The organism is Vibrio sp. 2134-1 (assembly GCF_033339495.1).
Genome location: NZ_JAWOUS010000011.1, coordinates 115344 through 165063, shown reverse-complemented (window position 1 = coordinate 165063; position 49720 = coordinate 115344). Strand labels below are relative to the sequence as shown.

Sequence of the window (49720 nt, the reverse complement as noted above, 5' to 3'; positions counted from 1 at the left end):
AGTAGTTTTACAGGCAAAGCCGAAACGGATGATAACCACCTACTGAAGTAGGTGGTTTAGGGCTGAAAACAAAAAACGCCACCGAACTCGGTGGCGTTTTTTAGTCCTATATTTTTCCTGTCGATGCCTGTGGCAATAATCGCTTTTTCATTTTGCTAAATGGTTGAACCTTGTCATACAACCAGTTAAAACCAGTGGCATAAAATAGGAAGAAAACGAGGAAGCCGGCTTCCAGCATTAGAGCTTGAAGAAGCGTAATTTCTAAGAACCAGGCAATCACAGGTAGAGAGATAAAGATTAATCCTCCCTCGAAACCAATAGTGTGTCCAAGCCGCATCGCTAAACTTCGCTCAGCTCGATTGTCACCAAACCACTTATCAAAGTACAAGTTGTAGATGTAGTTCCATATCACGGTATACATGCTCAACCCGACCCCAACCAACGCAAGATCACTAGAGCCCTTTCCAGTGATCAATGAAGCCGCTGGTACAATAATCGCGAGTGCGATTAACTCAAAAAGTACTGCATGAAAAATTCGTTCGTTACGAGTCATATTTCTCTATCCAAATAGTTCTACTCAATGCTTAGAATTTTATCTATTATTTAGATAACCAAAAGTTAGATACCATCGGTTTAAGCGATATGTTTACCATCGAACAACTGCAAGCTTTTATTGCTACATCAGAAGCAGGATCATTTTCAGGAGCAGCTAGAAAACTGGGGCGAGCTCAATCTGTAGTGAGCCAGCACATCATGAATATGGAGATCGACTGTGGCGTTGAGCTTTTTGATCGATCAGGCAGGTACCCTAAATTAACTGAGAATGGCCTCGCGCTCGTACCTTATGCACAAGCAACAATCAGCCAACTCGACCGCCTAAACAATAGGGCATCACAGCTCTTTTCCACGCCAACGAACAAATTAGTCTTAGCTATTGATGAAGGGATTCCTCTGACTCGCTTGCCGGATGTGCTAAAGAAGTTAGAGCAACGCTTTCCACACTTACAAGTTGAATGCTTAACGGCATCAAGCCCTGATATCATTGAATTGGTTAAGTCGGAACGCGCCACGACTGGGATTATTTTGAGTGATTTACAAATGCCAAGACACATCGATTTCACCAATCTTGGCAATATTGCATTTGATGTCTATGTCTCTTCAACACATCCTTTAGCAAAGCAGCAAATCACTCACATTGATCAACTAAAACAACATCGTCAATTGGTCATACGATCCAAAAGTGCAGAGCCATGTGGTCTCAATCAAGCATTTAGCCCAGATATCTGGTACGCTGATAACTACTATATTTTGTTGGAATTGGCGAATAAAGGGTTTGGTTGGTGCTTTCTACCACAGCATTTAGTCGCGTATTCACCTAATACATTAAAAAAGGTTGGGGATGATTTCACAAAACTGGCTTGGCAAGTCAATGTTGACCTTATTCAGCACCAGAAATGGCATTCAGATCCCCTCCATCAACAAGCCAAAGCAGAACTGCTCAACCTATTCGGGCAGACATAAGTAAGTAGGAAGACCCAAATGGCAAATACATTGATCGTAGGTGCAGGCTGGCTCGGAACTCCGCTAGCAGAAACATTGATGAAAGATGGACACTATGTTGTCGTCACTCGTCGTAGCCAAACTCGATTAAAAGAGTTACCCACCTCATTAACTCACTCCGCATTGTTCGATTTCAATCAATTGAACGCCACAGCACGGCTAGATGAGCTGCTCAAACAGCATCAAATTACGCACGTTATCGGTGCTTTTCCTCCAGGATTTCGTAAAGGACGCGGTCAAGAATATGCCCAGCAATGGCAAATACTTGCCAACGCAGCTAAGCAAAACAACGTTGAAAAACTTCTCATGATCAGCTCTACCACGGTTTACCCTAACCTTGCTTCCGATATGGAAGAAGCTGACGCGTCACTCTCTTTAGCAGCCAAAAGCCCTTATTTCTCTGACAATGCACGTATTATGCTTCAAGCAGAGCAGCATGTTATCGACTCGAATATTAACTTTGTTATTCTACGTTGTAGCGGATTAATCGGGCCAGATAGACACCCATCTCGCTTTGCAGCAAGGCTTCAACAAGTTAGTCGTAAAGCACCAGCTAATATGCTTCATCAAGATGATGCTGTCTCGGCTGCGAAATTTGCCTTAGGCAATTTAAGCAACCAAGTCATTAACGTTACGACACCTCATACTGTCAGCAAGGCTGAGTTCTATCAAGCTGCCATAAACAAAATCGGAAGTGAGATACCTCTTCCACCCGTCACAGAGCAAGCTGACAAGCGTATTCTTGCTGACAAACTACTCTCACTTGGTTATCGATTTCACTTCAATTCAACTTTGGATGCGCTATGAGGCTCTATAGACATATAGAAACGCTTTGGGATTACATGCAACTCAAACATGAACTGAAACCTGCGGACTGTTTGTTTGTGATGTGCAGTAATGATGTGCGTGTAGCGGAGCACGCTGCCAAGCTCTACCACCAAAAGTTGGCACCTTTGATTGTATTTTCAGGGGGTGAAGGTCGCTTCACAGATGGACTGTTTGAAAAAAGCGAGGCAGAAACCTTTGCCGAGATTGCAAAGTTGTCGGGCGTTCCAAGTGAAGCAATTTTGCTCGAGACTAAATCCACAAACAGTGGAGAAAACGTTCGCTTTACTGAGCAACGATTAAAAGAGGAAGGAAAACAGTGTTCCTCGTTTATTCTGGTACAAAAACCGTTTATGGAGCGTAGAGCAATCGCGACATTTGAAAAACAGTGGCAGTCACCCTACACTCAGCTCCAAGTAAGCTCTGCGGCTCTTCCATTTTTTGAGTACATTAATGAAGACATGCCATTAATGATGGTGCTAGAAGCACTAATGGAAGATTTCTCTCGCGTGAAAAGCTATCCAGAGAAAGGATTTCAAACCGAGCAGAACATCCCTCTGCAAGTCGAATCTTCTTACCAGGCTTTACTCGAGCGATTTGGTTTTGACTTAGTCTAGCTTTTTCTAACCGACAAACAAAAAGCCACCAAGTACGGTGGCTTTTCTATATCAATACGGCTTATTTACCGAGCGCTTCTTTGTAATGTTGGCGGCATACGGAGACATACTTATCGTTACCGCCGATCGCAACTTGATCGCCTTCTTTAATTGCCACGCCGTGTTCATCGGTACGAATAACCATATTCGCTTTGCGGCCGCAATGGCAGATTGTTTTGAGCTCAACCAGCTTGTCTGCCCAAGATAATAGATACTTACTGCCTTCAAAAAGTTCGCCTAGAAAATCGGTGCGAAGGCCGTAACACAATACTGGAATATGCAACTTATCAACGACTTCAGTAAGTTGATAAACTTGTTCTTTCGACAAGAACTGACACTCATCAACAAGAATACAGTGACGTTTTTCAACCTCATTCAGATCTGCGATCTCTTGATACAAATTGGTATCCTGACGAAATAAATGTGCGTCAGATTGAAGACCAATACGAGAGCTCACTTTACCGACACCAAAACGATCATCTAGCGCAGCCGTAAAAATAACTGGCGTCATGCCGCGTTCTTGATAGTTGAAAGAGGATTGAAGAAGCGTTGTTGATTTACCCGCATTCATTGCTGAGTAATAGAAATACATCTGAGCCACAGAGCATTACCTAAAGTTAAAGTTTTAATTTATGGAAATGGAAAATAAAAGGGCTGAATTATCAGCCCTTTAAAAATGAAAATTCAATTACTTACGACGCCACGTTGTGCCTTCTGGACCATCTTCCAGAACAATGCCCATTTCGGTCAGCTTGTCACGAGCCATATCTGCATTCGCCCAATCTTTCGCAGCGCGAGAGTCATTACGCAGCTTGATCAGAGCTTCAATTTCAGCCACTTCATCATCGTTACCCGCATCACCTTTTAGGAAGGCTTCAGGATCTTGGTGAAGAATACCGATCACGTCAGCTAGTTCACGCATTAGCGCACCGAGTTCGCTCGCTTTCTCTAGGTTTTCTGTCTTCAGACGGTTAACTTCTCGCGCCATGTCGAACAGTACTGAGTAAGCTTCTGGTGTGTTGAAGTCATCGTTCATCGCTGCAGTGAAGCGAGATACGTATTCTTCACCACCAGCAGGCGCAGCGTTTAGGTCTAAACCACGTAGAGATGTGTACAGGCGCTCAAGCGAAGCACGTGCTTGGTTTAGGTTATCTTCGCTGTAGTTTAACTGGCTACGGTAATGACCAGACATTAGGAAGTAACGCACTGTTTCAGCATCGTAGTGACCAAGAACGTCACGGATAGTAAAGAAGTTACCTAGAGATTTAGACATCTTCTCACGGTCTACCATTACCATGCCGCTGTGCATCCATGTGTTCACGTATTGTGTATCGTGTGCACAGCATGATTGTGCGATTTCATTTTCGTGGTGTGGGAACTGAAGGTCAGAACCGCCGCCGTGAATGTCGAAGTGGTTACCTAGGATTGAAGAGTTCATTGCTGAACACTCTATGTGCCAACCTGGACGACCTGGACCCCATGGTGACTCCCACGTTGGTTCACCCGGCTTAGACATCTTCCAAAGTACAAAGTCTAGAGGGCTGCGTTTTGCTGTTTCGATATCAACGCGCGCGCCAGCTTGAAGCTGATCAAGGTCTTGCTTAGAAAGCTTGCCGTATTCGTTGAACTTACCCACTTCAAACATTACGTCACCGTTATCTGCAACGTATGCAAAACCGCGCTCGATTAGCTTCTCAACCAATTCGATGATTTCAGCAATAAACTGTGTCGCACGAGGTTCAACGTCCGGACGTTTCATGTTCAGCGCATCAAAATCAGCGTGCATTTCACCAATCAAACGCTCAGTCAATGAATCGCAAGACTCACCATTTTCTGCGGCACGTTTGATGATCTTATCGTCGATATCTGTGATGTTACGTACAAACGTCAGATCATAGCCCAAGTAGCGAAGGTAACGTGATACAACGTCAAAAGAGACAAAAGTGCGACCGTGACCAATGTGACAGAGATCGTAGATGGTAACTCCACAGACATACATACCGACTTTGCCAGCTGTAATTGGTTTGAATTCCTCTTTCTGTCTTGTGAGTGTGTTATATATCTTTAACATGATCTCTATCTATGATTGTGAATGAATAAAAGAAGATGAGTATATCAACTCCAACCTAGTTAGGTAATAGCAATTAACCGATAAAACGATAATCGGCTAAACTTCAAGCACAAAACGAAGAATTTCCTCTTCCTGAGTTTTTAAAGCACTAGAACTTAGGCTAGAATCTCGGGCTCAACACAACACAGTAAAGGAAAGTAGCATGATCACCCTTCACACTAATTTTGGTGACATCAAGATTCAACTAAACGAAGAGAAAGCGCCAGAGACAAGCGCAAACTTCCTTCAGTACTGCCGCGACGGTTTCTACGACAACACGCTTTTCCACCGTGTTATTGACGGCTTCATGATCCAAGGTGGTGGTATGGAGTCTGGTCTACGTGAAAAAGCGACTCGTGCACCTATCAAGAACGAAGCAAACAACGGCCTTAGCAACAAAGTGGGTACACTTGCTATGGCACGTACTATGGAGCCGCATTCAGCAAGCTCTCAGTTCTTCATCAACGTAAACAACAACACGTTCCTAGACTTCCGTAGCGAAAGCCTAGACGGTTGGGGTTACTGTGTGTTCGGTGAAGTAATCGAAGGCATGGACATCGTAAATAAGATCAAAGGCGTTAGCACTGGTTCTTACGGCATGCACCAAGACGTACCTCTAGAAGACGTAGTAATCACTGGTACAACAATTGAAGAGTAATTCTTAGTAATTATTTTTAAAAGATAAGTTAATGGGGAGGCATAGCTTCCCCTTATTTCTATGACGACATTATTTATTTCCGATCTTCACCTTACCCCATCACGTCCTGATATCACGGAATGTTTTGTGACGTTCATGCGAACAGAAGCAACAAAAGCTGATGCACTTTATGTACTCGGCGATCTGTTTGAATTCTGGATTGGTGACGATGACAACACCCCTTTTGCAGACCAAATCCGTGCAGAATTTAAAGCACTGACGGATGCGGGTGTGCCAACTTTTTTCATCCAAGGCAATCGAGATTTTTTACTCGGCAAACGCTTTTGCAAAGAAACCGGTATGACATTACTCGACGATGTCTGCACGATTGATCTTTATGGTCAAAAAGCCGTAATCCTACATGGCGATACGCTCTGCATTGACGATGTGAAATACCAAGAGTTTAGAAAAACCGTTCACAAGCCATGGCTACAATGGTTGTTTAACCGTATTCCTTGGTTCATTAAGAAGAAAATTGTCTCAAAAGTTCAATCCGATATTCGTGATGATAAAATGAGCAAGTCATTAGATATCATGGACGTCAACCAAAATGAGGTCGAGAAAGTGATGTCTCAGAACTGCGTCAACTTAATGATTCATGGTCACACGCATCGCCCGAACACACATTTTTTTGACGTCGATGGCGTTAAAAAGACCCGAATTGTTTTAGGGGATTGGTATACGCAAGGCTCAGTTTTAAAAGTAAATTCTGATAGTTTTGACCTACAAACGAGACCGTTCATACAGAATTTGCGTTAAGCATGTAGAGCGTGTAGAAGATTCACGCTCAAGTCGTAGATATTTTGTAAAAAATCGCTATTATCATAATACTAAGTTAAACAGAACGAAGTACCTAATTGAAGTATTCTTACGTAGCTCGCCAACCGATTCTGGATAGAGAAAAACGAACCATAGGTTACGAACTCCTCTTTCGAGACGGCCCTAAAAATACCTTCCCTGAAGTAGAACCAGAGCTGGCTACTAGTCGACTGCTATCCGATCATTTTTTGTCGACGCATTACAACACATTAGGAAACAAACTTGGCTTTGTTAACTTTCCGCATCAAAGCTTGGTGAACTTGGTCCCAACTTTGTTCCCTAAAGAATCTCTCGTCATTGAAGTCCTTGAAGACTGCGAACCGACAGAAGAACTGTTAGAAGCCATCAAGCATCTTCATGAGTGCGGATACAAAATTGCTCTGGATGATTTTGTTCCGACGAAAGCTTGGAAGCGTTTTCTTCCATACGTTTCCATGATCAAGTTTGATATTAGACTTGTGCCGATTAAGAAAGCTGCCATTTTTATTCAGGCGTTGAGCCCATTTAAAATCGACTTTCTTGCGGAAAAGGTAGAGACCTATGAAGAGTTTGAGCAAGCTCTAGAAGCCGGTTTTAACTATTTTCAAGGGTATTTTTTTAGCAAACCTGAGATGATCCAGAAAAAACGGTTGAACCCCGCGTTTCTTACCGTCATCCAACTTTGTAAAGAGATTGCTGATAAGCCCATCGACTTCAATGAGGTTGAACGTCTGTTTTCGATTGATGTGACGCTGTCATACAAGCTGCTTACTTACGTTAATTCAGGCTATACATTAACGACCAAGATTAAGTCGTTCAGACAAGCGCTTATTTATCTGGGTGAAGAGCGACTACGACGCTTTATTTCCTTAGTTGCAATTGCGTCCGTTCAAGAAGATAAACCTGACTCTCTTTACTCTTTAGCGATTCAGCGTGCACGAATGTGTGAACTGCTACTTAGTCAAATGAACACTAGGTATGACCCTGGGCAGGCTTTTTTGACAGGCATGTTTTCTTTACTCGGATCTTTGCTCGATCAACCGCTCTCGGATGTCATTGAAGATATCCCCGTTGACGAAGATATAAAACTCGCATTAACCAGTCGAAAAGGCGTACTTGGTCACTTACTTTCGATGACGATCGCCTATGAACAAGCGGACTGGGAGTTAGCCGAGCGATATTGCACCGTTCTTAAATTAACCGAACCTCAATTAGCGGACGCTTTTAATCAATCGACGGAATGGGCTCAAGAACTGCTGTCTCAAACGCCCTAAATCGCTATAATGCCTCACCCCCAGCCTCGCAATTGTGAGGTTGTTTGTTTTTACCGCTTAATTAATCGAGATTTCATTTTATGGCTTCTTCTTGCCCTTGCGGATCTAACCGCACCTACCAACAGTGTTGTGAAATGGCCCACAACAACCATGCTGACGTCACCACTCCAGAGCAGTTAATGCGCTCTCGTTACAGTGCGCATGTGTTAGGTCTAGTCGATTACGTGGTGAACACGTACCACCCAAGCTGTAATGCAGAAGAGCAACGTGAAGGCATTGCCCAATCTATCGACAGCGATTGGTGCAAACTTGAAGTTGTAAAAACAGAAGCTGGCAGTAATGACAATGAAGGCTTTGTCGAATTTAGCGCTTATTTTGATGAAGACGGCAAGCGCTACTGTATGACAGAGCGTTCTCGCTTTGTAAAAGAAAATGGGCTTTGGTACTACATTGACGGCACATTTCCTGAAGAAGAGCCAGAACAAGATCCACGCTTAAACCAGCCAGTAAGTAGCCTAAAAGTAGGTCGTAACGACCCGTGTATCTGTGGAAGCGGTAAGAAATTTAAGAAGTGTTGTGGGTAAGATCATCCACTCCTAGCTTATTGAGCTCTCTTTAATGAAATTCCTGATCTCGCCTAGGCTCGTTGGAGTGACGTGAATATATGTACCTGTTTGAAGTAAATAACTCTACTGCAAGCACCATTAGAAAATATACCGTCATTCTGAACAGCGAGGAACGAGTGTGATTCAGAATCTAATCGCTACTAGCACTGTTGCCGGTTTTTACCCCGAATCAAGAACACTAAATTAAAAAAGCCCCTAGGCTCGAGAGCATAGGGGCTTTCACTTATCTATAGCAAGCTTACTTATGACGCTCTTTCAGTTTGTTCACTACGTCATTCATCGATAAGCCTTGGTCTTGAAGCAATACCAGCAAGTGGTAAACCAAGTCTGCTGATTCACACACTAGCTCCGCCTTATCACCCGACGTCGCCGCAAGCGCGACTTCAACGCCTTCTTCGCCCACTTTTTGCGAAATACGCTTGGTGCCACGGGCATAAAGACTGGCAGTATAAGAGGAATCTGGGTCGGCACTTTTGCGGGCAGCCAATAGCTGCTCAAGTTGATGAAGCCACACCATTTGTGACTCCTCTTGAGGGTCCACATCCCAGCAAGTTGTGTTACCCAGGTGACACGTAGGGCCAATGGGATTAACTTTCACCAGTAGCGTATCGTTGTCGCAATCGAGCTGCATGTTCACCAATTGCAATACGTTGCCAGAAGTCTCACCTTTCGTCCAAAGACGCTGCTTGGTACGAGAGAAAAACGTCACTTGACCAGTTTCGCCCGTTTTTGCCAACGCATCTTGGTTCATGTAACCCATCATCAGCACTTGGCTTGATTGGAAATCTTGTACGATGGCAGGTACCAGACCATCCACCTTTTCCCAGTTGATTCGCTCAGCTAGCGAACTTACTTCGGCGGCTTTCACACTCATAGTCGTACCTCAATGCCTTGTTGTTTCAAATACTGCTTTAGTTCACCAATATTGATGACTTGCTTGTGGAATACCGATGCGGCAAGCGCGCCATCCACATTTGCTTTTTGGTAGGCTTCTGCGAAGTGCTCCATGGCACCTGCACCACCCGATGCAATCAATGGCACGTTACACACTTCACGCACCATATTAAGTTGTTCAATATCGTAGCCGTTACGTACGCCGTCTTGGTTCATCATGTTCAGTACGATTTCACCAGCGCCGCGTTTTTGTACTTCTTGCACCCAATCACGCGTTTCCCATTGAGTTGCTTTGGTGCGTTCTTCATCGCCAGTAAACTGGTAAACCTGATACTTGCCGGTCTCTTTGTCGTAGTATGAATCGATACCAACGACGATACATTGCACACCAAACTTATCAGCAAGGTCAGTAATCAATTGCGGGTTCGCCAAGGCAGGTGAGTTGATAGACACTTTGTCTGCACCAAACTCAAGAATGCGCGCCGCGTCTTCCGCTGATTTAATACCACCAGCCACACAGAAAGGAATATCAATCACTTCAGCAACGCGAGCGACCCAACTTTTATCGACGACACGACCATCACTTGAAGCAGTAATATCGTAGAACACAAGCTCGTCTGCGCCCTCTTCCGCATAACGCTGTGCCAGAGGAACGATGTCGCCAATGATCTCGTGATTACGGAACTGAACGCCCTTTACCACTTGTCCATCACGGACATCAAGACATGGAATTATTCGCTTTGCCAGCATGCAAATGCCTCCTCTGCTGTGAACTTACCATCTAACAGCGCACGACCAACAATCACACCAGTCACACCACTGCCTTTTAGCGCTTCGATATCTGCTAATGAGCCAATGCCGCCTGAAGATTGAAACTGCACTTGTGGATACTGTTTACATAGGTCGACATAAAGCTCTACGTTTGAGCCCTCTAGCGTACCGTCACGAGAAATGTCCGTACAAAGCACATGCTGCAAACCTACCGTTAAATAATCGTTGATCAGAGCTTCGATGGTCACGCCTGAGTCTTCTTGCCAACCAGAAATCGCTACTTTACGTGTGCCGTCTTGATCGATGTTGATGTCTAGCGCGAGAACGATTTTCTCTGCACCGTATTTTTCCATCCAACCTTTCACAAGCTCTGGCTGTTTTACTGCTGTTGAGCCAACGACAACACGCTGAGCCCCCGCTTCTAGCAGATCAATCACGTCTTGCTCTGTGCGCACTCCGCCACCGATTTGGATGTTCGCTGGCGTGCTTGCTAGTAGCTTTGCAATTAAATCAAGTTGACGTGCTGTCGTGTCTTTCGCGCCAGTTAAATCCACCAAGTGCAGCCAGTTAGCACCAGCTTGGTGGTACAAGTTGAACTGCTCTGCTGGGTCGACTTTGTACTCAGTTACTTGGCCGTAATCACCTTGATAAAGGCGAACCACCTGTCCTTCAATTAAATCAAGAGCTGGAATAATCACACTAAATCCCTTTTATAATTCTAAGAAGTTTTGAATAAGCTTCGCGCCCGCTTTTGAAGAACGCTCAGGGTGGAATTGCACGCCGTAGTAGTTACCGCTTTGTACTGCTGCTGTGAACGGGTTGCCGTACTCGCATTGAGCAATCGTGTAATCCCCAACAGGCATTGCAAAGCTGTGCACGAAGTAGAAATGCTCACCTTCTTCAATATCTTTGAAAAGTGGATTACCTGCTTTTGCAGAGACCGTGTTCCACCCCATATGCGGCAACGGCAAATCGCCAGTTTGTAGTAGCTTCACTTCGCCATCACAAAGTCCAAGACACTCAACTAACTCGTCGGCTTTCTGGCCTTTCTCTTGAGACACTTTGCCCAACAGTTGCATGCCTAAACAGATACCTAACAGCGGCTTTTCTACCTGTTTTACCAAGCTGATCAGATCGCGCTCTTCTAGGTTCTTCATCGCTTCGCTGGCGGTTCCCACACCCGGTAGGAATAGCTTATCTGCGGATAATACGACTTGCGGATCTTTTGAAATCGTTACGTCATAGCCTAGGCGTTCAATGGCAAACTTCACCGAAGAAACGTTGGCACAGCCAGTATCGATAATGACAACTTTCTGTTCTGTCACTGTTTTTCTCCTTGCTAACGTTAGCCTTAAAGCACGCCTTTACTACTTGGTAGCTCAGTGCCTTCTACTTTGATTGCTTGGCGTAACGTACGACCAAACGCTTTAAATAGGCTTTCAATGATGTGGTGATCATTGTTGCCCGCAGAAGAAAGGTGCAACGTACATGCTAATGTGTCAGTCAGAGAGCGGAAGAAGTGAACTACCATCTCTGTTGAAAGATCACCCACTTGCTCACGGCTGAATTGCGCGTCGAACTTAAGATAAGGACGACCTGATAGGTCTAGTGCGCATTGCGCCAAACACTCATCCATTGGCAAACTAAAGCCAAAGCGACCAATACCACGCTTGTCACCCAGTGCTTCTTTCAACGCTTGACCCAACGCAAGAGCGGTATCTTCTACTGTGTGGTGATCATCAATGTGCAGGTCACCTTCCACTTTGCACACCATCTGGAACCCGCCGTGCGTCGCGATTTGATCCAGCATGTGGTCAAAAAAGCCAAGACCTGTGGAAATATCGTTACCGCCTTGCTCGTCAAGATTAACGAATACTTTGATGTCCGTTTCTTTTGTGGTGCGAACCACTTCAGCAACGCGTGCCTTCACCGTGAGATCTTTCAGGATCTGTTTCCAACCCATGGTTTCTGGGTTGTATTGAATGCCACGAATTGCCATGTTTTCTGCAAGTTGAAGATCAGTTTGACGATCGCCAATCACAACAGAATTTTGGAAATCCACTTTGCCACCTTGAAGGTACTCTTTTACCAAGCCCAATTTAGGCTTACGGCAAGAGCAGTTATCTTCATCAAAGTGAGGACAAATCAGCACATCATCAAACTTCACACCTTGAGATTCAAAGATCTCCATCATCATGTTGTGTGGTGCATCAAAATCTTCTTGTGGGTAGCTGTCGGTACCCAAACCATCTTGGTTCGTGACCATCACTAGACGGTATCCTGCATCCTGCAACGACAGCAGGCTTGGGATAACAAATGGTTCTAGTTTTAGCTTATCTAAACGGTCTACTTGAAAATCAATCGGCGGCTCAACAATTAAGGTGCCATCACGGTCGATAAAAAGGATTTTTTGTTGTTTGCTCACTCGAACTTCCTTATTGATATTCTTTTGGCGCTCCCGCTATTGAGCGAGAGCGATAAATTCTGTCTCTATTTATGCGTAGTAGTTTCTGATAAATCCAAGCGTTTTTTCGCACTCGTCACGGTTACCCACACTGATACGCACACAGTTTTCAATTGGCGAGTTACGCAAAATAATGCCCGTATCCCAAGCCGCTTTGAAAAGGTCATCGCCATCTGGGAATTTCACCAATAGGTAGTTCCCCCACCCTTCAAACACTTCCAAACCCGGAATCATTGAAAGGCCAACTTGCAAGTAAGCACGGTTTGCATTCAAATCGAGAACTTGAAACTTCGCTCGTGCTAAACCAGCTTCCGAAAGCGCCTGAGTCGCAATTTCTGCCACTGGAACTGGGACTGGGTAAGGTGCGATAACTTTAAGAAGTACATTAATAAGCTCTTCGTTCGCAAGCGTAAATCCACAACGCAGACCTGCAAGCGCAAAAGCTTTCGACAGAGTACGCAGAATCGCAAGATTCGGGTATTGCGCCAGTAGGTCTACCGTTGACGCTTCTGGACAAAAATCGATGTACGCTTCATCCATCACCACGATTGCACGGTCTTTTGTCATCTCAAGCAGAGACACAATGTCCTCACGCTTAACCAAGTTACCCGTTGGGTTGTTTGGCGAACATACAAAAACCAGTTTCACGTTATCCAGATTAGCTTCGATGCCTGCAAGGTCTAGTTGCCAATCTGACGTTAGCGGCACGGTTTTGCGCTCTACACCGATGGTTTCTGCACTGATGGCGTACATACCGTAAGTTGGTGGGCAGTAAAGAATCGCATCTTCACCCGGCTCACAGAATGCACGAATTAATAACTCAATACCTTCGTCTGCGCCGCGAGAAGTCAGTGTTTGTTCTGGTTTAACACCCGCATACGCTGCGTAAGCGGAAATCAGTTCTTTCGGTTGGCATTCGCTGTAACGATTAAGACGAGCAAAGTCTGTTTTGTATTCATTGTTAAATGGTGATTCGTTGGCATTTAGCCATACGTCACCCGTACCACCGATTCGGCGAGCCGACATATAAGGGGTAAGCTGTTGGACTTGCTTACGCGCTAGCTTTTCCATCTCATTACTCTCTTATTCTTTCTTACTTGCTAATTTTTCTACGCGGATAGTAACAGCACGTTTGTGAGCGTCCAGACCTTCTGCTTCAGCCATCGTGACTACCGTTGGTGCAAGGTTCTTTAAACCATCAGCAGAAAGCTCCTGAACCGTCATTCGTTTAGAGAAATCCGCCAAACCTAAGCTTGAATAAGTACGTGTGTAACCATAAGTAGGAAGGACGTGGTTAGTCCCCGATGCGTAATCTCCCGCAGATTCAGGCGACCAATCCCCAAGGAAGATAGAGCCTGCATTATCAAGTAGAGGTAGAAGCTCACGAGGGTTCTTAGTCTGAACAATCAAGTGCTCAGGACCGTAGTAATTGGAAATAGAAACTGACTGCGTCATCGACTCGGAAATAATGATCAAGCTTGATGCCAGAGCCTTTTCTGCGATGTCTGCACGAGATAGCTCCTTAAGCTGACGTTGAACCGCATCCGTCACTTGATCCGCAATCACAGGAGAAGGAGTCACCAATACCACTTGAGAATCAGGACCGTGTTCTGCTTGGCTCAAAAGATCCGCAGCGATAAAGTCTGCATCTGCGGTTTCATCTGCAATCACTAACACTTCTGATGGCCCTGCTGGCATATCAATCGCAGCACCGCGGAAATCATTGCTAACCTGTCGTTTTGCTTCGGTCACGTAAGCGTTGCCCGGACCAAAGATCTTATCTACTTTCGATACAGTCTCGGTGCCATAAGCCATTGCAGCAACTGCTTGGCCACCACCGACGTTGTACACTTCATCAATGCCACACAGTTTCGCGACATAAAGGATCTCATCTGCGATTGGCGGTGGAGAACAAAGAACGACTTTACGACAACCTGCAATTTTTGCAGGAACGCCGAGCATCAAAACAGTCGATGGCAAAGGCGCACTGCCACCAGGAATGTACAAACCCACTTTTTGAATTGGGCGTGTTACTTGTTCACAAAGGACACCTGGCTGCGTTTCCACCTTGATCGGTTGCGGCTTTTGCGCTTTGTGGAACTTAGAAATATTGGCGTAAGCTTGCTCTAGTGCGCTCTTCATTGACTCTGACAAACGCTCTGACGCTGCCTTAATTTCCTGAGAAGAAACACGAATGGATTCAGGCTTAACACGGTCAAACTTTTCGGTCAGCTCAATAAGAGCAGAGTCACCTTCTTCTCGAACTTTAGCAATAACTTCGGCCACAGCAGTGGTGATATTGGCACCTTCTGCAATAGCAGGGCGCTCCAAAATAGAGTCTTGCTGATTCTCACTTAATGATTGCCAAACGACTGTTCTCATGATGCTTACTCCATCATTTTTTCAATTGGTAGAACGAGAATTGAACTTGCGCCCAACTCTTTCAGCTGTTCCATTGTTTCCCAGAACAGGTTTTCAGAACTCACTAAGTGAACAGCCATTTTCTGCTTATCTGCAGAAAGAGGAAGAACAGTTGGGTCTTCAGCACCTGGCAGTAGTGCTTTAATTTGATCTAACTTCTCTGCTGGGGCGTGAAGCATAATGTACTTAGATTCTTTTGCTTGTTGTACGCCTTGCATGCGAGTTAACAGCTTTTCGATTAGCGCCACTTTGTCTGCGTCGAACTCACCTGTGCGTTGAATCAATGTCGCTTTTGATTTGAAGATAATTTCAGCTTCTTTAAGGCCGTTCGCTTCCAGTGTTGCACCTGTAGAAACCAAATCAGCGATAGCATCAGCGAGACCCGCGCGAGGCGCAACTTCTACAGAGCCTGTCAGCATACATGTAGAGAATGGAACGCCGGCTTCATCCATGTACGCTTTTAGAAGTTGAGGATACGTTGTAGCAATACGCTTGCCAGCTAAGTCTTGTGGACCGTTGTACTCTTCGTCCTTGTCGATTGCGATAGATAAACGACAGCCACCAAAATCAAGTCGACGAAGCTGAACAAACTCGCAGGGTTCACCTAATGCTTTGCGGTCAAGGCGAACTTCTTCTAGTTCATTTTCGCCAATAAAGCCAAGGTCAACCACGCCATCCATAATTAAACCTGGGATGTCGTCATCACGAACCAAGAGTAAATCAATTGGCATATTTTCAGAATGGACAACTAAACGCTCGCCCATTACGTTGAACTTTACGCCGCACTGTTTTAGTAGAGCTTGACTCTCTTTGCTAAGACGACCTTTTTTCTGAATTGCGATTCTTAAACGTTGTGTTTGCATTGCTTTGTCCCTATGCAAGATTTTGATATCTAAGTATTTTTCAAACTAATAAAACTAAAAAACCCTCGGGAGATTGAAGTCTCCCGAGGGTTTAAAATCTGCTTTTACTTTGATTTTACCTCCGGGAGTTTCCTGCCTCCCGGGTATGCGTACATCGCCCGAAAGACTAGATTGGGTGATGATGGTGATGAATGTTCATTACAAAATTACGCATACTTATTTAAGGCTCTTTTTGAGTTGCTTTGTTAGTAACCACACTAACTAAGGATTCTATATTTTTCAATACTCAATTGAATATTTTCTAAATATTTTTCACAAGACATTGATTTAAATGAAATTAAATTCTTTTCCATATTGAATACTCTGGTAGAAAGAGCACCTCCAATCAGCTCTACTCTGACGAAGAAAGCGAAGAATAGTATGAATATTCACCAAAACAACTATTTAGACCGTACCCAACCCATTAATTGACACTTTTCTCAATAAAGAGACAGCAACTCACGTTTGAGACAAGTCATTCAAAACTATTATTAGAGCGGGGCAAAAAATAGTGATTAACAATGAAACTGCGTAACGGTAGTAATAAACAAGCTGTAGATTTCGACGATACGGCACTATACCCGTTGATCGGCAATAGTGCCTGTATCCAAGAACTTCGTACTGCAATACAAAAGTACGCTCAATGTGATGCTGAAGTCCTCATTCAGGGTGAAACTGGTGTTGGGAAAGGTCTTTGCGCTCGCCTTATTCATCAATTGTCGAACAGACACTCAGCACCTTTTGTGGAAGTCAACTGTGGAGCCATTCCGAGTGGTCTTATTGCATCCGAGCTTTTCGGCCATGAAAAAGGAGCATTTACAGGCGCAATCTCAGAGCGTATAGGTTTTATTCAAAAGGCACATAAAGGCACCCTATTTCTTGATGAAATTGGTGACATGCCACCAGACCTACAAATCCACCTCCTTCACTTTTTGGAGAGTAAACAAATCCATAAAGTCGGAGCGGATAAATTCATTGACGTGGACTGTAGGGTCATTGCAGCAAGCCACGTGGATTTGAAAAATGAGGTCGTACAAGGAGGATTTCGTGAAGATCTATTCTATCGGCTTAATATATTGCCATTAACTATCCCTCCACTGAGAAAGCGTGGAAAAGACATTATTATTTTATCTGAACACTTCCTAGCAGATCTGTCTCATGGTCAGGTACAAAAAATGTCTGATAAGGTAAAAGCCAAACTCCTCAAACATCGTTGGCCAGGCAACGTAAGAGAACTGCGTAATGTCATCCAACGAGCAATTGTGATGTGTGAAGATCACACGCTTCTCGTCGCTGACTTGGGCCTTGATAACAATGAGAGGCAATTGCTCCCTTCTGTGGACCAAATTGATCTCGACTACCTACTGCAAGCTATCGAAGAAAATAAACACAATATGAGTGCGGCTGCACGTCACCTCGGCATTTCAAGAACAACGCTTTATCGATTAATAAAGAAATACAACTTAAATGTTTAAATACTGTATAGGTGTAACGTAACACTGTGTAACAGGTAACTCTTTAGATATCATTTAGTTAACTCTGCATCGCAACCATGCGGATTTTTCTGTATTAAAAATCAAAAGCTTAAAATGGGCATAGTCTTTGCTAAGAACTAAGAAGAAGATGGATTGCTTTTCCATTACAGCCCATCAAGGAGAGCTCGGTACACAAACAATTCGCTCTTAACACGAGACTTTTATCCCCAAAAACGCGATTGCCCCCCTCACCTAAGTCGCGTTAAAAAAAAGCTCCGCTAAATTAGCGGAGCTTCCCTCTGTAACGAATCTATTCAAAACAACTTACGCACTCTGGCAAGACGCTATTTTAGACTTTGAAAGCCATGACAAAATAGCGCAAACGATAACGAATGTTATCGACGCTGCAATGAACGAGAACGCAATTGAAGCAGTCATACCAAGGGCAATAAAGCCGACGCATGAAACAAGCGCGACTGATAATGCATAAGGTAGCTGTGTTGATACGTGATCAATGTGGTTACAACGTGCACCCGTCGATGACAGGATAGTCGTATCTGAGATTGGTGAACAATGGTCACCGAATACCGCACCAGCTAAAACCGCACTCAGCATCGGTAGCATTAGCGCTACGTCTGTTGCGCCAGCCATGTCTCCAGCGATTGGAAGCATGATGCCGAACGTACCCCATGAAGTACCTGTTGAGAACGCCATCAGGCCAGACAACAAGAATAGGATAACTGGGAGCCAATGAGGGTTAATATTGCCCTGCGCCATTGTCGAAAGGTAAGTACCTGTCTTCATATCACCGATAACAGAACCAATGGTCCAGGCAAATACTAAGATTAGAATCGCACCAAACATAGACTTAGCACCAATCCAAAGTGTACGTGCGATCTCAGCCATTGGTAGACCTTGCTTCACAACAGTAAACAGTGCAACTGCTAAGCCAAGCAAGCTACCGTAGATTAGTGATGTACCTACATCTGTATTTTCAAAAGCACCAAGAAGCGCAAACTCCTTACCATCAGCAGCCAATGCTTGGCCACCCGTGTAAAGCATTGAAGCGATAGTCGCGATAATCAGCGTCACGATAGGAAATATCAAATCTGACACTTTACCCTTTTCACTTTCACGGATATCTAGCTCTTCATTTAGGTCATGCGCTTCTTGCGAGTCATTTTCTTTGTCTTTATCAAAGCCACGACCTTGCGATGCAGAGATCTCATGCTCACGCATTTTACCAATATCAAGACCAAACCACGCAACAGCGAACACCATTAGCAGCGCAAAAACGGCGTAGAAGTTCATTGGGATAAGACGAACATATGCGCCAAGAGCCGAATACTCTGTGATCCCATGTGAGACTAAGATTCCGCCAATAATAGTAATAATGTAAGCACCCCAGCTAGAAGCAGGCATAATTACACACATTGGAGCAGCGGTTGAGTCTAGAATGTACGCAAGCTTAGCGCGAGACACATAAAAGCGATCGGTTACTGGGCGAGAGATCGCACCAACAGCAAGGCTATTAAAGTAATCATCGACAAAAATGAATACGCCTAAAAAGGCGGCAAGAAGTTTGGAGCCGCGTTTACTCTTCACTCGAGATTGTGCCCATTCAGCAAAAGCACGAGTACCGCCAGATAGCGTTAATAAAGCTGTTGTCATACCTAATAAGATTAGGAAACCAACAATGCTCATGTTCCAAGTGTTAATTCCGCCATCTTCAATAAAGACAGAAGAAACTTGAGAACTGACGTAACCTGCGGTGTCGCTGATAGACCAGCTATTAAGTAGCACCGCACCTAGCACGATACCTACACCCAAGGAAATTAATACACGTCGAGTCAAAATCGCCAAAGTCAAAGCGACAATAGGTGGCAATAATGAAACAGGAGAACTAGAAAAATCTATTAAATTCATGATCTTCAAAAACCAAAGTTTGGCTAGAGATCTACTGCAGACAAGTCACGTAGCATACGATACGTGCTCATGTTGAACTTAGCGACAGGGAAGCGAACACTCCACCCAACCCTACAGTAGCGCTCCATAGTTTAATGTGAATATATACTATGGCAGTGTTGTTCCTTTCAGATACAACCCCAGCAAGTAACTTTGATGAGTTACTTACTTCGGCAATCTTCGCCTTCCACTATTACTCATTGGCATCACCCCAATAATAGCTACTCTTCGAGACCGCGCCTCTACGGCAACAACAAACAATTAACCACTAACTGTACAAATTAACAACAAATTGTCTGCAATATTGCATCAGGTGGCAGCCATTGTACTTATGATGAGAGTCAATGCAACACATCAAACTAAATTAAACAAATAAATAATGACTGAGATAATTTATAAACCTTGCCTACTTCCATAAGTTTTGTGCAACTGAAATCACATCAATCATGTTATTTATGAAACATTATTACTACCTTAGAAATATCATGGTTTATCTTATATCAATAAATTAAGGATATATGACACACCATTAAAGATGGATGCTTCATATTTTTAAGTAATAACTCAAATTTTTTTATAAAAAACCAAGCTGTCACTCTCTCTATACAATAATGATTGTTGATTTTAGTTCTCATCTAATAATGATTTATTTCGAGTGTAATAATATTAATTGCTTTAAAAAATAGTCAAATTTAAACAAAATCTTGATTTAGCATTTGCACATAAGGAAAAGATAAAGTTAAATATAAGGACTCTTTGTTTATTTATAGATTGGCATTATTTAATCGTAACGATAAAAAGTGCCCAACACATTAACCTTTTAATAGGAATCGTTATGTCAGAGCTGACTAAAACCCTTCTAAATATCCGTAGCCTTCGTGCATTTTCTCGTGAGCTGACTCTAGAACAATTGGAAGAAGCTCTAGATAAACTCACTACTGTCGTAGATGAGCGTCGTGAAGCAGAAGAAGCAGAACGCGCAGCACAAGCAGAGCAAGAAGCTAAGCTTGCAGAGATTGCTGAGAAAATCGCTCAAGACGGTATTGACGTAGAAGCACTTATTACTGCGCTATCTGGCGAAACTAAGACGAAAGGCAAAGCGAAGCGCGCACCTCGCCCTGCTAAATACAAATACACAGATTCAAACGGTAATGAGAAAACTTGGACTGGCCAAGGTCGTACACCTTCGGCGATTCAAGAGCAACTTGATGCAGGTAAATCTCTGGATGAGTTCCTAATCTAGATCCATGCTATTTTTAAAAGGCTCCCATAGGGAGCCTTTTTTATTTAAACCATTACAAAAAAAAAGGCACATTTCTTAATGTGCCTTTTACTTTAGTTACAGAATAGTTAATTAAACCGCTTCGTATTAACGTTCCCAGTATGCTTCTTCTAGGCTATCTTCTCGCTCAGGAAGTCCGCGCGACAATCGTGGTGAATGTTGCACGAGAACTTCGTAGCTAGCACGGTTTGCGTATTTGCAGACTTGAGAAAAAGAAGAGTAAGTTAAATACTCGTTACTGTGCTTGCTTGAATTAGGCACATTTTCTTTATGGTATTTATTTGCTGCCATATCATGAAGAACAGCAGATAACGCGGCATCACCTGCGCCATTTGTATTCTTAATTTTTTCTGGACCACCCATATATGGCGAGATATGCGAGTACACTTTTATTGGCGTCTCGCATGAGTCTTTTTTCGCCGGACGACTAAATTCATAACGATTAAATTCAGCAATTGACCCTGGAAGTAATGGCAAAGAAGTTTCGCGCTTCGCGCTATCTTCCGTATACCCAGCCATAAATAGACCTACAGGACCCGCCGTGCACAATACTAAATCAGCCCACTCCAATGTTTTATCAGACGCAGCAAGTGGATCAGATTCCCCCGTCAGTGCTTCTGCTTCATCTTCATTCATCGCAACGACTGAAACGTTATCTCGAATGAATTCTTGCCAATATTTAGGGTCATCTTGAATAACAAACTTTGTGCCTAAAGTCAGAACAACAGGCACATCATTCTTTTTCGCGTACTCAATCGCTTTCATTGTTGCTTCCGGCATTGGGTCGCCGTCTTTGCAACGTACTAGATATGACGTCAGTACAAGTGCTGATGCATTTTTAAAGATTTTCTCTGGAATGCTATCAGGATGGAGTTGGTTCATTTGCCCTTCGCTGATAGCAAAAGTACGTTCGCCGTCTTCTGTGATAAGAGCAAAACAACGGCCAATTGCACCATCTACACCTTGTAGGTAGTTCAAGTCCATGCGGCTTGATGTATTACAAAGATAACGGTAACCGTAGCTGCCAATCTTAATATCCTGGCTCATCACTCCAAGTAGTGTGGAGCGATCATCCGCTAGCACGGAGTAGTTATGTAGCGTGTTACCAATGGTACCGCCCGCATACTCATTGGTAATCAAGTTCTCTTCTTTCAGTTGCTGGTATAACTCTTCTGCTCTTTCGTCATCGATAACCAAAGAGTGACCTTTACTCAGACCGTACTTTTCAATCACATCCGTTGTAACTTTTGCTTCAATATCAACCAAGGTTTGGTCAATACCAATGATGTGAGTGCGCGTCATCTTCTTGCTTTCTTGTGCTTGGCTCACCAGCGGGTCACGAGCATGAACAGGAAAATAGTGCTTCGATTTGCGTTGTCCAGGAAATTTCATATTGTCAGTCTGAGTAAGGGGATGAAAAGGAGAGCGGATTCTATACCGCTAATAATAAAGCAGCAATAAAAGCGATTATAGCAAACGTTTGCTGACTACTTTTTTCTTTTAGGTGGCTTATTCACCTTCCATAAAGCTGAGATCTGGTAGTTGCTCAAGGTGCTCGCTATAACGCTTTAGGTTGAACTCACCCTCATTCTTCATTACATCAAAAATCTCAATTGACATCGCACATGCCATCATCGCAACCGCATCTTCACGTGGTGTGCCAGTCATCATTAAACGCATAAGGGTTTCTTTTACTTTAAGCGGGTTACCATCTTCGAGCTGATTTTCAACAATTTCAATCAACTCACTTTCTTGCATAAATTGGTTTTCTTCTGTCATTTGATGTTTCCTCTTGGATTTTGGCCAACTATGCCATATATACCTCTTCTATACTTGCGAAATTACTCGTTCGAATCTTTGTTGAAGAAAAATCCAGCGAAACGAATTGTGATTTCGATCTCGGATCTGTCACCGGTCTGTGGATTCTGATAGAATCTGCATCCCGTTTATTTAAGTGGTGTTTAGTAATGTCTGATAACAGCCAAAAGAAAGTCATCGTCGGTATGTCCGGCGGCGTTGATTCATCTGTTTCCGCGTATCTTCTAAAGCAGCAAGGCTACCAAGTAGAAGGCCTTTTCATGAAGAACTGGGAAGAAGATGACAACGAAGAATATTGTACAGCGGCAGAAGATCTTGCTGACGCTCAGGCAGTATGTGACAAGCTAGGCATCCACCTACACACTATCAACTTTGCTGCCGAATACTGGGATAACGTATTTGAGTACTTCCTTGCTGAATACAAAGCGGGCCGTACTCCGAACCCTGACATTCTTTGTAACAAAGAAATCAAGTTCAAAGCATTCCTAGAATTCGCTGATGAAGTACTTGATGCTGATTACATTGCAATGGGTCACTACGTGCGTCGTTCTTTCCCTGAAAACGGTGAAAAACCACAAATGCTACGTGGTCTCGATGGCAACAAAGATCAAAGCTACTTCCTGTACACATTAAGCAACGAGCAAATTGCGCGTAGCCTGTTCCCTGTTGGTGATCTAGAGAAGCCAGAAGTACGCCGCATTGCGGAAGAGCAAGATCTAATCACGGCGAAGAAGAAAGACTCTACGGGTATTTGTTTCATCGGTGAACGCAAGTTTACAGAATTCCTAGGTCGCTACCTTCCAGCTCAACCAGGCAACATCGAAACACCTGAAGGCGAAGTGATTGGTCAACATCAAGGCCTGATGTACCACACTCTTGGTCAGCGTAAAGGTCTACACATCGGTGGCCGTAAAGGCGGCGGTGGTAACGAAGACCCATGGTTCGTTGGTGAGAAAGATCTAGAGCGTAACGTTTTGATTGCCGTTCAAGGTAAAGACCATCCAATGTTGAAATCAGAAGGTCTACTTGCATCACAACTTCACTGGGTAGATCGTGAGCCAATTCGCGATGTTATGAAGTGCACAGTGAAAACTCGTTACCGTCAGGAAGATATTCCTTGTACAATCATCCCTATCGATGATGAAAACATTAAAGTGATCTTTGACGAGCCACAAATTGCTGTAACTCCAGGTCAATCAGCTGTGTTCTACAAGGATGACGTGTGCCTAGGTGGCGGCATCATCGAGCAACGCATTAAATATTCTCAAGCTTAGGAGTCGTTACGTGGCGAATACACTTTATGACCGTACTATCGCTTTTGCAGGTATCTGCCAAGCTGTTGCCTTAGTTCAACAGGTAGCGAGAAACGGACATTGTGATCAAGATGCCTTTGAAACGTCAATTAACGCCATTTTGAATACTAGCCCAGCGAACACCGTCGGTGTTTTCGGCCGCGAAGCCGACCTTAAGCTGGGACTTGAATGCTTGGTGAAAGGGATTGATAGCACCCCATCGGGAAGTGAAGTCACTCGCTACATCATCAGCCTAATGGCATTAGAGCGCAAGCTATCGGGTCGTAACGATGCAATGTCACAACTTGGTGACCGCATTCAAATGGCTCAGCGTCAAACGGAACATTTTGAATTGCTAGATGATCAAATGATCAGCAACCTAGCAAGCATTTACTTGGATGTAGTCAGCCCTATTGGTCCTCGTATTCAAGTAACTGGTACTCCATCGGTACTGCAACAAACCTCTAACCAGCACAAAGTTCGTGCGCTGCTGTTATCGGGTATTCGTAGCGCAGTACTCTGGCGTCAAGTTGGCGGTAAACGTCGCCACCTGATTTTCGGACGCAAGAAGATGGTAGAGCAAGCACAAATCCTTCTTGCTCGAATGTAATAAGGTATCAAGTAAGCAGCTCGCGTTTATCGCGAGCTCATTTTTTTCGACCAAAACAAATCTCGCGCAAACGTTTGCGCAATATTCGTGACAATTGCCACAGTTATTGGTATAAAGCTCACGAAATTTAGAAACCCAATTCAGGAGAACATCATGGAACTGTCAGCATTGACTGCTGTTTCACCAGTAGACGGCCGTTACGGAAGCAAGACAATTGCGTTACGCGAAATTTTCAGTGAATACGGTCTACTAAAGTACCGTACTATCGTTGAAATCCGCTGGCTACAAAAGCTTGCTGCTACTGCTGAAATTGCAGAAGTGCCAGCGTTTAGCGCAGAAGCAAACCAATTCCTAGACGACCTTGCTGCAAACTTCTCTGAAGAAGATGCACGCCGTATCAAAGAGATCGAGCGTACAACTAACCACGACGTAAAAGCGGTTGAGTACTTCCTAAAAGAGAAAGTAGCAGACGTTCCTGAACTGCACGCAGTAAACGAGTTCTTCCACTTCGCATGTACTTCTGAAGACATCAACAACACATCACACGCTCTAATGCTTAAAGAAGCGCGTGAGAACGTGATTCTTCCAGAAATCCGTAACCTAATCGACGCTATCAAAGCGCTAGCAGTGGAATACCGCGACATTCCTCTTCTATCTCGTACACACGGTCAGCCTGCTTCTCCATCTACTATGGGTAAAGAAATGGCAAACGTGGCGTACCGTATGGAGCGTCAATTCAAGCAAATCGAAAACGTTGAGATCCTAGCGAAAATCAACGGTGCAGTAGGTAACTACAACGCACACCTTTCTGCTTACCCAGAGCTAGATTGGCACAAGTTCTCTGAAGAGTTCATCACTGAGTCTCTAGGCGTAACTTGGAACCCTTACACAACTCAAATCGAACCGCACGATTACATCGCTGAGCTGTTCGACGCTATCGCTCGTTTCAACACTATCCTGATTGACTTCGACCGTGACGTTTGGGGTTACATTGCACTAGGCCACTTCAAGCAAAAAACTATTGCTGGTGAGATCGGTTCTTCAACAATGCCTCACAAAGTTAACCCAATCGACTTTGAAAACTCAGAAGGTAACCTAGGTCTTGCGAACGCTGTATTCGGCCACCTAGCACAGAAACTGCCTATCTCTCGTTGGCAGCGTGACCTAACTGACTCAACAGTTCTACGTAACCTTGGTGTTGGTGTTGGCTACGCAATCATCGCTTACACTTCTACGCTTAAAGGCATCAGCAAGCTAGAAGTAAACCGTGAAGCGCTTCTTGCTGAACTAGACAAAAACTGGGAAGTACTAGCAGAGCCAGTACAAACAGTAATGCGTCGTTACGGCATCGAGAAGCCATACGAGAAGCTAAAAGAGCTAACTCGTGGTAAGCGTGTAGACGGCGAAGCAATGCGTAACTTCATCGACGGTCTTGAGCTTCCTGAGCACGAGAAAGCACGTCTGAAAGAGATGACACCAGCGAACTACATCGGTCAAGCTATCGAACTGACAGATAAGCTGTAATCCTCCTGTAACGACCAGATACCTAAAAGGTTGACGCGAAAGCGTCAACCTTTTTAGTTAGGAGAGTTAGGTCGGGAGAAAATAATTTTAGTTATATGGCATGGATTATTAATTGAAGATCTTCCCCATTTGTTATGGCTGCTTTTGGAAGAACAAGGTTATTGTTCCTACTTCCACACCAAACTTTTTTATTTTCGTTAGATTGAAAACGTGTCTGTCATCCTGACGGTAAAGCCAATCATCAAAAGCAACCGTCACTGATGAATCCTCCATTTGTAGCTCAAAGTCATATTGCCACTGTAGCGCATTGCCCTGCTCTTCCCCTGTTGCTACACCTATAATATCGTCTGCCTTACCTTCATAACTACCGTCTTCTAATCTAGTGATAACCCAAATTCGCTGGTCCACCTCTCCGTCATCAAACGCGAAGTCTTCCACTAGCGTCAGCGTATCACCTTCTACAGTACCCACTATATCGACTTCAAAGCGACGGGTTTGCTGTTCGGTATAATCTTGCACCATCCCCCACGCCTTTATGTCGCCTTCGAAATAACCGAATACGTCAAAAGTCGGTGTAGAAGAGCGGTAATTATCAATGTCTGCGGAACATGCCGAAAGAAAAACAGCTGCCACTAAAGTCGCTGATTTAAAAATTCGTTTAAACACTATCTAACCTGCCCTATCAATTGTTTTCGGAGTTTCGGAAATTCTGTGTTGGGTGATAACCATATAGCCAAAAATGCATCGTTCATTCGTTCGTCTTCAATGATGCCAACGTTCTTTACTTGCACGTCCCCAACCTGCTTATAAAAAAGCTGACCAGATTTTCCATCTGTTAGATAAGTAAGCTCGTCACCTTTTTGAATATCAGGAAACATACGATCGAGCTCGCTAATCCAAGCTTTTCGATATGAGTCAGTAAAACCCAATTTCGCCCACTGCTCATCCGTCACATCAAGCAGCTGTTGCTTACTGATGTCTCTCTTGTAATTAATTTCCAATGCAAGGGGATGTGGCGATACGTCATCGCTTACGATGAACTTTCCATCAGGCGCTTTTAATCTTGAGTGATAAATATCGAAGATGAACCAAGTAAGTTGGGCTTCTCCAACAGTTTTCCACCCCTTCCAATTCGCAATGTTGCTGGCAGCTTCGCTATTTCCAACAGGTTGAGCTTGCAGAGCAAAAGAGCCAGTTACTATTACCAACGCAAGCAACCTAGTCAGTCTCTGAGTTAAGTCTCTCTTCAAGCTTTTCATTTCCGTACACCTTGAGTATCAAGAGCATCATGACGCACCATTCGACAAACAGCATTGCCAGTGTAGCGCCAGTGCTGAATCCAAATTCAACGGCTTGGAGTTTATGGCCAGCAAAGTAGCTCGCCGTTCCTCCGATACCGCCTACTATTGATACGTAGGTTTTTGGGAAACGGTACAAAATTGACTTAAGTTGATAGGCATACCAAGAAAACAAAACCCACAAGCATAATAACCAGACTGGCAGCCATGGGGTTGGAAAGACAAAGACCGAGAGTTGTTGATTGAGCGTATCAAGCACGAGGCCGACCGTGACGATCACACTAATACTTTTGAGCGAAGATGCATCGCTTTTCAAACAATATAGTAGGGTTGCCAAAGTAAGGAATAACGTCACCCATTGCCATTGATAGGTTCCAAGCACCGCTGCAAACCAGCAGAGTTGGAACCATGTCGAAGCAAGAAACACCTTCATAACGAACTACGGGCGTTGAAACGTCATGTGAACGGCACTGATCGTGCGAGCCAAAAAGCCACCTTCACAGTAGCTCAAATAGTAGCGCCACATACGCACAAAGCGGTCGTCGTAGCCAAACGAGCGCACTTCATTCTCTGCTCGATTAAAACGTAAGTGCCATTCGTTCAGCGTCTTGGCGTAGTCCAAACCAATATCGAACAAGTCTCGCGTCACTAAGTCACTGTATTTTGTTGTGGCTTGGGTTAGTGAGGTTACCGACGGTAAAAAACCACCCGGGAAAATGTACTTTTGGATAAAGTCGACGTTGTTACTGTAGTAATCGTAACGCTGATCGGCAATCGTAATCGCTTGAATCGCCATCAAGCCACCGGACTTTAATAAAGACTCACAGACCTTAATGTACGAAGGCAGGAATTGTTTGCCCACAGCTTCAATCATTTCAATAGAAACGAGCTTGTCATAAGTGCCGGTTAGGTTTCGGTAATCTTCTTTGAGTAGAGTGATTTTGTCTTCTAAGCCACGCTCTTTGATTTTTTGCTCCGCGTACACGTGTTGCTCTTCAGATATCGTTGTTGTGGTGACCTGACAACCGTATTGTTCGGCCATGTAAATCGCCATAGCGCCCCACCCAGTGCCAATTTCAACAACATGATCAGTGGGCTTCAGCTCAAGTTGCTGACATAGACGATCCATTTTGTTGATTTGAGCCTGCTCTAGAGAGTCATCCGCATGATTGTAAAGCGCCGACGAGTACAGCATATTGGTATCAAGGAACGCTTCGTATAGGTTGTTACCCAAGTCGTAATGCGCATGGATATTTTTACGTGAGTTCTCTTCAGAGTTTCTGTTTGACCAATGACTGAACTTGTACAGTATTTTAGTCAACCAACTGCCTTGCTCTTCGAGTTTATCTAGAGCACGCATGTTAAGGGCCATCAGTTTCATTAATGAGGTTAAATCGGGGCTATCCCACCACCCATCCATATAAGCCTCACCAGCAGCAATACTGCCGCCCTGCAAGATCCGTGAATAAAAGCCTGGATGTTTTACCTCTATAATAGCGACAACAGGTTGACCACTGTACTCCCCATTTGGCGCACTAAAACGCTCGCTTCGCTCTGTCGTTTCCGTCTTAAAACTTTCAATAACTGTTAAGCAGCCGATTTCCATTTTTTGCAGACATTGAAAAATAACTCCGCGAGCCGCTTTTTGCGTTGTCGTCAATTTACGCGGCAATGTCATAGAACTAGTATTTAACATGCAGAATTCTCCTTATGCTTTTTATTTTTTTTGTCTGTTTTTTCAGTATCGGCTTCTATTTCTTCATGCGTTGAATATTTAGGATGAGAATAAAAAGGTGCGCCTTTCACCCAAAGTTTTAATGCGTGCCAATAAATACCAACCATTACTTTTACCGTTTGTATTGGTGTACCGATCAAACACCTCAATAAGGTTTTGCTTGAAAGTGGCTTGGCTTTCATAACCATGGTGGCATCAAAGTGTTTCTCTCCTTTGTGACATTCAAGATGAATATTCAACTTGTCTGTCAAAGGTTTAATTCTCCAGCGGTAGAGTTGGTCAATCGGGTTGAATGGTGAAACATGGAATGCTTTATCTTGTTCCCAACCAAATTTTTCTTCTTCTTTATCTGCTGACACCACGTAGTAATGTCGTTCATTCCAAGGAGTGTTACTCACCTCTGCGAGGAGATACTTCCATTCTCCTTCCGCGTTATAAACGTAGTAGAAATTAACGGGACTGAAATAAAGTCCTAGATAACGCAAGTGACAGACTGCGACTACCTTGCCGGTACAGCGAACACCTGTCAGTTCTTCAATTTTGCTGTGCACTGCCGACTTGACGCTACCTTCACCAATGTAATCACTGCGCTTGAAGCGAGCCCAATGCCACCAACGCGAACCAAAACCCCATACTTTTTTCTCTAAAGCATCGATCTCGTCTACATCAATGGCGAGCATAAATAAAGAGTAGTTCAACTCATGATTCACCGGCGTGAATCGACGGTGACGAACGTTGCCTATAAACAATCGGCTGTTCATTTGGCTATCCATATCACGCTGCGCCTTTTTCGAAAGGAACCACATTTTGTTCGCGGTACTTTTCTTCTAGTTCTTTCACAACATCAAGCGCGCTACGCACGCCATCTTCATGAAAACCGTTGTACCAATAAGCGCCGCAGAACCAGGTACTTTGTTTACCCTGTATCTCATTTTTGCGCTGCTGCGCTGCAATAGACTCAGTGGTGAATACTGGATGATGATAAGTGAACGAACGCAAGACTTTATTTGAGTTAATTTGCTCAGTACTATTCAACGTTACACAAAACGTGTGTTCTGATTGAATATGCTGAAGAATGTTCATGTTATAAGTGAGCGAAGGGAGGCGTTGCTGTTCCTCTTCACTGCCTTCCAATAGGTAGTTCCATGATGCCCATGCTGCCTTACGTTTTGGTAGTACGGCAGAGTCGGTATGAAGAACAACTTCATTTGCTTGGTATGTCATATCCCCCAAGATTTCCTGCTCAATTGGGCTAATATCCTCTAGCATTCTCATTGCTTGATCACTGTGACAAGCAAAGATAACGTCATCAAACCAATGCGTTTCTCCGCGAACTTGAACGCCAACCCCTTTTTCGTTGCGAACCACTTTTTTGACAGGACTATTAAGACGAATACTCTCGGCAAAGCCTTTGGTCAATGGTGGAATGTATGAACGTGAACCACCTTTAATCACATACCATTGTGGCCGGTTAGTCACATCTAGCAGACCGTGGTTGAGGAAGAAACGTAAGAAGAACATAAGAGGGAATGCACGCATGTCAGCTAAAGTCGACGACCAAATCGCAGCACCCATCGGTAATATGTAGTTATCGGTAAAGAAAGCACTGAATTTGTGTTCATCAAGGAACTCACCTAACGTCTGAGAGTGCGAGGATTGCTCGCTAGCGAAGCGCTTGGCAAGTTTATTGAAACGAAGTATCTCGAAGATAAATCGATAAAATTTAGGGTTTGCCCAGTTGCGTTTTTGAGCGAACAATGTCGACACTGTGTGGCCGTTGTACTCTAGTCCGTTCCCATCGTTTCTGACACTGAAGCTCATTTGAGTCGGCAGACCTTCAACGCCAATCTCGCTCATCATTTTAATGAAATTAGGGTACGTACGGTCGTTATAGACGATGAACCCAGTATCTATCGCGTATTCTTTACCATCAAGGCTCACATCAACGGTTGCAGTATGGCCACCGATGTAATCGTTCGCTTCAAACAGCGTTACATCATGTTCTTTATGCAAGTAATAACCACAAGTAAGGCCAGAGATTCCCGTTCCCACAATCGCTATCTTCTTTCTTCCTGCTGTTTTCATTCTTATTCCTTCTTATGCTACGAGTTTAGCAGTTAGGCGAGCTTGCCAACTGTATGGAAGTAACGAGATAAAACGTAAAATACTGGTAAATCTCGCTGGGAAATAGATATAGGTCTTGTTGGCGGCTAACTGCTTCCTGATAGAGTCCGACGCTTGCTGAGTAGAAATGATCATTGGCATTTCGAAGTCGTTTTTGTCAGTCAACGGCGTTTCAACAAAACCAGGAAACACCGTTACCACATTGATCCCTTTCTTTTTCAAGTCGACGGCGAGCGTGCGTGCAAAATAACTGACTGCCGCTTTGGATGCGCCGTAAGCTTCAGCACGAGGCAGTGCCACTTCTGATGCGATAGAGCCAACAATAACAATGCGGTGCCCTCTATCTAAATGCACTTGGCAGCCTTCAACGCAGTTGGCAACACCGACAACATTTACGTTCATCACACGCGCCATGAGTTTCGCGTCGACCACTCCCTCATCCATGTACTCACAATCGCCTGCGTTAAAAACCCATGTGTTTGGCGTAAAGGGCAAATTAGAGAGCGCCTGCTGAGTTTCCTCATAATTTGTCACATCAAACTGCAATGTATGAATTTTGGAGGAAACTGCCTCCAGCTCTGCAAGAACATCTTGATTCCGACCACAAGCAATCACATTCCATTCTGAGTTCGCGTAATCTAGGGCAAGCTGTCTTCCTATTCCGGAGGTGGCGCCTGTGATTAAGATGGTGTTGTTCATTGTCCTAACCTCTGCTTGATGGTTTTAACGACTGAACCAAGTAACGGTAAATGCTCATAGAGCATCTCTCCGAGATCAAAATAGTCTCGGTGATAAATGACCTGACCTTCGCTAAATTTGAGGTGCGAAACACCATTGACGAGAATAGGCGCACCCTTCTGAAGTTTGGGATGCTGAAGGTCCATTGTCCAAGTTAGGAAGCCTGTATCTCCGACTTGTTGATGCTCATGGATTACAAAATCACAACTGATGACGTTGGCATATAATGAGGTGAAATAATCCGAAAGTGCTGGCCATCCTTCTAAACGATGCGCTGCGTCCTCAAATACTACATCTTGGTGATATATATCCTTAAGTAGATGTAAGTTCGCTTTGTTGAGCTTTTGATAGATATTGCCAACAGACTGTATGTCCATTTTTTACTCCTACACGCCCATTAAGTTGTACAAAATTATTATATGTACAAGATAGTTCATTCCACCAAAGTTGTACAAAAATAATTTTGTATAACTTTATTTCTGTAAGTAGTACGTGATGAAGTTCGCACGCGATCAATCGGCGAAAAAAAAGGCTTGGTCAAAACCAAGCCTTTTCAGCAGATTAACAATTATTTAAGTAGGAACAATTAGTATTGCTGGCCTCGCAACGCTGCAATACGTTTATCTAGCGGAGGGTGGCTCATTAGTAGCTCAGTCAGCGACTGCTTGCCGTTGATACCAAATGCCATCATGGTGCCATCCAGTTGAGATTCATGACTCACCTTCAAACGCTCTAGAGCCGCAATCATTTTTTCTTTGCCAACGAGGCGCGCTGCACCTGCGTCCGCGTGGAATTCGCGATGACGGCTGTACCACATAGTCAAGAAGCTAGCTAGGAAACCAAATACCAGTTCAAGCACCATGGATACGCCAAAGTAAACCATCATATTTGTACCTTGGCCTTCTTCATCATCGTTCGATGCCACGATATTGGCAATAAAGCGTGATAGGAAGATAACAAACGTGTTCACGACACCTTGCATCAACGTCATTGTGACCATATCACCATTTGCAATATGGCTCACTTCGTGTGCAAGTACTGCCTCTGCCTCATCACGAGTCATATTGTGTAAAAGACCAGTAGAAACTGCGACAAGAGAGTCATCTCGTTTTGCACCAGTCGCAAATGCATTGATATCTGGTGAATCATAAATAGCCACCGTTGGCATACCAATACCCACTTGTTGAGCTTGACGACCCACAGTTTCGACTAACCAATGCTCCGTTTCGTTGCGCGGGCTTTCAATGACCATACCACCAACCGAGCGTAGCGCCATACCCTTTGACATCATCAACGAAATAAATGCGCCACCAAAACCAAATACAGCAGCCATTACAAGTAAACCTGACAGACTGCCTGGTTGCATTCCAGTTACAGCGTAAACAATATTCAGAACAACACTAAGCACTAGCACGACAGCTAGGTTAGTTGCTAGGAATAACATAATTCGCTTCATTACTTTTCTCCGAGGAAGCTTATCGTTTTTTTAAAACGGATTGTTATAAGGAACAAATGGTAATCGCTATAAAAGCCAATTCCGTTGATTTTCATGTTCCGTGCGTTATAGATATAGTCTATCCGCGATAAAAACAAGGTTAAGCAATAAATTGCAACATTTGTTTTCGGGACTGAAATATTTGATTCAAGCGATTTCAAAACATGCTTTGGTAGGAGCTGGAACCTCCGCTCATATACATTTATCAAAATGATGAAATAAGCTCTGAGCTACCCATCATGTATTGATAGATGATCTTGGTGTTAAATCTATCACCTCTTAGCAACTTAGCTAGAAATTTTTTAATAGACCAAAAACAGTACGTTAGCTCTGCTATAGACTTTGGTCTTATTGTGCGGCCACATGGACATGCTAAATTCGAATGAGATGAACAAAACAGAGTCACTCTAAGTACATTGCAAAAAGTGCATTGGGTGAGCTCAAAAACTCCATGTATTGAGGGAAAAACCATGGTAGAAACTAACGACTATCAAATGGCTATTGATTTACTACGTTGTCACCTAGGCATCTCAGAGGACGAGGCAAAGCAACAACTTGGTATTTCAACCGATCATCATATGTCTCAGCGTGTTGCAGAAACACAACAAGCATTGATGGGGCTCAGCCAAGATAAGTAATCTGACTTTTTAGGTTACACCAACAAGAAAGGGCTGCATTGCGCAGCCCTTTGGGTTTTTTAGTCTTTTATCCTAAACACCATTAGTCAGTGTTTAGCAACGGCTCTACATTAATGTACTTGCCTAGCTCTTTGCGTTTAGCACTTGGAATATATGGAATTTCCCCAAGCTTAGGTGCATCGATACGTGCTTCTAGCATCTCGATAATGTCAGCGTAGTGCTCTGTGCCTGGGTTGACGCGGTTTGCCACCCAGCCAACAAGATTCAAACCATCCGCTTTAATACTCTCCGCTGTGAGTAAAGCGTGGCTCAAACAGCCTAATTTAATGCCAACCACCAGTACAACAGGTAACTGCTCTTCTTTTACCCATGTAGATAAACAGTCCGTATCGGATACTGGCACACGCCAGCCTCCAGCACCTTCAACGAGAACAACATCGGCTTGCTGCTTATGTTGAGCCAGTTTTTGACTCAGAACATCGTAACTTATTTCGACATGTTCATGCTTCGCTGCAATGTGGGGAGAAGCAGGCAACTCTAAAGCGTATGGGTTCACATCATCATAGGCCACATCGAGTGTTGCGGCGTCTTGTAAGTGTAAAGCATCAGAGTTACGCCATCCCGCTTCAGTCTTGTCACTCCCTGCTGCCACTGGCTTATAACCAATAGTGTTTAGTCCTTTTGCTGCGATCGCTTGCAAAATGGCTTTAGACGCTACCGTCTTTCCAACATCAGTATCCGTACCAGCAATAAAAAAAGCATCAATCATAGATGTATTACTCCAAAACAAACCTGATAACTTGCAGGTAGAAGACCTTGATCGTTTTTAAACGCTTGGTACGCATGCTCAACTTTTAACAAAGTCTCGCGACTAGTTAAACCGTGTGAGCGCCCGCTTACGTGATTTGCACCTATACCTTTGAGGTCACGCATAACTGAAAATGCAGAGTCGTACCAAACTGTGATGGTGGTCAAGTCTAGTTGATGGCTGTCACATCGAGATTGCGCTAACGCAATTTTTACCTGATTGAGCGTTAGAAAGTTATTGACGTGTTGATATGCATCAATTTTTTCCCATGATGCACGCAGCTCATACAGTGATCCATCAACCAGTGTAGAGAACCACGCTTTCCCACCATTTTTTAGCACGCGGCGCACTTCTTTTAGTGGGTAACTTAAATCTGTACACCATTGCAGCGCTAAACTTGAAAACACGTAATCGAAGCTATCATCGTCAAATGGTAAGTTTTCAGCATCAGCAACTTGGTAGTGCATTCGTACTGCACCACAACGCTGCTCTGCTTTATCTAACATGGCTTGAGAGATATCGCCGCAGACTACTTCCGCACCGCGTTGTTGAAGTAGTTGGGAGAAATAACCCGTGCCACAACCTAAATCCAATACACGTTTTCCCGTCAAGTTTTCAGGAAGTTTATCAAGCAGCTGATGCCCGACATCACGTTGAAAAGCCGCATGTTTATCGTATGTTTCTGCTGCTTTACCAAACGAAGAGGCAATCGCGTCTTTATCTTGATGGAAACTCTCTAACGCGAGCGTTTGCGCTAATGCGGTAGTTGCATTATCCATTACAGCGCTCCTAATGCTTGTTTCAATGCGATTGAAAGCGTTTTAACTTGTTCATTAGTGTGATTGGCAGTGAGTGTGATTCGAAGACGAGACGTTCCTTTAGGCACCGTCGGAGGGCGAATAGCAGTCACCCAAATACCGTTTTGGCGACAAGCACCTGCTACTCGCAAAGCCAATTCAGATTCACCAATCAAAAAGGGCTTAATCGAAGTTTGAGTCTCAACAAACCCCTCAAGGTCGCTAAGGCTATCTCGATACACTTCACTAAGCTCAGAGAGCTTTTCACGTCGCCAAGACTGCTCTTGAACCATCGAGACTGCATGAGTCAACGCATACGCTTGTGCTGGCGGTATCGCCGTGGAATACACATGGTGACGAGCAAACTGAGTTAAAAAGTCCCCCGTTGCGTGGTCACATAAAATAGCCGCGCCAGACATACCAAACGCTTTACCGAAGGTAATGACCAATAACTCAGGCTTAACCGTTGCCAACTCGCAAGAACCACCACCGGATTGACCGAGAACACCAATTCCATGAGCGTCATCGACAGCAAACCATGCATTGTGGCTATCAACGACAGCAGCGATATCAGCGAGTGGTGCACAGTCACCGTCCATGCTGAATACCCCTTCAGTCACAACTAGATGGTTGCCTTCGCTATTAATCAGCGACTTCAGGTGCTCGATGTCATTGTGCTTGAAACGCTTCATCTTAGCTGGTGACAACATCCCCGCTTCCATCAGTGAAGCATGATTCAAACGATCTTGGATCAATACGTCTGTTTTTTCTAACAAGGTGAACAACAAGGCTTGATTAGCACTGAATCCAGAACCAAACAGAATTGCTCTGTCGTAGCTCAACCATTCAGTTAGTGCGGCTTCTAAATTGCTGTGTGCTGCACTAAAGCCAGTCACCATTGGTGATGCCCCACTGCCACTGCCGTATACGCTTAAACCTTGCTGCCAAGCCCGAACAAGCGCTTGGTCATTGGCCAAGCCCAAATAATCATTACTTGAGAAATTAATGTAGCGTCTGCCTTCGTGTTCCAAAACGGACTGGTTACCGGCAAACACCACATTCATAGAACGATTCAACCCTTGCGTTTTACGCTCAGCAAGGGCGGACTCGATACGAGATTTAAACGCTGGCATCGTAGAAAAGGTCGTCTTTTGTTGGACGAGCAGCAACGCGCTCTACGACGCGATCGAGTAACTCGTTTTCTTCGATTTCATCAGGTTTTTGAGACACCTCTTGGCTGTTAATACCGAGCTTGTTGAACAGCATCATGTCTTTGTCTTCAGAAGGGTTTGGCGTGGTCAGAAGTTTGCAGCCATAGAAAACGGAGTTTGCACCCGCCATAAAACACAGCGCTTGCATTTGTTCGTTCATGTTTTCACGGCCGGCGGATAAACGAACGGCTGATTGAGGCATCATGATTCGTGCAATCGCAATCAGGCGAATGAAATCGAAAGGCTCAACATCATCCACTTCTTCCAGTGGTGTCCCCTTTACCTTCACGAGCATGTTGATTGGAACGCTTTCAGGGTGTACCGGCAAGTTAGCCAATTCAACCAACAAACCTGCTCGGTCGTTAGCACTTTCACCCATGCCGATGATGCCACCGGAACAGATCTTCATGCCAGCATCACGTACGTGAGATAAAGTATCTAAACGGTCTTGGTAAGTACGTGTGGTAATAATGTTGCCGTAGAACTCAGGTGAGGTATCTAGGTTGTGGTTGTAGTAATCCAGACCTGCGGTTGCCAATTGCTTTGCTTGATCTGGTGTCAACATACCTAATGTCATACACGTTTCTAAACCCATGTCCTTCACGCCTTTGATCATGTCGGTCAAATGCGGCATGTCACGCTCTTTTGGATTTTTCCATGCTGCGCCCATACAGAATCGAGTAGAACCAGCATTTTTGGCTTTTTGCGCAGCATCGAGTACGCGTTCTACTTCCATCAGACGCTCTTTCTCGATGTCTGTGGTGTAACGAGCACTCTGAGGACAGTACTTACAATCTTCTGGACAAGCACCTGTCTTAATCGACAGAAGCGTGCTTACTTGAACATGGTTGGTTTGTTGATATTGACGATGTACAAGCTGCGCTTCGAATAGGAGATCCATGAATGGTTTTTCCATGAGATCGCGCACTTCAGCATGCGTCCAGTTATGACGAACTTCCACGTGTATTCCTTTAGTCACTTTTGTTGTTGTGTTGACAGTCTACTGAGTCTCGATAAACTGTCAACACAACGCAAAAGAACAAAGTTTACATCTGTCTGTTTTTTAACCTCAATTATTATTGGAATCGCACATGGATCTCGCCTTCGACCGCCAGCATATCTGGCATCCTTACACTTCGACATTGACACCTCTGACCTGCTACCCAGTGGCATCGGCAAATGGTGTTCATATTAAATTGGAAGACGGTACTGAGCTGGTCGATGGCATGTCTTCTTGGTGGTCGACGATCCATGGCTACAACCATCCGCATTTAAATCAAGCCGCTCACCAGCAAATCGATCAGGTCTCTCACGTGATGTTTGGCGGGATTACCCACCAGCCAGCAATCAGTTTGTGTAAGAAGCTATTGTCCCTTGCACCAAATAACCTTGAACATGTATTCCTTGCCGATTCAGGCTCCGTTGCCGTAGAAGTCAGCTTAAAAATGGCACTGCAATATTGGCATGCAAAAGGCGAACGCCGACCGAAGTTTCTTACTTTGCGACACGGTTATCACGGCGACACCTTTGCGGCTATGTCGGTTACCGATCCTGATAACTCAATGCACTCTCTTTACAAAGGCTTTTTGCCTGAGCATATCTTTGCGGAGTCACCAACTTGTGGTTATTGGGATGAATGGAAGCCAGAGGACCTTACCGACTTCGAGCACAAGATTGAAACGCACCATGAAGAACTTGCTGCGGTGATCCTAGAACCTATTGTTCAAGGCGCAGGCGGCATGCGCATCTACCATCCAGAATTTCTCAAAGGCGTGCGTAGGCTTTGCGACAAATACGGCTTGTTATTGATTGCAGATGAGATCGCTACCGGATTTGGTCGTACCGGTAAGTTGTTTGCCTGCGAACATGCAGACATTCAACCAGACATTCTGTGTGTCGGGAAAGCACTCACTGGCGGCTACATGACCCTCTCTGCGACCCTGGCGAGCAAACACGTAGCAGACACCGTTTGTGGTGGTGATGCAGGCTGTTTTATGCACGGTCCAACCTTTATGGGGAATCCACTCGCCTGTGCTGTTGCCACCGCAAGTTTGGAATTGATTGAGCAAGGTAATTGGCAGCAACAAACCCAACAAATTGAAACGCTGTTTTCTGAGTTACTACCAAAACTTGAAGAATACGAGTTGGTGAAGAACACCCGTTGGCTAGGTGCCATTGGCGTAGTGAAGACGCATCGCCCTGTGAATATGGAAACCATCCAAGCCTTGTTTGTTGAACACGGAGTTTGGATTCGTCCATTTGGCAAACTGATTTATATGATGCCTCCGTTCATCAGCAAGCCGGAAGATATTGAGAAGCTAGTTAACGCGATTGATGCGGCGTTGCAACGTAAAGACTGCTTCGCTTCATAGTCCAATTCAATACGAAAACGGTTTGAGTATGAGACTCAAACCGTCTCATTATTTATTAGAACAGTAAAGTTATCGGAGTTGACTGTCTTTACTCGCTCGTCGATTGAACAATGCTTGGCGTTGAGATACCAATTCGATTGTTGACTGACATTCGATACACAGACGAACGCCTTTCATAGCAAGACGACGAGCTTCCGGAATCTCATCACCACACTCATCGCAGTAATGGGCGCTCTCACCCTTTGTGATACTGCCACGAACACGAGAAATCTCGTCGTCTATTGTGTTTTGAATTTGTTGGCTGACACTATCGTCGTTTGCCCACCCTACGGCCATAAGCCCTCCTCGTTACTTGAATGAGAAAATCTACTTACCGTGGTAAGGTGGACGATTATATCGATTACAAATAACAAGATAATTAGGGTAAATTCGAAAACACTATTACGCTTTGGTAATAATTACTCTGCAATCGATTATTCAACACTCTCATGGAAAAGCAATGCAAGGTTACTCATACTCCCTTCCTCACATTCAAAGTACTGCGTTTGCTCAGGCTCTCTCAAAGTAACACTGAGTATCTTCTCTACCTCACCAAACTCCTCGCTAAAGTACTCACTGACTAATATGACGCGCTCACCAATACTAAATTCCAGTGACTTCTCATCTACCAACGCTCGATGATACTGGTCTAATTTAAAGTCCTTTATAACTAAGGTTCTTTCAATACTGCTCCCCCCTAAATTAAGCTCCGACAGTAGAACCTGACTGTTTATATTTTCTATTGATATTTCTAGACGGTTAGGATGTGAAACATCACACTTAAATAGCGCAGTATTAGTGTGGCTGGAAGCACAAGCAGATGAACTAAAAATAAGTCCAAGCAAAGAAATGTTACGCAGCATTTTTAATCGAAGCATATTTTTTGTAAGCCTTTTCTAATTTGACGTCGTATTGATTTTTCTGATACTCAGAACCATTGTAACCACGAGCAAAGGCAGCCCAATTTTTATCTCTTATATGTTCACCTAAGCCAGACTTTTGGATAAACGTAACAAAAGCCTCAAGTTGTTTCTTCTCCGACTCGAATACAGCTTTAACAAAGGATTCAGCGGTAACATGACCAGCTAACTTGAAATTAAAGCCCATAATTTGGAAACGTCCCCAAGATGCGGAGCGGATTGCTGCATTTGAATTCAGTTCAATCGCTTTATTTAAACGTACGTATTCTGAGACACCACCAACGTACAGACTTCGATTCCAATGCCGACTTGAAATACTCGGATGACTGTTATCGTAGGCTCTTGAAGTGAGTCTCGAAAATATATGAGCCTCAAACAAAATCTTTGGCTTACCATTGCTAAAGTAGGCTTCTCCTCGGCTCTCAACTTCAGCTACAGCTTTAATAGCAGCGACTTCGCATCCAAGAGTTTCAGCTACTTTGCTATAATCCAAGTCCGTCAACGCATCTCTTGAGCCAACCAAGGGTAACGTATATGCCACCGCAGTCTCAGGTGTTCGTTTTAAATACTCATTTAGCTTACGATGGCTTTTTCCATTCACATCTATCCTTCCATCTGGACGAGCCATCCCAACAAGGTTTTTCTGAAAAGCTTTAATTGCGGCGACAGTCTTGGAGTTTTCCGGTCTAGAGCCTAGTTTCCCATCCACTTTAAGCTCCTTTACTCCCTTTAAAGAACCAAGCAATTGGTTAATAGACCTTTGTACCGTACGAATATCAACATCCACATTTTTACCACCCAAGCCAACAGAGCCGCTTATTCTTATTGAAGCCATGAAAGTACCTCCTTTTTAAATTTTGGAGGAGATTGTCATGCCCAATAAAGCTTAGAAAAATATCATTAAGAATTGTTTTCAATAATTTAGGTCAACTATGCAATACCTCATCCAATATTTACATAACAACGTATTTTCACTCGACGCAGATAACAAAAAACCCAGCACTAAGGCTGGGTTTTGGTGTTCTAGTGGTTAATGAATTAACCGATGTGCGTTGCGCCTGCCATGTACTTCTGAAGTACTGTAGGGATTGCAATGCGGCCGTCTGCTTCTTGGTTGTTTTCTAGGATAGCAACCATTGTACGACCTACAGCAAGACCAGAACCGTTTAGCGTGTGTACAAGCTCAGGTTTCTTCTCGCCTTTACGACGGAAACGCGCTTGCATACGACGAGCTTGGAAATCCCACATGTTAGAACATGAGGAGATTTCACGGTAAGTTTCTTGGGCAGGAACCCAAACTTCTAGGTCGTAAGTCTTACGAGCGCCGAAGCCCATGTCACCTGTACATAGAACCACTTTACGGTAAGGAAGCTCTAGAAGTTGTAGAACTTTCTCAGCGTGACCTGTTAGCTCTTCTAGTGCGTTCATTGAATCTTCTGGCTTAGTGATTTGTACTAGTTCAACTTTGTCGAACTGGTGCATACGAATCAGACCACGAGTATCACGACCGTAAGAACCTGCTTCTGAACGGAAACATGGCGTGTGAGCTGTCATCTTAATTGGTAGATCCGCTTCGTCAGAAATCGTGTCACGAACTAGGTTCGTTACAGGTACTTCTGCAGTAGGGATTAGAGACAATTTACGTGGCTCTTCGTCGTTTACTTTTTCCGCTAGAGGCTCTGTGTGGAAAAGGTCTTTACCGAACTTAGGAAGCTGACCAGTACCGAATAGGCTGTCAGAGTTTACTAGGTAAGGTACGTACATTTCTGTGTAGCCGTGCTCTTCAGTGTGAAGATCTAGCATAAACTGAGCGATTGCACGGTGTAGACGAGCGAATTGGCCTTTCATCACGATGAAACGTGCGCCAGTGATCTTAACTGCACTTGCGAAGTCTAGACCGTCGCCCATTTCGCCTAGGTCAACGTGATCTTTCAGTTCGAAGTCGTAAGACTTTGGCTCACCCCAACGAGAGATTTCAACGTTGTCGTTTTCATCTTTGCCATCTGGCACTTCGTCTGCTGGGATGTTTGGTACAGAAAGCGTGAATTCGTCTAGTTGAGCCATTACTTGCTCAAGTTCAACTTTCTTCGCATCAAGATCGCTACCTAGCGTACCGATTTGTTTCTTGATCTCTTCTGCGCCTTCTTTGTCGCCAGCCGCCATTTTTTGGCCGATTTGCTTGGAGATGGAGTTACGCGTGGATTGTAAATTTTCTACTTCTACTTGAATGGACTTACGTTGTTCTTCAAGTTTACGAATAGTATCTACGTCTAGCTTAAAGCCACGACGCGCCAGTTTAGCAGCTGTTTCATCCAGCTCTGTACGAAGTAATTTAGAATCCAGCATTGTTAATCCTATGCTTTTTGTTGTGAAATCACGCGCACTTTCCAAGCGTACGCGTTAAAAAAATTTACTGCACAAATGTATCCAAAAACGCCTACTTTTCATAGCGCTTTTGTGGGCTATTTGCGTCTAAAGTAGCCAAGTAATCTAACTTTTCGCCGATTTTGGTCTCTAGACCACGATTTGTAGGCTGATAGTACCTACGATCGCCCATTTCAGGTGGCAAATATTGCTCACCCGCAGCGTAAGCGCCAGGCTCATCGTGAGCATAACGATAATCTGCACCGTAACCCATGTCTTTCATCAAACTGGTTGGTGCATTTCGAAGGTGATGCGGCACTTCATATTCAGGTAAGTTATGAGCGTCCGTGAGCGCTTGTTTCCACGCCACGTATACCGCATTACTTTTTGGCGCACACGCTAAGTACACGATCGCCTGTGCAATCGCACGTTCACCTTCTGCTGGACCAACGCGCGTAAAACAGTCCCACGCGGAGAGTGCCACTTGCATGGCTCTAGGGTCCGCATTGCCGACATCTTCCGATGCTATCGCAAGTAATCGACGGGCAATGTAAAGAGGATCACATCCCGCTGCAATCATACGTGCAGCCCAGTAAAGCGCCGCATCCGGGTTTGAACCACGAATGGATTTGTGGACCGCAGAGATTAAGTCGTACCAGATATCACCTTTGTTATCAAAGCGAGAGACTTTCTCCCCTGCTACTTCCGCAAGCAACTTAAGCGTGATCTCTTTTTCACCTTGCGCATTGTCTTCTGCCATGTCGTAGAGCAGCTCAAGATAATTGAGAGACATGCGAGCATCACCGTTTACCAGTTCTGCTAGGCGGTCTAATACGTTATCAGCGAAGTGTGCGGGTGTATTGCCCAAGCCACGCTCTTTGTCACTGATCGCTTGATTCAGCGCCAGTGAGATTTCATCTTTATCGAGAGACGTTAGCTTGTAGACACGTGCACGTGACAGCAATGCGTTGTTTAACTCAAACGATGGGTTTTCTGTCGTCGCACCAATAAAGGTAACCGTGCCATCTTCGATATGCGGCAAAAAAGCGTCTTGTTGAGATTTGTTGAAGCGATGCACCTCATCCACAAATAAGATGGTGCGGCGGCCCGCCATTTTGTTCTCACGTGCTTTCTCGATTGCAGCACGGATTTCTTTCACACCAGACGTTACGGCAGACACACGCTCTACTTCAGCATTGGCGTAGTTTGCAGCCACTTCCGCTAATGTCGTTTTGCCTGTGCCTGGTGGTCCCCAAAGGATCATAGAGTGAATGTGACCCGCCTCTAGCGCACGGCGCAGTGGCTTACCAGGGCCTAAAATGTGCTGCTGTCCAATATATTGCTCGATCGTTTCCGGTCTCATACGAGCAGCAAGGGGACGAAAATCTTCGTCCCCCGAGAAATCTAATGTGTAATTACTCACTACCAATTAATTCCTTTGGTCATCCACTTCCACACCTTTTGGAATTGTGAATGTGAATCTGTCTGCTTTTGGTTTACCCAGCTTCACGTTGTTAAAGGTGAACAAACCTTTTTGGCCGTCTTGCTCAACCACATTGAAGCCTTTCACCACACCTTTGGCATCAATATTAATCTGGAATTGACCTTGTGTGGAGTCTACTGCAGTAGGAATGAGAGTGAACTGGTCACCTTTTTGAGATATTTTGTAGTTATTCCAATCACTTGCTCGGTTACGCGTTAGCAAAACAAATGGCGTTTGCTCTGTTGCTTGCTCTTGCCAGTAGATGCTCACTTGCTCGATGAATGGGCTGTAGTACCACAATGTCTTACCGTCAGAGACCAATAGGTTCTCATCAGGGAATGTTGTACTCCAACGGAACAGGCTTGGACGGGCAATTTCAACCGTACCTTCTCCTTCCATCACCGTTTCGCCTTCAGGGCTGATAACCTGCTGAGAGAAATCTGCACTAAAGCCATCATTCATAGAAAGGCGTTTGTTTAATTCATCTTTAGGAGACGCTGCGTGTGCAGTAGAGAAGAGGGAAAAGCTTAAAACAAGCGCGGAGAAAAGTTTCGCTGAAAATAGTTTTTTCATTCAGATACCTATTATTAGAACCACTCACCTCAGTTGGACTGAGGTGAGTAACACAAGTTCATTAATCTTTTGGTGGCGCAGGTGCCAGTACTTCACGGTTACCGTTATGACCCGGAGCACTTACGATGCCCTGCGCTTCAAGCTGCTCTACAATACGGGCGGCACGGTTGTAACCTATCTTAAATCGGCGCTGAACACCGGAAACCGAACCTCGACGTGATTGAACCACGTGCTCAACAACTTGATCGAAGAGCGGGTCTACATCTTCATCCGCTTCCATTTGCTCACCTGGCAATAGACTTTCTGGAGTTTGATCTCCACTGATGATCTCTTCAATGTAGTTCGGTTTACCACGCGCTTTCCAGTTGTTTACAACAGCATGAACATCATCATCTGATGCAAATGCACCGTGAACACGAGTTGTATGACTTGACCCCGGCGGTAGATACAACATATCACCCATACCAAGTAGTGATTCTGCGCCGCCTTGATCTAGGATTGTACGAGAGTCCGTTTTAGTCGATACCGTAAACGCAACACGAGTTGGAATGTTCGCTTTAATTAGACCGGTAATAACATCAACCGATGGACGCTGAGTCGCAAGAATTAAGTGAATACCTGCCGCACGCGCTTTTTGCGCCAAGCGAGCAATCAGTTCTTCAACTTTCTTACCTACCACCATCATTAGGTCAGCAAATTCGTCAACAACAACGACGATGTAAGGCAGCTTTTCTAGCAATGGCGGTTCAGTATCCATGCTGTCGCCTTCTTGCCAGAACGGGTCATGAATTGGGTGGCCCGCTTCTGCTGCCATCTTCAATTTTTCGTTGAAGCCCTTCACATTACGTACACCTAATGCCGACATCAATTTGTAACGACGTTCCATCTCGCCCACACACCAACGTAGAGCATTTGATGCGTCTTTCATATCAGTCACAACTTCAGAAAGAAGATGAGGGATACCTTCATAAATAGAAAGCTCTAGCATTTTCGGGTCAATCATGATGAAGCGTACATCTTCTGGGCCTGCTTTATACAGCATGCTCAAAATCATCACGTTCACACCCACCGACTTACCAGAACCTGTTGTACCTGCTACTAGTACGTGTGGCATCTTCGCAAGATCTGCCACCACAGCTTCGCCCGCAATGTCTTGACCTAACACAACCGTTGTTGGTGACGTTGCTTGCTCAAACTGAGGGCTACTGATGACATCAGATAAATAGACCGTCTGACGACTCATGTTTGGCAGTTCCAAACCGATGTAAGGCTTGCCAGGGATTACTTCCACAACACGTACCGCCATCGCAGACAATGCACGCGCTAAGTCAGTTGAAAGACCAGAAATACGACTTACTTTCACCCCCGGCGCCAAATCAAGCTCAAAACGAGTGATCACTGGACCAGGATAAATACCAACCACATCGGCTTTGATTTTGTAGTCAGCGAGTTTGCTCTCTACCAATCGAGCGACCTGCTCTAACGCATCACGGTCGATAAAGTTTTCACGTTTTTCTGGATGATAAAGCAACTCGAGCGTTGGGAGTGGCTCTTCCGGAACTGGCAAATTTTCTTCTTTCTGTACCAAAAATGGGTTCTGTGTTGCAGCGACTTTGGCTTGTGCATTGGAAACCATATCTTGGAATGCGGTAACGTCTTGGTCGTTGTCTTGGACCTCTTCTACTTCCACTTTTTGAGGAGCAGGTTCAAATGTTGTTGAAGGTGTTGCTGCTTGCTGATGAGGCGTTGTTGGCTGTACTTGCTGCGCAGGCTGAGACTCCACTTCGTCTTCATCATCTAACACATCAAAGTCAGAGATCGTAGGCTCAATATGTTGGCTCGACTCTGTTTGCGCCGTGATGCTATCTAATACAGCAGAATCAATTGCAGGCTCTTCATGTACAGGATGCTCAATACTTGGCTGCTGTACTTGCTCTGCTTCAAATTGTTCGTACTCCGCATAATCTGGTTCAACACTGATCGGTTCTTCTGTAGCTGTATGTTGCTCTACATAGGAAGAGTAAGTGTCTGCAAATGATGGGGCTGCCTGTTCGTCAGTTCCCCAGTCATCTGCTTGTTGCGCCGCTGCTTCAAGCTCTTCTATCGTAACATTCAGTTGCTTGGTGCGTTCCAAGAGCGGATCAACGTTATCCGTGTTAACCGTATGGATAGGTTGTATTTGAGGCTCAGGTTCAGAATAGACTGGCGCAGCATTAACCGTAGCCTTGCGTTGTGGTGGCGTCGGTTCTACCATCGCCTGTTCCGCAGGCTTATCAGGTTTCGCTTGCGGCATATAAATAGGATACTCATGCGCTGGCGCCGGCTCTTTCGGTTCATCGACATCGTACGCCGTTAAATGAGGAAGCGGCTCATCATCAATTTCATGGTCTACATTATGTTTAGGCGTAGAGACTTTGTCTTCTACAAACTCATCAAGCTGAGGTTCTAAAACTTCCTGCTCTGAACCTCTTGCCTTATTTGCAAGCGCGGCAATTAGTGCTAACGCACGATCACCAAGCCATTCCACGATGTTAAGCCATGAGATGCCAGTGAAGAGCGTAAAGCCCGCTCCCCACAAGAACAGCAATACCAATGTGGTACCGAGTACATTCAATGTAGGTAAAGCGAGGCTAGACAACACATCCCCGACCACACCTCCGGATGAAAAATACCAAATGTCATCAAAATTAATATCGGCAAGACCGCAACTGGTCATAATAAGGACGACAAGACCGAGCAGCCTTGTACCCCATAGCATGAAATCAATTGGCTCATCTTCTCCTCGTTTACGGCAAATCACCCATGCAGCCGCCGCTAGCAAGAAAGGGATTGGGTAAGCGAGAGAGCCAAATGTGAAGAATAGAGTATCGGCTAGCCAAGCGCCGAAAAGGCCACCAGCATTATCGATATCCCCTCCCCATGCGGTTTGGGACCAAGAAGGATCGGCCGGACTGAAGGTAAATAGTGCAACCGCAAGCAATACCGAGCTAAGAACGCCAACGATAAAGCAGCACTCTTTTAAGCGTTGGAAGCCATTTAAGCGTGAAGACTGGGGCTCTTCACTGGTTTTGATAATGGTTTCGACTTTCTTTGCGTTCTCTTTGAACATAAATCAACTTGAATATGGAAATGAAATAGGAAATTGCAAAACATTCCGAGCGGCATCAAGCCGCTCGGTAAATTGATTTAACCATATCAAGGAGAAAAACCCAATTACTCTCTGGCGAAAGCGGAAGCATATACCGCTTTCTTTGCAAGAAATTAACGAGTTTTGATCACAAGCTGGTTAGATTGTTTCACTTCTTCCATAACAACGTATGTGCGAGTGTCATTTACGCCAGGTAGACGTAGTAACGTATCGCCCAATAGTCGGCGGTAAGCACCCATATCTGATACACGGGTTTTAAGAAGATAGTCAAAGTCACCTGAAACAAGATGACACTCTTGTATGTCGTCTAGCTTTTGAACAGCTGAGTTAAACTGCTCAAACACATCCGGCGCACCACGGTTTAGCGTAATCTCAACGAATACTAATAGTGATGCATCCAGGAACTGCGGATTCAATAATGCAGTATACCCTGTGATATAACCCTGACGCTCTAAGCGACGTACACGCTCCAAACATGGCGTTGGAGAAAGTCCCACACGTTTTGAAAGCTCAACGTTTGAAATACGACCGTCTTTCTGCAGCTCATTAAGAATGTTGCGGTCGATACGGTCTAGTTCCTTGGACGGCTTTTTATAGTTGTCTGCCATTTTTTATTCCACCTTATTACTTCCTTGCAAAAAAATATACTACAACTTTTTAATATTTGGTGCCAAATTTTACAAATCTATAACTATACTAGTTATTAATTCGACAATAACACCCTACTAACAGTTAATACAACCATTATAGAAAGAGGATACAGGATGATCATTGGCGTACCTAAGGAAATCAAGAATCACGAATATCGTGTTGGTATGATCCCAGCTAGCGTGAGAGAACTCATCTCACATGGTCACCAAGTTTTAGTTGAGACCAATGCAGGTGCCGGCATTGGTTTTTCAGACGATGATTACATCGCTGTCGGCGCATCCATTCTCCCTCATGCTGCTGACGTATTTGCGCAAGCAGACATGATTGTAAAAGTAAAAGAACCCCAAGCAGTAGAGAGAGCAATGCTCCGCGAAGGGCAAATTTTATTTACTTATTTACACCTAGCACCAGATTTTCCACAAACTGATGAGCTAATCAAGAGCAAAGCTGTCTGTATAGCCTATGAGACTGTAACAGATAATATGGGTCGTTTGCCACTGTTAGCACCAATGTCAGAAGTGGCAGGTCGGATGTCTATCCAAGCTGGCGCGCAAACGTTGGAAAAATCGCACGGCGGTCGTGGTCTGCTCCTAGGCGGCGTACCTGGTGTTGAACCTGCAAAAGTCGTTATCGTTGGTGGTGGCGTTGTTGGTGCAAACGCTGCTCGTATGGCGGTTGGCCTTCGCGCTGACGTCACCATTCTAGACCGTAACGTAGACACACTTCGTAAGCTTGACGAAGAATTCCAAGGTCGCGCAAAAGTGGTTTATTCTACTGAAGACGCTATCGAGAAGCATGTTCTAGAAGCAGACCTTGTTATCGGTGCCGTTCTAATTCCTGGCGCAGCAGCACCTAAACTGGTCACTAAAGAGCACATTGCTAAGATGAAGCCTGGTGCAGCAGTGGTTGACGTGGCAATTGACCAAGGCGGTTGTTTCGAAACTTCGCACGCGACAACGCACGCAGATCCAACTTACATCGTTGATGAAGTGGTTCACTACTGTGTAGCAAATATGCCTGGCGCAGTTGCTCGCACTTCAACATTTGCACTCAACAACGCTACACTTCCATACATCGTGAAGTTAGCAAATAAAGGCTACCGCGAAGCACTTCTAGAAGACAAAGGCTTCCTTGAAGGTCTAAACGTTATTCACGGAAAAGTAACGTGTAAAGAAGTAGCAGAAAGCTTTGACTTGGAATACGTTGAACCTACTCAAGCTATCGCTATGTTCAATTAATGACAAAATAAAACATAACTTGTCACGTTTTGTTTACAAAAGCCCACGCATAAGTGGGCTTTTTCATATAGAGCGTTTGGCTATAAAGAATAACTAAATCTTATATGCACAAATTAAAATATTT

The 49720-nt window shown here is 44.4% G+C and carries 51 protein-coding genes, 1 riboswitch and 1 other annotated feature (1 of these 53 running past the window's edge); of the genes, 15 read left to right on the top strand and 36 right to left on the bottom strand.

Features of this window, described 5'->3' with window-relative positions; translation table 11 throughout:
• Positions 1-106 precede the first annotated feature (106 nt).
• Positions 107-553 (bottom strand): PACE efflux transporter, encoded by a 447-nt coding sequence (locus R7R78_RS14130; RefSeq protein WP_042522041.1) that lies wholly within the window; start codon positions 551-553, stop codon positions 107-109.
• Positions 554-642: 89 nt separating this feature from the next.
• Here R7R78_RS14130 and R7R78_RS14125 point away from each other — a divergent pair, with 89 nt between their 5' ends.
• The 3 genes from R7R78_RS14125 to R7R78_RS14115 are packed head-to-tail and all read left to right on the top strand — an operon-like array spanning position 643 to position 3002.
• Entirely contained in the window at positions 643-1521 is an 879-nt protein-coding gene (locus R7R78_RS14125) for a LysR family transcriptional regulator (RefSeq protein ID WP_005378151.1), read from the top strand.
• An 18-nt stretch (positions 1522-1539) separates the two neighbouring features.
• A complete protein-coding gene (locus R7R78_RS14120) occupies positions 1540-2367 on the top strand; it encodes an NAD-dependent epimerase/dehydratase family protein (protein WP_042522046.1) in 828 nt (275 codons plus the stop codon).
• A complete protein-coding gene (locus R7R78_RS14115; protein ID WP_225466343.1) occupies positions 2364-3002 on the top strand; it encodes a YdcF family protein in 639 nt (212 codons plus the stop codon). Before R7R78_RS14120 ends, R7R78_RS14115 begins: the two co-directional genes overlap by 4 nt.
• A gap of 61 nt (positions 3003-3063) precedes the next feature.
• On the opposite strand, the gene R7R78_RS14110 is transcribed toward R7R78_RS14115, so the two are convergent.
• Together R7R78_RS14110 and cysS are read right to left on the bottom strand one after the other, a co-directional pair.
• Positions 3064-3642, bottom strand: a complete 579-nt coding sequence (locus R7R78_RS14110) for a thymidine kinase (RefSeq protein WP_042522050.1) — start codon at positions 3640-3642, stop codon at positions 3064-3066.
• Positions 3643-3729: 87 nt separating this feature from the next.
• Positions 3730-5112 carry a cysteine--tRNA ligase gene (gene cysS, locus R7R78_RS14105; protein ID WP_005378155.1) on the bottom strand — a complete coding sequence of 461 codons (1383 nt, stop codon included), beginning with the start codon at positions 5110-5112 and terminating at the stop codon, positions 3730-3732.
• 202 nt (positions 5113-5314) lie between these two features.
• On the opposite strand from cysS, the gene R7R78_RS14100 reads away from it, so the two are divergent.
• The 4 genes from R7R78_RS14100 to R7R78_RS14085 all read left to right on the top strand — a co-directional run bounded on the left by R7R78_RS14100 (position 5315) and on the right by R7R78_RS14085 (position 8504).
• Positions 5315-5809 (top strand): peptidylprolyl isomerase, encoded by a 495-nt coding sequence (locus tag R7R78_RS14100; RefSeq protein WP_005378156.1) that lies wholly within the window; start codon positions 5315-5317, stop codon positions 5807-5809.
• A gap of 60 nt (positions 5810-5869) precedes the next feature.
• Positions 5870-6607, top strand: a complete 738-nt coding sequence (lpxH, locus tag R7R78_RS14095) for a UDP-2,3-diacylglucosamine diphosphatase (protein ID WP_005389817.1) — start codon at positions 5870-5872, stop codon at positions 6605-6607.
• Between the two features lie 98 nt (positions 6608-6705).
• Entirely contained in the window at positions 6706-7920 is a 1215-nt protein-coding gene (locus R7R78_RS14090) for an EAL and HDOD domain-containing protein (RefSeq protein ID WP_005378158.1), read from the top strand.
• 80 nt (positions 7921-8000) lie between these two features.
• Complete coding sequence (locus R7R78_RS14085; RefSeq protein WP_213901072.1) at positions 8001-8504, top strand: YchJ family protein; 504 nt, start codon at positions 8001-8003, stop codon at positions 8502-8504.
• Between the two features lie 280 nt (positions 8505-8784).
• Here the strand turns inward: R7R78_RS14085 and hisIE are convergent, their stop codons facing one another.
• From hisIE to hisG, 8 genes are all read right to left on the bottom strand, one after another.
• Positions 8785-9420 carry a bifunctional phosphoribosyl-AMP cyclohydrolase/phosphoribosyl-ATP diphosphatase HisIE gene (gene hisIE / locus R7R78_RS14080; RefSeq protein WP_020196969.1) on the bottom strand — a complete coding sequence of 212 codons (636 nt, stop codon included), beginning with the start codon at positions 9418-9420 and terminating at the stop codon, positions 8785-8787.
• Positions 9417-10190 (bottom strand): imidazole glycerol phosphate synthase subunit HisF, encoded by a 774-nt coding sequence (gene hisF, locus R7R78_RS14075; RefSeq protein WP_004749837.1) that lies wholly within the window; start codon positions 10188-10190, stop codon positions 9417-9419. The genes hisIE and hisF overlap by 4 nt, the downstream gene beginning before the upstream one ends.
• Positions 10172-10909, bottom strand: coding sequence for a 1-(5-phosphoribosyl)-5-[(5-phosphoribosylamino)methylideneamino]imidazole-4-carboxamide isomerase (gene hisA, locus R7R78_RS14070; protein ID WP_054575134.1), 738 nt, complete (start codon positions 10907-10909; stop codon positions 10172-10174). The genes hisF and hisA overlap by 19 nt, the downstream gene beginning before the upstream one ends.
• A 12-nt stretch (positions 10910-10921) precedes the next feature.
• A complete protein-coding gene (gene hisH / locus R7R78_RS14065) occupies positions 10922-11536 on the bottom strand; it encodes an imidazole glycerol phosphate synthase subunit HisH (RefSeq protein ID WP_213896740.1) in 615 nt (204 codons plus the stop codon).
• A 26-nt stretch (positions 11537-11562) separates the two neighbouring features.
• Positions 11563-12636 carry a bifunctional histidinol-phosphatase/imidazoleglycerol-phosphate dehydratase HisB gene (gene hisB / locus R7R78_RS14060; protein WP_033905090.1) on the bottom strand — a complete coding sequence of 358 codons (1074 nt, stop codon included), beginning with the start codon at positions 12634-12636 and terminating at the stop codon, positions 11563-11565.
• Between the two features lie 69 nt (positions 12637-12705).
• Complete coding sequence (gene hisC / locus R7R78_RS14055) at positions 12706-13746, bottom strand: histidinol-phosphate transaminase (RefSeq protein WP_017634689.1); 1041 nt, start codon at positions 13744-13746, stop codon at positions 12706-12708.
• Positions 13747-13758: 12 nt separating this feature from the next.
• A complete protein-coding gene (gene hisD / locus R7R78_RS14050) occupies positions 13759-15057 on the bottom strand; it encodes a histidinol dehydrogenase (protein ID WP_054575132.1) in 1299 nt (432 codons plus the stop codon).
• 5 nt (positions 15058-15062) lie between these two features.
• On the bottom strand, positions 15063-15959 hold the full coding sequence (gene hisG / locus R7R78_RS14045; RefSeq protein ID WP_005378180.1) for an ATP phosphoribosyltransferase: 897 nt from the start codon (positions 15957-15959) through the stop codon (positions 15063-15065).
• Between the two features lie 53 nt (positions 15960-16012).
• Positions 16013-16150: a sequence feature (His leader region), on the bottom strand.
• A gap of 369 nt (positions 16151-16519) precedes the next feature.
• On the opposite strand from hisG, the gene R7R78_RS14040 reads away from it, so the two are divergent.
• Positions 16520-17473, top strand: coding sequence for a sigma-54 interaction domain-containing protein (locus tag R7R78_RS14040; RefSeq protein WP_005388056.1), 954 nt, complete (start codon positions 16520-16522; stop codon positions 17471-17473).
• Positions 17474-17797: 324 nt separating this feature from the next.
• Here R7R78_RS14040 and tet(35) read toward each other — a convergent pair whose 3' ends face one another.
• On the bottom strand, positions 17798-19399 hold the full coding sequence (gene tet(35) / locus R7R78_RS14035) for a tetracycline efflux Na+/H+ antiporter family transporter Tet(35) (protein WP_225473811.1): 1602 nt from the start codon (positions 19397-19399) through the stop codon (positions 17798-17800).
• Between the two features lie 109 nt (positions 19400-19508).
• Positions 19509-19691: riboswitch (Lysine riboswitch) on the bottom strand.
• 582 nt (positions 19692-20273) lie between these two features.
• On the opposite strand from tet(35), the gene R7R78_RS14030 reads away from it, so the two are divergent.
• Complete coding sequence (locus tag R7R78_RS14030) at positions 20274-20681, top strand: H-NS family nucleoid-associated regulatory protein (protein ID WP_005378185.1); 408 nt, start codon at positions 20274-20276, stop codon at positions 20679-20681.
• A gap of 126 nt (positions 20682-20807) precedes the next feature.
• Here R7R78_RS14030 and R7R78_RS14025 read toward each other — a convergent pair whose 3' ends face one another.
• Both R7R78_RS14025 and R7R78_RS14020 read right to left on the bottom strand, forming a co-directional pair.
• Positions 20808-22112: an inosine/guanosine kinase gene (locus R7R78_RS14025; RefSeq protein ID WP_005378187.1), complete on the bottom strand. Its 1305-nt coding sequence runs from the start codon at positions 22110-22112 to the stop codon at positions 20808-20810.
• 117 nt (positions 22113-22229) lie between these two features.
• Positions 22230-22499 (bottom strand): hypothetical protein, encoded by a 270-nt coding sequence (locus tag R7R78_RS14020; RefSeq protein WP_005378190.1) that lies wholly within the window; start codon positions 22497-22499, stop codon positions 22230-22232.
• A gap of 188 nt (positions 22500-22687) precedes the next feature.
• On the opposite strand from R7R78_RS14020, the gene mnmA reads away from it, so the two are divergent.
• The 3 genes from mnmA (at position 22688) to purB (ending at position 25964) form a co-directional block, all read left to right on the top strand.
• The gene (gene mnmA, locus R7R78_RS14015; RefSeq protein WP_009705752.1) at positions 22688-23812 is read left to right on the top strand and encodes a tRNA 2-thiouridine(34) synthase MnmA; all 1125 of its coding nucleotides are present in this window, start codon (positions 22688-22690) and stop codon (positions 23810-23812) included.
• A 10-nt stretch (positions 23813-23822) separates the two neighbouring features.
• Positions 23823-24440 carry a high frequency lysogenization protein HflD gene (hflD, locus tag R7R78_RS14010; protein ID WP_045478697.1) on the top strand — a complete coding sequence of 206 codons (618 nt, stop codon included), beginning with the start codon at positions 23823-23825 and terminating at the stop codon, positions 24438-24440.
• A gap of 153 nt (positions 24441-24593) precedes the next feature.
• Complete coding sequence (purB, locus tag R7R78_RS14005) at positions 24594-25964, top strand: adenylosuccinate lyase (RefSeq protein WP_005378198.1); 1371 nt, start codon at positions 24594-24596, stop codon at positions 25962-25964.
• A gap of 132 nt (positions 25965-26096) precedes the next feature.
• On the opposite strand, the gene R7R78_RS14000 is transcribed toward purB, so the two are convergent.
• The 9 genes from R7R78_RS14000 to htpX form a co-directional block, all read right to left on the bottom strand.
• Positions 26097-26630: a DUF3833 domain-containing protein gene (locus R7R78_RS14000; protein ID WP_225473810.1), complete on the bottom strand. Its 534-nt coding sequence runs from the start codon at positions 26628-26630 to the stop codon at positions 26097-26099.
• The gene (locus R7R78_RS13995; RefSeq protein ID WP_017821712.1) at positions 26630-27223 is read right to left on the bottom strand and encodes a chalcone isomerase family protein; all 594 of its coding nucleotides are present in this window, start codon (positions 27221-27223) and stop codon (positions 26630-26632) included. Before R7R78_RS13995 ends, R7R78_RS14000 begins: the two co-directional genes overlap by 1 nt.
• Positions 27183-27695 carry a DUF2878 domain-containing protein gene (locus tag R7R78_RS13990; RefSeq protein WP_053303214.1) on the bottom strand — a complete coding sequence of 171 codons (513 nt, stop codon included), beginning with the start codon at positions 27693-27695 and terminating at the stop codon, positions 27183-27185. Before R7R78_RS13990 ends, R7R78_RS13995 begins: the two co-directional genes overlap by 41 nt.
• Before the next feature lie 6 nt (positions 27696-27701).
• Positions 27702-28958, bottom strand: coding sequence for an SAM-dependent methyltransferase (locus R7R78_RS13985; RefSeq protein ID WP_047100782.1), 1257 nt, complete (start codon positions 28956-28958; stop codon positions 27702-27704).
• Positions 28952-29770 (bottom strand): DUF1365 domain-containing protein, encoded by an 819-nt coding sequence (locus R7R78_RS13980; RefSeq protein WP_225473808.1) that lies wholly within the window; start codon positions 29768-29770, stop codon positions 28952-28954. The genes R7R78_RS13985 and R7R78_RS13980 overlap by 7 nt, the downstream gene beginning before the upstream one ends.
• 1 nt (position 29771) lies before the next feature.
• A complete protein-coding gene (locus R7R78_RS13975) occupies positions 29772-31082 on the bottom strand; it encodes an NAD(P)/FAD-dependent oxidoreductase (RefSeq protein ID WP_225473807.1) in 1311 nt (436 codons plus the stop codon).
• A 12-nt stretch (positions 31083-31094) separates the two neighbouring features.
• A complete protein-coding gene (locus tag R7R78_RS13970; RefSeq protein ID WP_225473805.1) occupies positions 31095-31820 on the bottom strand; it encodes an SDR family oxidoreductase in 726 nt (241 codons plus the stop codon).
• Positions 31817-32236 (bottom strand): nuclear transport factor 2 family protein, encoded by a 420-nt coding sequence (locus tag R7R78_RS13965; RefSeq protein ID WP_005378211.1) that lies wholly within the window; start codon positions 32234-32236, stop codon positions 31817-31819. Before R7R78_RS13965 ends, R7R78_RS13970 begins: the two co-directional genes overlap by 4 nt.
• A 209-nt stretch (positions 32237-32445) precedes the next feature.
• On the bottom strand, positions 32446-33315 hold the full coding sequence (gene htpX / locus R7R78_RS13960) for a protease HtpX (protein ID WP_005388085.1): 870 nt from the start codon (positions 33313-33315) through the stop codon (positions 32446-32448).
• Positions 33316-33824: 509 nt separating this feature from the next.
• Between htpX and R7R78_RS13955 the strand changes: the two genes are divergently transcribed.
• Positions 33825-33992 (top strand): hypothetical protein, encoded by a 168-nt coding sequence (locus R7R78_RS13955; RefSeq protein WP_005378215.1) that lies wholly within the window; start codon positions 33825-33827, stop codon positions 33990-33992.
• Positions 33993-34074: 82 nt separating this feature from the next.
• Here the strand turns inward: R7R78_RS13955 and bioD are convergent, their stop codons facing one another.
• Genes bioD through bioB form a run of 4 tightly spaced genes read right to left on the bottom strand, consistent with a single transcriptional unit; the run spans position 34075 to position 37769 of the window.
• Positions 34075-34761 (bottom strand): dethiobiotin synthase, encoded by a 687-nt coding sequence (gene bioD / locus R7R78_RS13950; protein WP_005378217.1) that lies wholly within the window; start codon positions 34759-34761, stop codon positions 34075-34077.
• On the bottom strand, positions 34758-35579 hold the full coding sequence (gene bioC, locus R7R78_RS13945; RefSeq protein WP_005388087.1) for a malonyl-ACP O-methyltransferase BioC: 822 nt from the start codon (positions 35577-35579) through the stop codon (positions 34758-34760). Before bioC ends, bioD begins: the two co-directional genes overlap by 4 nt.
• A complete protein-coding gene (gene bioF / locus R7R78_RS13940) occupies positions 35579-36730 on the bottom strand; it encodes an 8-amino-7-oxononanoate synthase (RefSeq protein WP_171342739.1) in 1152 nt (383 codons plus the stop codon). Before bioF ends, bioC begins: the two co-directional genes overlap by 1 nt.
• On the bottom strand, positions 36717-37769 hold the full coding sequence (gene bioB, locus R7R78_RS13935; protein ID WP_086369529.1) for a biotin synthase BioB: 1053 nt from the start codon (positions 37767-37769) through the stop codon (positions 36717-36719). Before bioB ends, bioF begins: the two co-directional genes overlap by 14 nt.
• A 130-nt stretch (positions 37770-37899) precedes the next feature.
• Here bioB and bioA point away from each other — a divergent pair, with 130 nt between their 5' ends.
• The gene (bioA, locus tag R7R78_RS13930) at positions 37900-39180 is read left to right on the top strand and encodes an adenosylmethionine--8-amino-7-oxononanoate transaminase (RefSeq protein WP_225473803.1); all 1281 of its coding nucleotides are present in this window, start codon (positions 37900-37902) and stop codon (positions 39178-39180) included.
• Between the two features lie 69 nt (positions 39181-39249).
• Here the strand turns inward: bioA and R7R78_RS13925 are convergent, their stop codons facing one another.
• The 8 genes from R7R78_RS13925 to lrp form a co-directional block, all read right to left on the bottom strand.
• Positions 39250-39516 (bottom strand): DksA/TraR family C4-type zinc finger protein, encoded by a 267-nt coding sequence (locus R7R78_RS13925; RefSeq protein WP_005437185.1) that lies wholly within the window; start codon positions 39514-39516, stop codon positions 39250-39252.
• Positions 39517-39653: 137 nt separating this feature from the next.
• Positions 39654-40082: a hypothetical protein gene (locus tag R7R78_RS13920; RefSeq protein ID WP_053349537.1), complete on the bottom strand. Its 429-nt coding sequence runs from the start codon at positions 40080-40082 to the stop codon at positions 39654-39656.
• Positions 40072-40974, bottom strand: coding sequence for an N-acetylmuramidase domain-containing protein (locus R7R78_RS13915; RefSeq protein ID WP_213970492.1), 903 nt, complete (start codon positions 40972-40974; stop codon positions 40072-40074). Before R7R78_RS13915 ends, R7R78_RS13920 begins: the two co-directional genes overlap by 11 nt.
• 203 nt (positions 40975-41177) lie before the next feature.
• On the bottom strand, positions 41178-42485 hold the full coding sequence (serS, locus tag R7R78_RS13910; protein ID WP_005378225.1) for a serine--tRNA ligase: 1308 nt from the start codon (positions 42483-42485) through the stop codon (positions 41178-41180).
• Between the two features lie 91 nt (positions 42486-42576).
• Positions 42577-43932 (bottom strand): replication-associated recombination protein A, encoded by a 1356-nt coding sequence (locus R7R78_RS13905; protein WP_242531367.1) that lies wholly within the window; start codon positions 43930-43932, stop codon positions 42577-42579.
• Positions 43933-44559 (bottom strand): outer membrane lipoprotein chaperone LolA, encoded by a 627-nt coding sequence (gene lolA / locus R7R78_RS13900; protein ID WP_005388103.1) that lies wholly within the window; start codon positions 44557-44559, stop codon positions 43933-43935.
• A 61-nt stretch (positions 44560-44620) separates the two neighbouring features.
• Positions 44621-47668 (bottom strand): DNA translocase FtsK 4TM domain-containing protein, encoded by a 3048-nt coding sequence (locus tag R7R78_RS13895; RefSeq protein ID WP_225473801.1) that lies wholly within the window; start codon positions 47666-47668, stop codon positions 44621-44623.
• A gap of 152 nt (positions 47669-47820) precedes the next feature.
• Positions 47821-48315 (bottom strand): leucine-responsive transcriptional regulator Lrp, encoded by a 495-nt coding sequence (lrp, locus tag R7R78_RS13890; RefSeq protein WP_005378234.1) that lies wholly within the window; start codon positions 48313-48315, stop codon positions 47821-47823.
• 156 nt (positions 48316-48471) lie between these two features.
• On the opposite strand from lrp, the gene ald reads away from it, so the two are divergent.
• Positions 48472-49596: an alanine dehydrogenase gene (gene ald / locus R7R78_RS13885; protein ID WP_005378241.1), complete on the top strand. Its 1125-nt coding sequence runs from the start codon at positions 48472-48474 to the stop codon at positions 49594-49596.
• A 93-nt stretch (positions 49597-49689) separates the two neighbouring features.
• On the opposite strand, the gene R7R78_RS13880 is transcribed toward ald, so the two are convergent.
• A protein-coding gene (locus R7R78_RS13880) for a methyltransferase (protein ID WP_054702685.1) crosses the window boundary here: on the bottom strand, positions 49690-49720 show its 3' end. The gene runs 1166 nt beyond the window's last position; 31 of the gene's 1197 nt are visible here — the last part of the coding sequence; its start codon lies beyond the right edge, outside the window; the stop codon is at positions 49690-49692.

Coding starts and splice junctions, on each gene's coding strand:
- hisIE (WP_020196969.1), bottom strand. CDS start 9,420: ATGAGTGTGAAAGCCGCCGAAGTAAGTTCGCTAGCTGAGCGAATCAAC.
- bioD (WP_005378217.1), bottom strand. CDS start 34,761: ATGATTGATGCTTTTTTTATTGCTGGTACGGATACTGATGTTGGAAAG.
- R7R78_RS13995 (WP_017821712.1), bottom strand. CDS start 27,223: ATGAAAAGCTTGAAGAGAGACTTAACTCAGAGACTGACTAGGTTGCTT.
- R7R78_RS13990 (WP_053303214.1), bottom strand. CDS start 27,695: ATGAAGGTGTTTCTTGCTTCGACATGGTTCCAACTCTGCTGGTTTGCA.
- R7R78_RS14040 (WP_005388056.1), top strand. CDS start 16,520: ATGAAACTGCGTAACGGTAGTAATAAACAAGCTGTAGATTTCGACGAT.
- R7R78_RS14020 (WP_005378190.1), bottom strand. CDS start 22,499: ATGACAGAAGAAAACCAATTTATGCAAGAAAGTGAGTTGATTGAAATT.
- purB (WP_005378198.1), top strand. CDS start 24,594: ATGGAACTGTCAGCATTGACTGCTGTTTCACCAGTAGACGGCCGTTAC.
- lolA (WP_005388103.1), bottom strand. CDS start 44,559: ATGAAAAAACTATTTTCAGCGAAACTTTTCTCCGCGCTTGTTTTAAGC.
- cysS (WP_005378155.1), bottom strand. CDS start 5,112: ATGTTAAAGATATATAACACACTCACAAGACAGAAAGAGGAATTCAAA.
- R7R78_RS14085 (WP_213901072.1), top strand. CDS start 8,001: ATGGCTTCTTCTTGCCCTTGCGGATCTAACCGCACCTACCAACAGTGT.
- R7R78_RS14130 (WP_042522041.1), bottom strand. CDS start 553: ATGACTCGTAACGAACGAATTTTTCATGCAGTACTTTTTGAGTTAATC.
- lrp (WP_005378234.1), bottom strand. CDS start 48,315: ATGGCAGACAACTATAAAAAGCCGTCCAAGGAACTAGACCGTATCGAC.
- R7R78_RS14125 (WP_005378151.1), top strand. CDS start 643: ATGTTTACCATCGAACAACTGCAAGCTTTTATTGCTACATCAGAAGCA.
- bioC (WP_005388087.1), bottom strand. CDS start 35,579: ATGGATAATGCAACTACCGCATTAGCGCAAACGCTCGCGTTAGAGAGT.
- R7R78_RS14115 (WP_225466343.1), top strand. CDS start 2,364: ATGAGGCTCTATAGACATATAGAAACGCTTTGGGATTACATGCAACTC.
- ald (WP_005378241.1), top strand. CDS start 48,472: ATGATCATTGGCGTACCTAAGGAAATCAAGAATCACGAATATCGTGTT.
- R7R78_RS13920 (WP_053349537.1), bottom strand. CDS start 40,082: ATGCTGCGTAACATTTCTTTGCTTGGACTTATTTTTAGTTCATCTGCT.
- bioF (WP_171342739.1), bottom strand. CDS start 36,730: ATGCCAGCGTTTAAATCTCGTATCGAGTCCGCCCTTGCTGAGCGTAAA.
- hisG (WP_005378180.1), bottom strand. CDS start 15,959: ATGCAAACACAACGTTTAAGAATCGCAATTCAGAAAAAAGGTCGTCTT.
- R7R78_RS13975 (WP_225473807.1), bottom strand. CDS start 31,082: ATGAAAACAGCAGGAAGAAAGAAGATAGCGATTGTGGGAACGGGAATC.
- mnmA (WP_009705752.1), top strand. CDS start 22,688: ATGTCTGATAACAGCCAAAAGAAAGTCATCGTCGGTATGTCCGGCGGC.
- R7R78_RS13965 (WP_005378211.1), bottom strand. CDS start 32,236: ATGGACATACAGTCTGTTGGCAATATCTATCAAAAGCTCAACAAAGCG.
- hisF (WP_004749837.1), bottom strand. CDS start 10,190: ATGCTGGCAAAGCGAATAATTCCATGTCTTGATGTCCGTGATGGACAA.
- R7R78_RS13925 (WP_005437185.1), bottom strand. CDS start 39,516: ATGGCCGTAGGGTGGGCAAACGACGATAGTGTCAGCCAACAAATTCAA.
- R7R78_RS14030 (WP_005378185.1), top strand. CDS start 20,274: ATGTCAGAGCTGACTAAAACCCTTCTAAATATCCGTAGCCTTCGTGCA.
- htpX (WP_005388085.1), bottom strand. CDS start 33,315: ATGAAGCGAATTATGTTATTCCTAGCAACTAACCTAGCTGTCGTGCTA.
- R7R78_RS13970 (WP_225473805.1), bottom strand. CDS start 31,820: ATGAACAACACCATCTTAATCACAGGCGCCACCTCCGGAATAGGAAGA.
- R7R78_RS13895 (WP_225473801.1), bottom strand. CDS start 47,668: ATGTTCAAAGAGAACGCAAAGAAAGTCGAAACCATTATCAAAACCAGT.
- R7R78_RS14100 (WP_005378156.1), top strand. CDS start 5,315: ATGATCACCCTTCACACTAATTTTGGTGACATCAAGATTCAACTAAAC.
- R7R78_RS13915 (WP_213970492.1), bottom strand. CDS start 40,974: ATGGCTTCAATAAGAATAAGCGGCTCTGTTGGCTTGGGTGGTAAAAAT.
- serS (WP_005378225.1), bottom strand. CDS start 42,485: ATGCTGGATTCTAAATTACTTCGTACAGAGCTGGATGAAACAGCTGCT.
- lpxH (WP_005389817.1), top strand. CDS start 5,870: ATGACGACATTATTTATTTCCGATCTTCACCTTACCCCATCACGTCCT.
- R7R78_RS13980 (WP_225473808.1), bottom strand. CDS start 29,770: ATGGATAGCCAAATGAACAGCCGATTGTTTATAGGCAACGTTCGTCAC.
- hisD (WP_054575132.1), bottom strand. CDS start 15,057: ATGAGAACAGTCGTTTGGCAATCATTAAGTGAGAATCAGCAAGACTCT.
- R7R78_RS13985 (WP_047100782.1), bottom strand. CDS start 28,958: ATGTTAAATACTAGTTCTATGACATTGCCGCGTAAATTGACGACAACG.
- R7R78_RS14120 (WP_042522046.1), top strand. CDS start 1,540: ATGGCAAATACATTGATCGTAGGTGCAGGCTGGCTCGGAACTCCGCTA.
- R7R78_RS14025 (WP_005378187.1), bottom strand. CDS start 22,112: ATGAAATTTCCTGGACAACGCAAATCGAAGCACTATTTTCCTGTTCAT.
- bioA (WP_225473803.1), top strand. CDS start 37,900: ATGGATCTCGCCTTCGACCGCCAGCATATCTGGCATCCTTACACTTCG.
- hisC (WP_017634689.1), bottom strand. CDS start 13,746: ATGGAAAAGCTAGCGCGTAAGCAAGTCCAACAGCTTACCCCTTATATG.
- R7R78_RS13955 (WP_005378215.1), top strand. CDS start 33,825: ATGGTAGAAACTAACGACTATCAAATGGCTATTGATTTACTACGTTGT.